This is a genomic window from Thermalbibacter longus (assembly GCF_023806485.1).
Lineage (GTDB): Bacteria > Chloroflexota > Chloroflexia > Thermomicrobiales > Thermomicrobiaceae > Thermalbibacter > Thermalbibacter longus.
Map to the genome: position 1 here is coordinate 57672 of NZ_JAMSLR010000008.1, position 57075 is coordinate 114746.

53 protein-coding genes and 6 tRNA genes (2 of these 59 running past the window's edge) are annotated in these 57075 nt (G+C 64.6%); 35 read left to right on the forward strand and 24 right to left on the reverse strand.

The window, feature by feature from the left end:
• Positions 1-255 carry the beginning of a nucleotidyltransferase gene (locus NET02_RS11505; protein ID WP_284057565.1) on the reverse strand. It extends 492 nt beyond the left edge of the window, so 255 of the gene's 747 nt are visible here — the first part of the coding sequence; it begins with the start codon at positions 253-255; its stop codon lies beyond the left edge, outside the window.
• Positions 256-523: 268 nt separating this feature from the next.
• On the opposite strand from NET02_RS11505, the gene NET02_RS11510 reads away from it, so the two are divergent.
• The 6 genes from NET02_RS11510 (at position 524) to NET02_RS11535 (ending at position 4379) form a co-directional block, all read left to right on the forward strand.
• Entirely contained in the window at positions 524-1204 is a 681-nt protein-coding gene (locus tag NET02_RS11510) for a histidinol phosphate phosphatase domain-containing protein (protein WP_284057566.1), read from the forward strand.
• Positions 1201-2865 carry a DNA polymerase/3'-5' exonuclease PolX gene (gene polX / locus NET02_RS11515; protein WP_284057567.1) on the forward strand — a complete coding sequence of 555 codons (1665 nt, stop codon included), beginning with the start codon at positions 1201-1203 and terminating at the stop codon, positions 2863-2865. The genes NET02_RS11510 and polX overlap by 4 nt, the downstream gene beginning before the upstream one ends.
• A gap of 292 nt (positions 2866-3157) precedes the next feature.
• Positions 3158-3244, forward strand: a tRNA-Leu gene (locus NET02_RS11520).
• 13 nt (positions 3245-3257) lie between these two features.
• Positions 3258-3330, forward strand: a tRNA-Val gene (locus tag NET02_RS11525).
• A 243-nt stretch (positions 3331-3573) separates the two neighbouring features.
• Positions 3574-3647, forward strand: a tRNA-Phe gene (locus tag NET02_RS11530).
• 198 nt (positions 3648-3845) lie between these two features.
• Positions 3846-4379: a hypothetical protein gene (locus NET02_RS11535; protein ID WP_284057568.1), complete on the forward strand. Its 534-nt coding sequence runs from the start codon at positions 3846-3848 to the stop codon at positions 4377-4379.
• Between the two features lie 84 nt (positions 4380-4463).
• On the opposite strand, the gene NET02_RS11540 is transcribed toward NET02_RS11535, so the two are convergent.
• Positions 4464-4670 (reverse strand): hypothetical protein, encoded by a 207-nt coding sequence (locus tag NET02_RS11540; protein WP_284057569.1) that lies wholly within the window; start codon positions 4668-4670, stop codon positions 4464-4466.
• Between the two features lie 1893 nt (positions 4671-6563).
• Here NET02_RS11540 and NET02_RS11545 point away from each other — a divergent pair.
• The 7 genes from NET02_RS11545 to NET02_RS11575 all read left to right on the forward strand — a co-directional run bounded on the left by NET02_RS11545 (position 6564) and on the right by NET02_RS11575 (position 10966).
• The gene (locus NET02_RS11545; RefSeq protein WP_284057570.1) at positions 6564-6794 is read left to right on the forward strand and encodes a helix-turn-helix domain-containing protein; all 231 of its coding nucleotides are present in this window, start codon (positions 6564-6566) and stop codon (positions 6792-6794) included.
• Positions 6795-7389: 595 nt separating this feature from the next.
• Positions 7390-8592 (forward strand): phage major capsid protein, encoded by a 1203-nt coding sequence (locus NET02_RS11550; RefSeq protein WP_284057571.1) that lies wholly within the window; start codon positions 7390-7392, stop codon positions 8590-8592.
• A 98-nt stretch (positions 8593-8690) separates the two neighbouring features.
• The gene (locus NET02_RS11555; protein ID WP_284057572.1) at positions 8691-8909 is read left to right on the forward strand and encodes a helix-turn-helix domain-containing protein; all 219 of its coding nucleotides are present in this window, start codon (positions 8691-8693) and stop codon (positions 8907-8909) included.
• A 161-nt stretch (positions 8910-9070) separates the two neighbouring features.
• On the forward strand, positions 9071-9298 hold the full coding sequence (locus NET02_RS11560) for a hypothetical protein (RefSeq protein ID WP_284057573.1): 228 nt from the start codon (positions 9071-9073) through the stop codon (positions 9296-9298).
• A 2-nt stretch (positions 9299-9300) separates the two neighbouring features.
• On the forward strand, positions 9301-9600 hold the full coding sequence (locus tag NET02_RS11565) for a hypothetical protein (RefSeq protein WP_284057574.1): 300 nt from the start codon (positions 9301-9303) through the stop codon (positions 9598-9600).
• Positions 9587-9931 carry a hypothetical protein gene (locus NET02_RS11570; protein WP_284057575.1) on the forward strand — a complete coding sequence of 115 codons (345 nt, stop codon included), beginning with the start codon at positions 9587-9589 and terminating at the stop codon, positions 9929-9931. The genes NET02_RS11565 and NET02_RS11570 overlap by 14 nt, the downstream gene beginning before the upstream one ends.
• A gap of 48 nt (positions 9932-9979) precedes the next feature.
• Positions 9980-10966, forward strand: coding sequence for an AAA family ATPase (locus NET02_RS11575; RefSeq protein ID WP_284057576.1), 987 nt, complete (start codon positions 9980-9982; stop codon positions 10964-10966).
• A 150-nt stretch (positions 10967-11116) separates the two neighbouring features.
• Here NET02_RS11575 and NET02_RS11580 read toward each other — a convergent pair whose 3' ends face one another.
• Positions 11117-12190 carry a tyrosine-type recombinase/integrase gene (locus tag NET02_RS11580; RefSeq protein WP_284057577.1) on the reverse strand — a complete coding sequence of 358 codons (1074 nt, stop codon included), beginning with the start codon at positions 12188-12190 and terminating at the stop codon, positions 11117-11119.
• Positions 12191-12313: 123 nt separating this feature from the next.
• Here NET02_RS11580 and NET02_RS11585 point away from each other — a divergent pair.
• Positions 12314-12386 (forward strand) — tRNA-Phe (locus NET02_RS11585).
• Between the two features lie 131 nt (positions 12387-12517).
• Here NET02_RS11585 and NET02_RS11590 read toward each other — a convergent pair.
• The gene (locus NET02_RS11590) at positions 12518-13384 is read right to left on the reverse strand and encodes a helix-turn-helix domain-containing protein (protein ID WP_284057578.1); all 867 of its coding nucleotides are present in this window, start codon (positions 13382-13384) and stop codon (positions 12518-12520) included.
• A 79-nt stretch (positions 13385-13463) separates the two neighbouring features.
• Between NET02_RS11590 and NET02_RS11595 the strand changes: the two genes are divergently transcribed.
• The 4 genes from NET02_RS11595 to NET02_RS11610 all read left to right on the forward strand — a co-directional run bounded on the left by NET02_RS11595 (position 13464) and on the right by NET02_RS11610 (position 17509).
• Positions 13464-14156: an AzlC family ABC transporter permease gene (locus NET02_RS11595; protein ID WP_284057579.1), complete on the forward strand. Its 693-nt coding sequence runs from the start codon at positions 13464-13466 to the stop codon at positions 14154-14156.
• A complete protein-coding gene (locus NET02_RS11600) occupies positions 14135-14446 on the forward strand; it encodes an AzlD domain-containing protein (RefSeq protein ID WP_284057580.1) in 312 nt (103 codons plus the stop codon). Before NET02_RS11595 ends, NET02_RS11600 begins: the two co-directional genes overlap by 22 nt.
• Before the next feature lie 37 nt (positions 14447-14483).
• Positions 14484-15020, forward strand: coding sequence for a GNAT family N-acetyltransferase (locus NET02_RS11605; protein ID WP_284057581.1), 537 nt, complete (start codon positions 14484-14486; stop codon positions 15018-15020).
• Between the two features lie 1784 nt (positions 15021-16804).
• A complete protein-coding gene (locus tag NET02_RS11610) occupies positions 16805-17509 on the forward strand; it encodes a hypothetical protein (RefSeq protein ID WP_284057582.1) in 705 nt (234 codons plus the stop codon).
• A 90-nt stretch (positions 17510-17599) separates the two neighbouring features.
• On the opposite strand, the gene NET02_RS11615 is transcribed toward NET02_RS11610, so the two are convergent.
• Genes NET02_RS11615 through NET02_RS11625 form a run of 3 tightly spaced genes read right to left on the reverse strand, consistent with a single transcriptional unit; the run spans position 17600 to position 20868 of the window.
• Positions 17600-18517: a 2-deoxy-5-keto-D-gluconate 6-phosphate aldolase domain-containing protein gene (locus tag NET02_RS11615; protein ID WP_284057583.1), complete on the reverse strand. Its 918-nt coding sequence runs from the start codon at positions 18515-18517 to the stop codon at positions 17600-17602.
• 47 nt (positions 18518-18564) lie between these two features.
• On the reverse strand, positions 18565-19905 hold the full coding sequence (locus NET02_RS11620) for an FGGY-family carbohydrate kinase (protein WP_284057584.1): 1341 nt from the start codon (positions 19903-19905) through the stop codon (positions 18565-18567).
• A gap of 12 nt (positions 19906-19917) precedes the next feature.
• A complete protein-coding gene (locus NET02_RS11625; protein ID WP_284057585.1) occupies positions 19918-20868 on the reverse strand; it encodes a 1-phosphofructokinase family hexose kinase in 951 nt (316 codons plus the stop codon).
• A 239-nt stretch (positions 20869-21107) separates the two neighbouring features.
• Here NET02_RS11625 and NET02_RS11630 point away from each other — a divergent pair.
• From NET02_RS11630 to purH, 8 genes are all read left to right on the forward strand, one after another.
• A tRNA-Gln gene (locus NET02_RS11630) sits at positions 21108-21178 on the forward strand.
• A 97-nt stretch (positions 21179-21275) separates the two neighbouring features.
• Positions 21276-22601, forward strand: a complete 1326-nt coding sequence (gene hflX, locus NET02_RS11635; RefSeq protein WP_430981081.1) for a GTPase HflX — start codon at positions 21276-21278, stop codon at positions 22599-22601.
• Between the two features lie 162 nt (positions 22602-22763).
• On the forward strand, positions 22764-23123 hold the full coding sequence (locus NET02_RS11640; RefSeq protein WP_284057586.1) for a roadblock/LC7 domain-containing protein: 360 nt from the start codon (positions 22764-22766) through the stop codon (positions 23121-23123).
• A 29-nt stretch (positions 23124-23152) separates the two neighbouring features.
• Positions 23153-24202 carry a phosphoribosylformylglycinamidine cyclo-ligase gene (gene purM, locus NET02_RS11645; RefSeq protein WP_284057587.1) on the forward strand — a complete coding sequence of 350 codons (1050 nt, stop codon included), beginning with the start codon at positions 23153-23155 and terminating at the stop codon, positions 24200-24202.
• 55 nt (positions 24203-24257) lie between these two features.
• Positions 24258-24782: a roadblock/LC7 domain-containing protein gene (locus NET02_RS11650; RefSeq protein WP_284057588.1), complete on the forward strand. Its 525-nt coding sequence runs from the start codon at positions 24258-24260 to the stop codon at positions 24780-24782.
• Positions 24783-24801: 19 nt separating this feature from the next.
• A complete protein-coding gene (locus tag NET02_RS11655; RefSeq protein WP_284057589.1) occupies positions 24802-25377 on the forward strand; it encodes a GTP-binding protein in 576 nt (191 codons plus the stop codon).
• 86 nt (positions 25378-25463) lie between these two features.
• Positions 25464-26108 (forward strand): HD domain-containing protein, encoded by a 645-nt coding sequence (locus NET02_RS11660; RefSeq protein WP_284057590.1) that lies wholly within the window; start codon positions 25464-25466, stop codon positions 26106-26108.
• Between the two features lie 5 nt (positions 26109-26113).
• On the forward strand, positions 26114-27640 hold the full coding sequence (purH, locus tag NET02_RS11665) for a bifunctional phosphoribosylaminoimidazolecarboxamide formyltransferase/IMP cyclohydrolase (RefSeq protein ID WP_284057591.1): 1527 nt from the start codon (positions 26114-26116) through the stop codon (positions 27638-27640).
• Here purH and NET02_RS11670 read toward each other — a convergent pair.
• From NET02_RS11670 to NET02_RS11690, 5 genes are all read right to left on the reverse strand, one after another.
• Complete coding sequence (locus NET02_RS11670) at positions 27637-28305, reverse strand: uracil-DNA glycosylase (protein WP_284057592.1); 669 nt, start codon at positions 28303-28305, stop codon at positions 27637-27639. The genes purH and NET02_RS11670 overlap by 4 nt on opposite strands.
• Positions 28250-28864 (reverse strand): hypothetical protein, encoded by a 615-nt coding sequence (locus tag NET02_RS11675; protein ID WP_284057593.1) that lies wholly within the window; start codon positions 28862-28864, stop codon positions 28250-28252. The genes NET02_RS11670 and NET02_RS11675 overlap by 56 nt, the downstream gene beginning before the upstream one ends.
• Positions 28857-30041 carry a DNA double-strand break repair nuclease NurA gene (locus tag NET02_RS11680; protein ID WP_284057594.1) on the reverse strand — a complete coding sequence of 395 codons (1185 nt, stop codon included), beginning with the start codon at positions 30039-30041 and terminating at the stop codon, positions 28857-28859. Before NET02_RS11680 ends, NET02_RS11675 begins: the two co-directional genes overlap by 8 nt.
• Positions 30042-30068: 27 nt before the next feature.
• Positions 30069-31286 carry a zinc-dependent metalloprotease gene (locus tag NET02_RS11685; protein WP_284057595.1) on the reverse strand — a complete coding sequence of 406 codons (1218 nt, stop codon included), beginning with the start codon at positions 31284-31286 and terminating at the stop codon, positions 30069-30071.
• A 215-nt stretch (positions 31287-31501) separates the two neighbouring features.
• Entirely contained in the window at positions 31502-33802 is a 2301-nt protein-coding gene (locus tag NET02_RS11690; RefSeq protein WP_284057596.1) for a peptidoglycan binding domain-containing protein, read from the reverse strand.
• A gap of 274 nt (positions 33803-34076) precedes the next feature.
• Here NET02_RS11690 and NET02_RS11695 point away from each other — a divergent pair, with 274 nt between their 5' ends.
• From NET02_RS11695 to lysS, 5 genes are all read left to right on the forward strand, one after another.
• The gene (locus NET02_RS11695) at positions 34077-34460 is read left to right on the forward strand and encodes a RidA family protein (RefSeq protein ID WP_284057597.1); all 384 of its coding nucleotides are present in this window, start codon (positions 34077-34079) and stop codon (positions 34458-34460) included.
• Positions 34461-34526: 66 nt separating this feature from the next.
• Complete coding sequence (locus NET02_RS11700; protein ID WP_284057598.1) at positions 34527-36275, forward strand: M28 family peptidase; 1749 nt, start codon at positions 34527-34529, stop codon at positions 36273-36275.
• Positions 36276-36393: 118 nt separating this feature from the next.
• Positions 36394-36467, forward strand: a tRNA-Val gene (locus NET02_RS11705).
• 246 nt (positions 36468-36713) lie between these two features.
• On the forward strand, positions 36714-37184 hold the full coding sequence (gene greA / locus NET02_RS11710) for a transcription elongation factor GreA (RefSeq protein ID WP_284057599.1): 471 nt from the start codon (positions 36714-36716) through the stop codon (positions 37182-37184).
• A gap of 107 nt (positions 37185-37291) precedes the next feature.
• Positions 37292-38884 (forward strand): lysine--tRNA ligase, encoded by a 1593-nt coding sequence (lysS, locus tag NET02_RS11715; protein WP_284057600.1) that lies wholly within the window; start codon positions 37292-37294, stop codon positions 38882-38884.
• A 53-nt stretch (positions 38885-38937) separates the two neighbouring features.
• Here the strand turns inward: lysS and NET02_RS11720 are convergent, their stop codons facing one another.
• The 8 genes from NET02_RS11720 to accD all read right to left on the reverse strand — a co-directional run bounded on the left by NET02_RS11720 (position 38938) and on the right by accD (position 49690).
• Positions 38938-40059, reverse strand: coding sequence for an AI-2E family transporter (locus tag NET02_RS11720; protein ID WP_284057601.1), 1122 nt, complete (start codon positions 40057-40059; stop codon positions 38938-38940).
• A gap of 83 nt (positions 40060-40142) precedes the next feature.
• Positions 40143-41003 (reverse strand): ABC transporter permease, encoded by an 861-nt coding sequence (locus tag NET02_RS11725; protein ID WP_284057602.1) that lies wholly within the window; start codon positions 41001-41003, stop codon positions 40143-40145.
• A complete protein-coding gene (locus NET02_RS11730; protein ID WP_284057603.1) occupies positions 41000-41854 on the reverse strand; it encodes an ABC transporter permease in 855 nt (284 codons plus the stop codon). Before NET02_RS11730 ends, NET02_RS11725 begins: the two co-directional genes overlap by 4 nt.
• A 263-nt stretch (positions 41855-42117) precedes the next feature.
• Complete coding sequence (locus NET02_RS11735; protein WP_284057604.1) at positions 42118-43344, reverse strand: polyamine ABC transporter substrate-binding protein; 1227 nt, start codon at positions 43342-43344, stop codon at positions 42118-42120.
• Positions 43345-43479: 135 nt separating this feature from the next.
• Positions 43480-45087 (reverse strand): zinc-binding metallopeptidase family protein, encoded by a 1608-nt coding sequence (locus tag NET02_RS11740; protein ID WP_284057605.1) that lies wholly within the window; start codon positions 45085-45087, stop codon positions 43480-43482.
• Positions 45088-45176: 89 nt separating this feature from the next.
• Positions 45177-46424 carry an NAD(P)/FAD-dependent oxidoreductase gene (locus NET02_RS11745; protein ID WP_284057606.1) on the reverse strand — a complete coding sequence of 416 codons (1248 nt, stop codon included), beginning with the start codon at positions 46422-46424 and terminating at the stop codon, positions 45177-45179.
• 19 nt (positions 46425-46443) lie between these two features.
• Positions 46444-47580, reverse strand: a complete 1137-nt coding sequence (locus NET02_RS11750) for an ABC transporter ATP-binding protein (RefSeq protein WP_284057607.1) — start codon at positions 47578-47580, stop codon at positions 46444-46446.
• A 313-nt stretch (positions 47581-47893) separates the two neighbouring features.
• Complete coding sequence (gene accD / locus NET02_RS11755) at positions 47894-49690, reverse strand: acetyl-CoA carboxylase, carboxyltransferase subunit beta (RefSeq protein WP_284057608.1); 1797 nt, start codon at positions 49688-49690, stop codon at positions 47894-47896.
• Positions 49691-49768: 78 nt separating this feature from the next.
• Between accD and NET02_RS11760 the strand changes: the two genes are divergently transcribed.
• The gene (locus NET02_RS11760) at positions 49769-51313 is read left to right on the forward strand and encodes a M81 family metallopeptidase (protein ID WP_284057609.1); all 1545 of its coding nucleotides are present in this window, start codon (positions 49769-49771) and stop codon (positions 51311-51313) included.
• Between the two features lie 102 nt (positions 51314-51415).
• Here the strand turns inward: NET02_RS11760 and otsB are convergent, their stop codons facing one another.
• A complete protein-coding gene (gene otsB, locus NET02_RS11765) occupies positions 51416-52213 on the reverse strand; it encodes a trehalose-phosphatase (RefSeq protein WP_284057610.1) in 798 nt (265 codons plus the stop codon).
• Positions 52214-52343: 130 nt separating this feature from the next.
• Here otsB and NET02_RS11770 point away from each other — a divergent pair, with 130 nt between their 5' ends.
• Positions 52344-53636: an MFS transporter gene (locus tag NET02_RS11770; protein ID WP_284057611.1), complete on the forward strand. Its 1293-nt coding sequence runs from the start codon at positions 52344-52346 to the stop codon at positions 53634-53636.
• A gap of 23 nt (positions 53637-53659) precedes the next feature.
• Here NET02_RS11770 and lhgO read toward each other — a convergent pair whose 3' ends face one another.
• Together lhgO and NET02_RS11780 are read right to left on the reverse strand one after the other, a co-directional pair.
• On the reverse strand, positions 53660-54853 hold the full coding sequence (gene lhgO / locus NET02_RS11775; protein ID WP_284057612.1) for an L-2-hydroxyglutarate oxidase: 1194 nt from the start codon (positions 54851-54853) through the stop codon (positions 53660-53662).
• A gap of 41 nt (positions 54854-54894) precedes the next feature.
• Complete coding sequence (locus tag NET02_RS11780; protein WP_284057613.1) at positions 54895-55380, reverse strand: CBS domain-containing protein; 486 nt, start codon at positions 55378-55380, stop codon at positions 54895-54897.
• A 169-nt stretch (positions 55381-55549) separates the two neighbouring features.
• On the opposite strand from NET02_RS11780, the gene NET02_RS11785 reads away from it, so the two are divergent.
• Positions 55550-56728: an NAD(P)/FAD-dependent oxidoreductase gene (locus NET02_RS11785; protein WP_284057614.1), complete on the forward strand. Its 1179-nt coding sequence runs from the start codon at positions 55550-55552 to the stop codon at positions 56726-56728.
• A 24-nt stretch (positions 56729-56752) separates the two neighbouring features.
• On the forward strand, positions 56753-57046 hold the full coding sequence (locus tag NET02_RS11790) for a DUF503 domain-containing protein (protein ID WP_284057615.1): 294 nt from the start codon (positions 56753-56755) through the stop codon (positions 57044-57046).
• An 11-nt stretch (positions 57047-57057) separates the two neighbouring features.
• Here the strand turns inward: NET02_RS11790 and NET02_RS11795 are convergent, their stop codons facing one another.
• Positions 57058-57075: the end of a hypothetical protein gene (locus tag NET02_RS11795; protein ID WP_284057616.1), read on the reverse strand. It continues 1173 nt past the right edge of the window; 18 of the gene's 1191 nt are visible here — the last part of the coding sequence; its start codon lies off the right edge, out of view — the gene reads right to left on this strand; it ends in the stop codon at positions 57058-57060.

Below are 57075 nucleotides of genomic sequence, written 5' to 3' on the forward strand. Positions count from 1 at the left end.
GCGAGCCTTGGCGAGCCAAACCGGGTCGGTCAGCTCCACCTGCCAGCCAGCCGTCGCGAGCACCTCGAGCACTCGTTCGACCTCTGTGCGAGGGCAAAACAGATCGAGGTCCTTGGTCCAGCGCGAGATCCCTACATACTCCCGCATGGCGTACGCCCCTCCGACCAGGAACGGTATCTCGCTCTCGATCAGGAGCTCGAGCGCTCTGCGGTAGTGCATCTCCGCGCGAGCGCCAGGCTCTCCGGTTGCGTGCACGTCTTCCCCCTTCGCTTCTGGTATCTCCCTAGCAACTGGCTTCTCAGTATGCCTTATGTCTGGTGCGAGAGCATCCTCGTCCGGCTCGCTCTCCCTCTCGCCCGGCTCGCACGAATCGGACGCGATCGTTATCCCGGCCATCGGGAGTACGCGTCTGCTGGTAAGCGGATCGCCGCTCGGGTAAGCTCATTTGTGTCGGAACCGGCGGGACTCCAGCCTTTTAGGCTGTTCGCGGGATCCACAGCCGCTTCGAGTCTGGGATCAGCACGTGGTGTACGACTTCCACACCCACACGTTCTACAGTGATGGCGAACTCTCTCCGGTAGAGCTGGCACGGCGGGCGGTCGAGCGTGGCTACCGCGCCATTGCTCTGACCGATCATGTCGCGGTGGGCGGGCTTCACGAGCTGGTTGGCAGGCTCCAGGCCGATCGCGAGCTGATCGAGCGCTTCTGGCCGATCCGTGTAGTCATCGGTGTAGAACTCACACACCTGCCGCCAGAAGCGCTCTTCGAGGCAGCCAATCTGGCCGGCGAGGCAGGCGCCGAGCTGATCGTCCTGCACGGCGAAACACTGGTGGAGCCAGTACTGGCCGGTACCGTGCGCGCCGGCATCACCACTGGCCTGATCGATGTGATCGCCCACCCGGGGCTGATCTCCGAGGAGGAGGTTCGGCTCGCGAAAGAATTCGATGTCTACCTCGAACTATGCGCGCGCTGCGGCCATGCGCTGACCAACGGCCACGTCGCCAAGCTGGCGCTCCAGCTCGGTGCGCGGCTACTCGTCAACAGCGACGCTCACGCTGCCGCCGACCTCTTGACCCCTGAGCGGCAGCGGCTCGTCGCGCTGGGGGCCGGCGTCGATGAAACGCTCCTTCCCGATCTCCTTGACAACTGGCCTGAAGAGCTCCTCCAGCGCGCGATCGAGCGTCGCGAGGCGTCTAGAGCATGACCAATCGCGAGGTCGCCACACTGTTGCGGCACTACGCCGATCTCCTCGAGATTCAGGGGGAGAATCCCTTCCGCGTCCAGGCATATCTCCGCGCCGCCGAGGTCATCGATCGCCTCAGCACGCCAGTCGCACTGCTGGCTGCCGAGAACTCGCTCACCGCCATTCCTGGAATCGGGAGCGGGATCGCGGCTGCAATCGACGAGATCCTCGGGACCGGGCGGCTCAGCGCCCTGGATGCCCTGCAAGGCGAGCTTCCGGGCAGCCTGGTGACACTCCTCAACCTGCCAGGTATTGGCCCTAAGACCGTTGGACGCCTCTACCGCGAGCTCGGGATCGCGACCCTCGCAGACCTGGAGGAAGCAGCGCTCGCGGGACGAATACGCCAGCTAAAGGGTCTCGGCGCGAATGCTGAGCAGCGTATCCTCGAGGGCATCCGTTTCCTGCGCAGCGTGAGCCGTCGCTTTCTGCTCGGCGAGTTGCTGCCTATGGCCGAACGCCTGGCTTGCCAACTAGCCCAGCAGTTGGGCGCGGAGGTCGCCGTCGTGGGCAGTATCCGACGGATGCGCGAGACGGTCGGCAACATCAACCTCGTCGCCGGCGTTGCCGACCAGGCCGTGATCGTTCACGCGCTCGGCTCGCTGCCGGAGATCATCGAGGTACACGAGCCGACTCCGGCCTTCGTTCCGGCGCTGTCCACGAACGGCGCCGAGGTGCAGGTCGTCGCGGCCACCCCCGAACGGTTCGGCACTGAGCTGGTCCGCTGGACCGGAAACTGGCAGCACGTCGAGGAACTGAGCGCGATTGCCGGCGGCGCGCTTCCGCTCGCGCCGACCGAGGAAGCGTGCTACCAGGCGCTGGGCTTGCCCTGGATCCCTCCCGAGCTTCGGGAGAACCGCGGCGAGCTGGATGCGGCTCTTCGAGGTCGTTTGCCACAGCTCATCACGCTGGAGGACGTCCAAGGAGACCTGCACACGCACACCACTTGGAGTGACGGGCGCGGCTCGATCCTGGAGATGGCTATGGCGGCGCGCGATCGCGGCTACCGGTATCTCGCCGTCGCCGACCACTCCGCCGGCCTCGGTGTGGCCCGGGGGCTAGATGCCGAGCGACTGCGCGAGCAGTGGCGAGAAATCGAGGCTGTGCAGGCACGCGTGCCCGCGATTCGGATCCTCCGCTCCTGCGAGGTCGAAGTTCGCCGCGACGGCTCGCTGGATCTGCCGGACGAGGTTCTGGCCGAGCTGGATCTCGTCGTGGCCTCGCTCCACGCCGGGCTGCGCCTGCCGAGGGATGAGCAAACCGAACGCATCATACGCGCTATCCGCCACCCGCACGTCGATATCATCGCGCACCCGACCGGTCGGCTGATCGACCGGCGCCCCGGGGCCGACTACGACTGGGATCGCGTGTTCGCGGCGGCCCGCGAGGCAGGCAAAGCGCTGGAGATCAATTGTGGCCCGGAGCGCCTCGATCTCAATGATGAGCTGGCACGGCAGGCACTGGACGCTGGCGTGATGCTGGCGATCAACTCCGACGCCCACGCGCCGGACGATTTCGCCTGGATGCGCTACGGGATCGGGAACGCGCGGCGAGCCTGGGCCAGACCTGACCAGGTACTCAATACCATGCCGCTCGAGGCGCTACTGTCCTGGCTTGCACGCTGAGGTAGGCATACGCTCCGGAGCACTCAGCGCGCGTGAATCCTCCATTCACCGAGCACAGCAGCTAGCAAGTAGCGTAGCTTCCGGAACGACCCGCAGAGGACTCACCGTGTTTGCCGGCGAGAAGGCGAAGCGCACAGCGTGATCGATAGCCCAGGGCGCATGATTCTGCTTTGGGTGACGGCGACGAGATCGTTCGCGCGATCCGGGCTGAAACCGGAGCCTGGCATCGGCGCGCTTGACACTGCTTGCGAGCACGGCCTATACTTTCTGATGCTGCCGGGAGGCAGCCTATGCCGAGGTGGCGGAATAGGCAGACGCGCTACCTTGAGGGGGTAGTGCCCGAAAGGGCGTGGGGGTTCAAATCCCTTCCTCGGCACCAGGATCGTGTTCATGGGCGATTAGCTCAGTTGGTAGAGCGCCACGTTTACACCGTGGAAGTCAGAGGTTCGAGTCCTCTATCGCCCACGAATGCGAGTCGCCCGGTGAGGATTGTGCCGAAGTCACTCGGTTGATCAGAGAATCGGCCACGCCGGGCACTTGTCGTGTCAGGGCTGGGTAGCTGGGCAAGCAGGGCGATTAGTCAAGTGCTCGAATCATGGCGCCCCGTGCTGGCTGCGCAGCCGCGATAGCTGAAGGGTCGGGTAGCTCAGTCGGTAGAGCACGTGACTGAAAATCCGCACCCGACGCACTTCCGGCCCTCGATGGCCTGGCTGGGTAGCTCAGTCTGGTAGAGCAGCGGACTGAAAATCCGTGTGTCGGCGGTTCAAATCCGCCCCCAGCCACCGGACACCACAGGCGGCCCGACTCCGCCGGTGTCCGCGTCAGTCGCCGGCCCTGGCACCTCGCCAGGGCTCTTTCTCCCAGTTGACAGCAGAATTCGACGCCGATTCTGCTGTCATTCCCCTGTCAGGCAATCCGACACCCGACAGGGGCAACGCTACGGCACGAGCCTTACTGCTGTCAAGAGGAAGGGAAGGCCGATGCTGCCAGACGACCTTGCGGCGCTCTACGGCGAAGAGGGCTTAGGCCAGCGGCTGCTGTCTCGCGTCGTCTACGACCTTCGCCGGCCAGACCTTGAGCTTGGCCCCTGCTGGATATGGACAGGCGCGGTGACCAGTCGCGGCTACGGCTGTCTCACGCTGCAGCGCCGCAGCGGCCCCAGGCGGCTGAGCGTCCATCGCCTGGCCTTGGCCCTCTGGTCAGACTTCGATCTTGACGGCAGTCTTCAGGCGCTGCATCGCTGTGACCAGAAAGCCTGTATCAATCCGCAGCACCTCTACGCCGGCACGCCGTCAGACAACATGGCCGATGCCTACGTCAGCGGCCTTCTCAAGCTGCCAGAGCGCCATGCCTCGCTCTTGAGTGAGGCTGAGGTCATCGACATCCTCAGGCTACTGCTGGACGGCTGTACGATGGCAGAGGTAGCCCGGCGCTACGGCGTCAGCCACGAGACGATCAGGGCTATCCGTCATGGCCGGTCTTGGAAGCGTGTCCTTCAGCGCCAGCCGGCCTAGCAGCATGACGACAGCCCGCCGAAGCGGGCTGTCGTGACAACAGGACAGGGCTACTGCGTCACGCCGAGAGAACAGGCGGCGTCTCTAGATCGCTTGCGGCTGATACAGCCGGCGGCGAAGCGCCTTCGTGTCAAGCTCCAGCCGATCAGCCAGGGCAAAGGCCGTCTCATACGCCTTGGTCGCCAGGGTATAGGCGGCGTATAGCTCTTCGTCATACTCCGGTGAGCACTCGGTAGCGCCGATCAGGTCATGCAGCGTCTGCAACAGCCGGTAAGCGTCTTCGTGAGTCATCATGCATCCTTTCTGATGCCTCAGGCCCTGTCCTGTCGTCATGAGGAAGTGTACCAGAGAACCTTCTGGATGTCAAGAGTCTTTTTCGAGTACTTGTAGTGTGTAGACAACATTATCATCTTTACTGTAGTCAACAGTCACAGAAGAAGTCATCTTAGCGATGAAGACAGCCAGTATTCTGTTGTCAGATCGTGACAGTGAAGTTGTCTATCGGATGGACAGCCGCTGTCTGGCTGTGCTGTCCAAGGCAAAAAACGCCATTTTCAAACCTGGGTTTTCCCATGCAGACGCGGAAAACGCGAAAAAAAACTAATCGAGTCGAATTCGTGGGAATTTAGCTCAGAAGCTAAAAATCCTGAAAATTTCGTCGGGAAAGCTTCTGAGGGCCGCAGGTCACGAGCCTGCCGTCATCGGCTGAAGTTTTGACCTACTCTCCCCAGTCAAGCAGCCTAAGACGAATTCGGACATTCGGCCAGATTTCGGCCATCGGCTATGTGGCCGAAATCCACCTCGCAGAACCCGCGTACAGACGCGGAATCTTAAGATTCCGGCCATTCGGCCACTTCGGCTTAAGAAGATACAAGCTGTAAATGGCCGAAAAGATTTACTCGGTGAATCGGCGCTGTCATCGTGAGGCTTCACGTCATCCGATTCACCGAGGCGAAGAAGTCTCTTGACTTGAGTCTAGCTTGATTAGTTGGACAGGGCTTGGTGATAGCAGGAGACTTCAGTCAAGTATGTTATCCCTGTCAGAGAAGATAGCTACACGATTAGCGACTAGACAAGGCTGTGTCTAGTTGAAGACTAAGACCAAGATAGAAGACCTGTCAGAATAGCCAAGAGGACAACGTTTACCGGCGTCGCTAGTTAAATTAAGCGACGCCGGCTTAGTCCAGAGACGAAGCCTTCGAGAAGACAGCCGAAGGAATCCTGAGGCTTCGATACCGGTGTCGCTGTCATAATCTAGCGACACCGGGCTTCTTCCTGAGACGGCGAAGCGATAGAGACAGCCGCTGTCCTGAAGCCTGAGGCCTCGATGCCGGCGTCGCGAATCTCATACAGCGACGCCGGGCTTCATCCGGAGAAGACGACCACAGGAAGAAGCCGGATGCCGGCGTCTGTCATCCTGAGAATCCGCGTCTTGACGCGGAAGAAGCCTTGGGACGGCAAAAATTGTGGTATATATTAGAGGGGTCTCTTCCCGCCGGCATCCGGAAGACAGCCGCTGTCCTGACAGGCTGAGGCTGTAGCTGCGTCCTGACGCGGTTTCTGACCGGACATCTTGGCGCTGGCAACAGACCTGTTATCCAATAGGACTAGGCCGGCGACGTTGGGAGCGCAAAAATTGCGGTATATATTAGAGGGGTCGTTTTCTATCCCCTACGTCGCCTCGGCGGCGTAGTCAACGCCGGCGTCTTCCCCCTGTCGCCTGCTCGGCCAGAGCGCCTGTCAGCCCTCGAACACTTCCGCATGACGACGCGGGAAAACGCTTGGGAACCCAAAAATTCCGGTATATATTAGAGGGGTCTTTTCCTGCAGCCCTCCCGTGGCCGAGCTTGACCGCCTGTCCACCTTGCCCATCCCGACGCTGAAGCCGGCGTGGGAGGGAATTATTTCCGGTATAGAGTAGAGGGGTCTTCATCCCGAAACCTCGCCTGAGGCTACGCATCCTGCTACAGCCGCTGTCCAGATTTCCGCGTCTGCACGCGAAAGAAGCCTTGGGCATGAATTATTTCCGGTATAGAGTAGAGGCCCCTTTTCCTTAGCGAGAGAAGATAGCTCCTTGTAGGACGGTGGCTGGCGTCCACCATCAGGGGCAGCCGTCACTGACAGGACGGCGGCTGCCTCGCTTTTTTCCCCTGACGTTGCCTAGGTAGCGACTTAGGAGGCACGATGAAGACAATTACCATCCCTGACCGGATCGAGTACAGCATCACCGATGCAGCCCTGCTACTGGGCGTCAGCGCCGATACCCTTCGGCGTCTGGAGCGCCAGCACAAGATCAAGCCGGCGGTCAGACGCAGAGGACAGCGGCGGTATACCACGGCTGACATCGCGCTGATCGACCTGTACCGCGAAGGCGTCATCCCCGCCTTCGCTGACGATCCCGAGGCATGGGAGTAATCCCCTGGGCATCTGTCAGCCCGTCCCTCTTCTTCCTCGGGCTATCGGCGGCTGACTCCCGCCGGTAGCCGCCGGTGTCAGCACGGGGCTGACACCTTGTGGAGTAGGCACCAGCATGGGGCTGGTGCCGTAGTGCGTGAGGAAGCGGCGGTAACTGCCGTCGCTCACCTGCTAGCGAGCCGGGCTAGGCCGGCTCAGCCATCTTCAGCTTGGCGAAGCCAGTTCTACGCCGGCTGGCTTCGCTGTCGCCGAAGGGAAGCCGGTCTCGCCCTGGCCGGCTTCCCAGTCGCCGTGCTTGCGCCGTGCTCGGCGGCTGACGAACCACGGGGCACTACTCCCGAAATCGGCGGCAGCCGGCTGACTCCCGGCTGCCGTCGCCTTCGCTGGCGAAGCATCGCGGCGACTTCGCCAGGCCGAGCCGGTGCTGAGCCACTCGGCTGCGGATCGAGCCGGCGCTGAGCCACTCGTACACGCCGTGTCAGACCGACGGCAGACGCCAGCAGGCACGCGGGCCACCTGACCTGGCGGCCTCAGCCGCTGTCTGACCCTCGCCGTGTCGGTCTCTCGTAAAGTCACAGACGGAAGGACACGCAAGATGAACCTGCTGGAGCGACGCCAGCAGCTTTACGCAGACATGAAGGCGCTGCTGGATCGGGCTGAAGCCCGAGAAGACCGCAGCCTGACCGGCGACGAGTACGCGCTGTACAAGCGGCTTGAAGCCGAATTCGACCAGTTGACCGAGCAGATGCAGGACAGCCGCAGTCAGCCGGTGACGCTTGACCCGATCCTCCAGGCGATGTTTAACCGCCAGCCTGGCGGTGACAGCCGGGGCTTCCTGACGGCAGAGCAGCGGATGCAGCCGTCGCCGTCGGGGCTGTCCCTGGCCAAGGCGCTGCGCGGCATGGTCACCGGCGACTGGCGACACGCCGAGGCCGAGCAGCGGGCACTCGGCATCGGTGCCAATGGCGCTGTCCTGGTGAACGATGTCCTGGCCGGCGAAGTCATCGACCTGGCGCGGGCTAAGTCTGGCGTCATCGCCGCCGGCGCGCTGACCTATCCGATGGCGGCGGGCACGGTCAAGCTGCCGAAGCTGATCGCTGACCCGGCGGTGGCCTGGCGGCTGGAGCATGCGCAGATCGCCGAGACGACGCCGAACTTCGCTGCCGTCACCTTGACGGCCAAGAGCCTGGCGGCGCTGGTCAAGATCAGCGTTGAACTGCTGCAGGACAGCCCGCTGACGGAGAACGCCGTCAGGACGGCGATTGCGCAGGCGATGGCGGCAGAGCTTGACCGGGCTGCGCTGCGCGGCAGCGGCACCGATCCCGAGCCTCGCGGCATCCGCAACGTCGCCGGCGTCAACCTGGTTGACCTGGGTGCCAACGGCAGCGCGCTGACCAGCTATGACCCGATCATCGACGCCGTGACCGCCATCCGCAGCGACAACCGCGAGCCGAAGGCGTACATCCTGTCGCCGCGTGAGCAGGGCACGCTCTCGAAGTTTAAGGACAGCGCCGGCAACTACCTGACGGTGCCTGACGTGGTGGCGACGCTGCGCCAGGTGGCGACCTCGGCGGTGGAGACTACCGAGCCGGCAGGCACGGCGGGCAACGTGGGCGCGACGATCTACGTCGGTGACTTCAGCCACTGCATCATCGGAATCCGGCAGGAGCTGACCCTGGTACCGCTGCGGGAGCGGTTCGCGGACTACGGCGAGGTGGGCATCCTGGCCATCCTGCGGGCTGATGTCGCCGTGACCGATCCCAACGCCTTCGCCCTGGTCACGCCGGTGATCCCGTAGCCTGACGGCAGCCTTCAGGCAGGAGACGGCAGGGCTTCGGCCCTGTCGTCTCTCTTCGGCCCAGAATCTGCGTGAGCGCAAGAGAAGGAGTGTTCACGGTGCAGCAGGAGTACATGACGACAGGTGAGGCCGCGCTCATCCTTGGCATCTCCGGCCCACGGGTACGGCAACTGTGTGACGACGGCAGGCTTGAGCATCTCGACACGCCGCTAGGCCGCCTGGTACGACGCGAGAGCGTGCTTCGGCTGGCGGCGGAGCGGCAGCGTGATCCCGCTGTCCAACGCTGGGAGCGGCGCAAGCGGCGCTTCTCCCGCTGAGCCCCCTGTCAGACTTCGCTTCTAAGGGTCAGAAATCGGCTAGGGTAGCCCGTTTCTGACCCTTTCCCATGACACAGGTATCTCGATACCTGAGGACGCAGTACGGCACCGGTTTCTGGCTACGGTAGGTCGTTTTTGAACCGTGGAAGGCATGTCCTGAGATGAAGCTGACCCGTCACGAGATGGAGACACACGCTTGGCTTAACGCGGCTGAGGAGCACGCCGAAGTCTTCACCGAGATTCCGGCGGATATCCGCTACTGGCGTCGCATCGCGCAGACTGACCCTGCTGTCAAGGTCAGCGAGACAGCCTACGGCATCCGCGTGAGCTTGCCGAAGGCCAGGCTGAAGGTGAGCTACCGGTCACGGCGAACACGGAAGGGAAGCTAGGCATGGCGGTCTTCTACCTCTGGGCAAGCGATGAGCAAGGGCAACCGCTGCGCGTCGGCATCATCCTGGCAGACACCCTCAGCCAGGCTGAAGAGGTCGCGGTCAACCTGGCCAACGGCCAGGAGACGACGCCGGAGAACGTCACCGCCCTGATTGCCGAGAACTACCAAGACTACTTCGGCGTGGAGCCTGTCGTCATCACCGACCATGAAGGCACCGGGCTGTCCATCGTCACGCCGAAGACGAGCCTGCCGGCAGTGCTTGCGGCGCTGGAAGGAGAGCCTGACGATGCCATCCACTGACGGCTACGAGACGACCATAGCCTCAGCTTTCCTGAAGGCGCTAGAGGACGCGCAGCAGTCTAACCAGGCCGATGCCAGCAAGTACGCTGCGGGCTTCCTGGCAGGCTTCCGGCAGGCCCGCGCTGCCGTCCAGCGGGCTGAAGCCCTCGGCATCCCGCTGGCCGAAGTCGTCACGACCTTGCGCCAGCATGAAGCGCGGCTGATCCCCTGGCGGAACGCCGCCTGTCAGGAGCCACCGCCTGAACTGCGCAAGTGGCAGGCGCGCTCTCCCGCGAAGCAGCGGCACAGTCAGCAGCGGCTCGAAGCCTTTATCCGCCGTCGTCAGTCATAAGCACAGTAGCGGGCTGAGGTAGTCCGGCCCGCCAGAGAGGGTATATCGATGGGTTTCGTGTTTGAACAGGCAGGAGACATGACAGAGGCGTCAGCGATGCAGTGGCTGATCGAGGGCATCCTGCCGGAGCGCGGGCTTGCCATGCTCTTTGGACGCGGCGGCTCGCTTAAGAGTAGCGTCAGCCTGGACATGATGCTGCATCTGGCTTACGGGCTACCGTGGCACGGACACGCGGTGAAGCCGGTAGCCGGCCTCTTCATCGCGGCAGAGAAGCCCGACCTGACACGACAACGCAGCGTCGTCTGGCTGGCCGAGCATGGGCTGAAGCCGTCGCCGCAGGCACGCATCCTCGCGACTGCGCCGAATTTCCGAGATCAGAAGACCGTAGAGACCTTGGTACACGAGATGCGGCAGGCTCGCCTGTCGGTAGGCTTCATCGTGGTGGATAGCCTGTCAGCAACCTGGGGAGCCGGCCAACAAGACGGCGAGATGAGCAACCCGACGGAAGCCTACCGCTATTTCGACGGCATCAAGCGGCTGTCCGACGCCTTCGGCGCGTCGGTCTTGGTGATTCACCATGAGAACAAGCAGGGCAAGATGCGCGACGCTGAAGCCTTCCGCGACATCGTAGACACGCAGATAAGGGCGACTTATCTAACTAAGTCGGGCATGCTGCGACTCGAATGCACGAAGCAGAATGCAGCGCCGCTGTTTCAGCCGGTGACGCTGGCGGTCACGACGGCGACGGCTTCGGTAGGCCGTCAGCACTTCACGGCCCCTGTCCTGTCGAATGGCGCTGCCAAGTCGACGCCGGCGACTGACGACATGCAAGTGCTGCGCCTGATTGCTAAGGCTGGCGGCCAAATGACGACAACAGAAGTCAGTAGAAAGCTGGGCTGGTCGGACAGGACAGGCCGCCGTCGTGTAAGGCGCTTGCTTGATAACGGCTGGCTACGTGCCGAAGGCGTCACACGTGACCGCTTCCTGTCGCTAACGCCGGAAGGCTGGCGACTGGTCAGCGCGAAAGCTGAATAGCCCGAATCAGAAGCCCTCAGCCATCGCGGCTGAGGGCTTTTCTTTTGCCTTCGAAGGCCCCTAGAAGGCCCTCTGATCCTCGCTTCGGCCTCGCGAGTCCTGAGATACTGGCACGCTGTCTACAGCCCTCACAGGCCATCCTGGCGCGTCCTAGCCGGCCTCGAAGAGCCGATCCAGTAGCTCAGACGCCAGCAGGTGATCTTCCGGCAGCACGTGCATGTAGATTGACAGCGTGATCAGCGGCGATGAGTGGCCCATCCGCTCTTGGGCTACTTTGATCGGCACGCCAGCCCAGGCCAGCATCGTACAGTGCTGATGCCGTAGCCCGTGCATGCCGATGTACGGCACGCCGGCCCGCTTCGAGGCCCAGACCAAGGCGCTACGCAAGGCGCTGCGTGACGGCGGCCTGCCGTCCTCATAGCGGAAGACCGGCCCGCTGAAGCCCCCGCGATGCAGAAGCGCCTGGATCGCCTGATCAGGCAGGCTGACGCTGCGCCGGCTAGCGCGGCTCTTGGTCTCCCGCGTGACGAAGCGCCGGCCCTGAAGCTCGATCAGTCCTCGCTGTACCGTCAGGCTGCGATGCGCAAGCCGGATGTCTCCCCAGTCCAGGCCGAGAGCCTCAGATGTCCTCAGCCCGGTGTAGAGCACGACAACGAAGAGGTCACCCCACTGGCCCGGATCGGCCAGCATGGCATCGGTGAACGCGGCGACTTCTTCCCGCGTCCAGACGATGCGCGGCGCGGCCTCCACCTTCGGCCTGGACAGCCGGGCAGCCGGGTTGTCGCCGATGATCCCCCACTCTGTCGCGACTTGAAACAGCCGATGCGAGACGACATACGCCTTCTCCGCGATACGCGGCCCCTTGGCCTTGCCGGCTGCGATGACCTGCGCGATGTCCTGCGGCTTGACCTGGTCTAGCGGCGTCGCGCCGATCTTCGGCAGGACATGCCGGCGCAGCATCTCGCGGTAGTGCTCTTCCGTTGACGGCGAGAGCGAGGCCGATGCCAGCCACTGCTCGGCGAAGGCGGCGACGGTCAGCGTCTGATCTCTCGGCGGCGTCGCTGCCGGCGACAGCGCCAGGCGGCGTAGCTCGGCAAGCAGCGCGTAGGCGTCGTCTTCCGTCGCCGCGTACTCGTAGTGACGTTGTCCCTTGATGGTGATCTCGGCAACCCAGCGGCCATCACTGCGCCGCTGGTAGACGTAGCCCTGAGGTCGTCTCCCCACGACAGGCCCCTTCCGGCAGGCCCGACAGGGAAGCGCGGCAGATTCTGCTGTCAGATTCTGCTGTCAGTCCGGGATTCTGCTGTCAGGCGACAGGCCGAAAAAGCGCAGTCAGCGGAGATGTAGGGTCGGGTAGCTCAGTCGGTAGAGCACGTGACTGAAAATCACGGTGTCGCCGGTTCGATTCCGGCCCCGACCACAACAGGCCCCGCCCTTTGGGCGGGGTTTCCTCATACGTGCCGGCCCTCTCTCGAGTCATTCGATCACCTGGTACACCACCGGGCCTCAACACGAAGCTCGAAGATTACCGCCACTGATCGCCAACCGCGCTCAACGGCTCGGATCGATCTGCTGATCCGGCGGCAAAGACGACCCGTCACGCTCCTTGCGTCCCGCTGCGTAGTACTTCATTGTCTGCAGGTCATCCGGGAAGAAATAGATGACGCGAAACCGTGCATCCCGCGTGAACGGCTCTGACGCCAATCTGAAGCTGAGCACCCCCGCACCTCCGGCGGTCAGGCGCAACGGTATCAAGGCTCGCGCCGCTGTCGGCGGTGGAGCGCTCTGCTCGGCCTGCTGCCAGTATTCCCGAAACCGCGGCAGGGCTAGCAACCGGGCGAGCAGCGCCTGGCACCAAGTCTCGTCGTAGAACTGTGCTAGCTCGTGCCGTAGGGCATAGATCATCGCGAGCAGCGTCGTATCCGGTTCGGCCACCAGCCGGCCCGCCTGCGAGGCCGGATCGAACCAGGCCACCAGCAGCGGATCCCCTGCTAGGCCGCCGAGTGTCGGATCTCGTGGCGATACAGCGAACAGATCCGGAACTCTCCCGTTCCAGGAGAGTAACCGCGTCGTGCAGTCGAGCACGTACGCCGGGAAGGGAAACGCGTCGAGCTCAGCCCGCGAGACGTCCCGCGCCCAGCGGATGTCTTCTTCACTCGGCAGCGGAACCGAGACGCGATAGCCGAAGAGTTCCATAATCTCCCGCCGCTCACTGAAGCGAGCTCCCAGTGCGTCCAGGATACGCTCGACGGTCTCGCGAGAAGGTTGCGCCACGCGGCCGGACTCCACGCGCTGGAGGTAGCCCGTACCCAGGCCCGCTTCCAGCTCGACCCACAATTGCGTTCGCCCCAGCCGCTCGCGAAGCGCCCGCAGGCGGGCACCACCGAGGCTACCACGCTGGATCGTTACCCTCGACATGAATCCTCGATTCGACTTCGATGACGATGACCCGCGCAGGGAACACCACTAGCATAGCAGTAGAGGGAGCGAATAGAGCATGCTGCACAGCGCGTTCATTCGAGGATTTCGTGCAATGCTGCCGCTCTGGCTCGGTGCCGTGCCCTCCGGGATCGCCTTCGGGTTCACCGCCCGGCACGTCGGGTTGGACGCGTTCGAGGCTCAGGCCATGAGTCTCCTCGTCTTCTCGGCCCCAGCTCAGATGGCGACCATCGATCTCCTCGTGCGAGGCGTCACTCCGGTGCTGCCTGTCGTGGTCACCCTCAGCGTGAACGCCCAGCTCGCGCTGATCAGCCTAGCCTGCGGTCGCATCCTGCGACCAGGAATCTGGCCTGCCGCCGCCGTCGCGTTCCTGCTTACCGAAGGCTCGTTCGCCGTCGCGAGCGCAGCGCCGCCGCTTACCCTGGCGAGCCTGGGCGGTGCCGCTGCGAGCATGTACCTAGCTTGGAATCTGGGGACGCTGCTGGGACTGGCTAGCGCGGATCGGCTTCCCGCGCTCACCCACTTCGGGCTAGATTTCGTCATTCCGCTGACATTGATCGCGGTGCTCGGTCGTTGGCTGCGGGAGCCACCAGCCCGCCATCCAGTAGTCGTCTCAGCGCTGGCGGCCACACTGCTGCTACTGGTACTGCCCTCGACAGTTGCGATCCTGTGCGCAGCCATCTCGGGAGCGCTGGCAGGCACGGTGCAATTTCGGGATCGGGAGGCGATGTGGAACGGCCCGTCATCCTGACGATCGTTGCGATGGGGCTCGCGCTCTACTGGGTTCGGCTCAGCGGCCTCCTGCTTTCGAGGATTTCGATGCCCCGAAACCTGGAAAATGCTTTCAAGGGACTGGCACCAGCGACACTGGCCGCACTGGTCGTAGCAAGCCTGCTCGCGCACCCCCAAGAGTTGGGCTGGCGCGCACCGGCCGCGGTCGCGGCGCTAGCGGTCGCGATCCGCTGGCCACGCATGGAGGTGTGCCTCGCTACCGGCATGTTCGTGTACCTCGTGCTCCGGTGGACAGACGTCGGCATGTGAGTAGATCTGGCTTCGCGCTTGCGAGGGGGTAACGGCGATGGAAGAGCTGTTGGGCATCGAAATCACCGTCCGCCACGATCTGCGCCCCGGAGACCTGGGGCGCGTTACAGAGATGCACGGCCTCGTCTACGCTCGGGAGTACGCCTTCGATCACACCTTCGAAGCCTATGTGGCCGCAACCCTCGGCGAGTTCGGCCAGCAGTACCGGCCGGGCCGCGATCGGCTGTGGCTGGCCGAGCAGGGAGATCGGCTGGTCGGCTCGATCGCGATCGTGGGCCGCTCGGAGGACACCGCCCAGTTGCGCTGGTTCCTGGTGCTTCCCTCGTGTCGTGGGTATGGCCTCGGCTCCCGCCTGCTCGCGCACTCGCTGAGTTTTTGCCGCAGTGCCGGTTATCGCCACGTCTACCTCTGGACGGTCCACCCGCTGGAGAACGCCGCCAGGCTCTACCGGCGCTTCGGATTCCGACTCACCGAGGAGCTTCCAGAGAAGCCGCTCTGGGACCACCAGCTGCGTGAGCAGCGCTACGATCTCGAGCTCGCGGATGACTCTGATGATCGCCCAAGGGGCAGGTAGAGTCCTTCCGTATGAGCACTGTCAAAATGATGAGCGGTACCTGGTGCACATGCCCGCTTCCAGGACTGCCCGTCGATTCGTGAGCCGTAGGTGAGCGGGCTGGTCAGGTAGTCTCTCGCGTCCACAGCACCTTCACAGTACGCCGCCCGGAACGCCTGCGCCCTGCGCGCCCCCGAGCGCCTGGCTTGCCCGATCCCGGTGCCGTCCTGTCGCGCCTTACCGGCATCGCCGATACGGTGAGTGCCTGCACGGTGTGCGCGCCTGAACGGTGTCGCGGGGCCGGTCGGGCCGCTCTACCCAACGGTGGCTCACCAAGCTGCGACCGCCAATTGTTGGTCTGCCGGCTGGCATCCATAGCCTCCGCCAGTGCCTGTATCGTCTCCAGAAGTCGTACCGTCGAGTCACGTCCCCGGCTTACTCGGGCTGTATAATCCCGTTGCCTGCGCTGGTAGCTGCCATTCCGTCGCCCCAGGGGCGTCTCCGGAGCGAACTGGAACGGGCCCCATCCCAGCCAATGATCATCGCCGGAGAACCAATCGCTCAACTGGGCGAATCGCTGGCGCACGCGAAGGCGCGTGACCGCATCGACGAGCACGAGGAGGAGCCAGGGAGTCCCGAGCATGAGCAGCAGGAGCGCCAGTTGCTGCGTGAGCGACGCGCTGCGCGTGCTCATCGTGCCCCGGTGCCGAACGCTCACCCGCGACGAGGCGTTCGCCCCCGCTCTATGGCCGAAATCGGGCTCACCGCTGCCCACCGACACAACTGGAATGTGAACCGGTGAGCCAAAGAGACCACCTATCAATGGGATGGTGTGACCAATGCTGGCTGGCCCCGCCCCACTCTCAGGTTGGCCAGCCTGCACTCGGTGCCAGATAATCTCTACAGAGAAGACCCACTGTCGAATCCAGCCCAGCATGCTGTCAAGTAATCGCCGTGCCCAGAGCATGCCTGGCTGGTAGTTCCATCTCGGTTGAGAAGAAGGGGTAATTGAGTTCGACACCTGGCTGGCCGTGAGTGAGGCTCCATCTGTGATCCCGCCCAGCTCCCCTTCTGGCCCCCGGGCTACCGGCCACGGGGAGCGCTGTTGAAGCCCTGGCAGCGGTGGAGGACAGCAACCCGCCTCTGCAACCGCGAGCAGCAGGAGCAACACACAGATCGCCAGCGACCACAGGAGTGCGCGCACTATCCTCCCTCCTCGATCCCACTGCTCATCTTCGGATAACCGTGCAGTGGCTGCCATGGCTAATCCTGCCCACCGAAATGATCGACGGAGGTCATTCGGGGCACGTGCACGGCATGTACTGCAAGTACTGGAGGATGAAGTACTCGAGATAGTTTTCTAGTACGAATAGTGTGAGATGAGGATTATTGTAGGTGCACTGCGAATGAACAGTTTGATAGTTCCTATCAGACCGAATATGAAGAGCTGCGTGCTCCGAGCGGACGCTAGCGCAGAGGTCTCAAGAGTGCCGGAAACCCCTCCCGAAGGCAGCCGCCGAGATTCGGTACCGCCCCGCTCTTTTCCGACGAAGAGGCCGGTGGCCTCGGGATCATCCCTGAGCCACCAGCCTCCCAACATCCACCACTCGAGCGGGCTCGGCACGCCGGCCGCAGTTGCGGCGCCGGTGTCCGCGTCCACCGGTTTCCTCCGCGGCTTCTCATCGGCCCTGGCGTACAATGCTGCCCAACGTGCAGACCAGATGGATCGCGGGGTCCCACTGTGAAGCCAGCGAACCGCCATGTGCCTGCCTGCGACCGCGACGTCAGCAACGAGAGGAGCGACGATGCACGCCGGAACCCCTGGGCCGGCTCTGTTCGAACTCGGGAACCGCTGGCGCGAGACCTACCCGGGCGCATCGGCCGGGATCCTCGTGCTGCGGGGGGTGCGGAATCCCAGCGGCGAGCCCTCCCTCGAGGAGTCGAAGCGGGGGCTGGAGATTGAGCTGCGGGCGCGCTACGCCGGCTTCTCGCGAGCGGATTTGCGGGCGCTGCCGGTGATCCGGGCCTACGAGGCATACTACCGCCGGTTCGGAGATACGTACCACGTCCTGCTCCAGCTCGAATCGGTGGTCCTCAAGGGGAAGCCGCTGCCGCACGCCACGACGTTGGTAGAGGCGATGTTCATGGCGGAGCTGAGCGATCTGCTGCTCACCGCCGGGCACGACCTGAGCACCCTAGCCCTTCCAGTTCGCATCGAGATCGCTGAGGGCCACGAGCGCTATACCCTGCTCAACGGTCGCGAGCAGACCCTGAAGGCCGGGGACATGCATATGGCCGATGGACTCGGCGTCATCTCCAGCGTCCTGTACGGACCGGACGTCCGCACGCGCATCACTCCCGAAACGCGGGATGTGCTCTACGCGGTGTACGCACCTCCTGGCATCGAGCCCGAGGCCGTGGCCGTTCACCTGGATCGGATCGAGGCCTACGTCCGGCTGGCTGCCCCGGATGCGCGCTGTGAGCTGAAGGCGGTGTACCCGGCCGGGTAGCCCTAGTGACGGAGGATACCGGGGCAGAGGGAGCGGCCCCGGGGAGCTTCGGGGCCGCTCCCTCTGCCACCTCAGGCAGGGTGCTCTTGGCTAGTCGGCCGCTGCCGCCACTTGAACGAAGAGATCGATCGCATGCAGGTAGTTCGTGGCGATCTTGTCCGCGGCCTGCTCTCGCGTCAGCGTGCCGTTGAGGAAGCCCTGCACACCATCCCACCACAGGGTGCGCCCGATCGCGAACCCGATGTACCCGGGTACGCCGGCGCCCTGCCGCAGCCAGTGATCCACCCGCTCGGGGTCCGCGCCACGGCCCAACACCACACAGCCTACCCGGTCGCGGCCTCCGCTCCTGACCTGTGCCGCCATCCGCTCGCAGTCCTCGCGGCGATCCAGCCCCTCGATCTTCCAGACGTCAGGCTCCACACCCGCCTCGTAGAACTCTGCTACTGCCTGGATCGTCAAACCTGGACGTACCTCGCGGTCATAACGCTCGCTGTCGCCCCCGACCGATTCGAGCTGCGCCTTCGTGGCCGGTACAAGGAGTTCGAGCAGGAACTTGCGACCCCGCTCGTGCAACCAGTTGTTCAGCCGCTTCAGTCGCTCGAACTGGATCCGCTTGGTTTCGGGATCATCGTCAGGATTGAAGCGAACCAGCACCTTGGAGAAAGTCGGATCGAAATCTTCGATGTGCTTGCCGAAATCTTCGCCGTACTCGAAGTCGAACACCTTCTGCCCGCTCTTCTCGACCGGCATCGCTAGGATGTACCCCTTGGCTCGGGCCTCCCTGGCTACCTGGCTGCCGTACTGCTCGTCGACGAGAATGCCGGCCGCCTCGCGCGGAGCGCCACGCGCGATGGCAGCCTCGAAGCCGGCAAAGATGACCGACTTCGCCTCGCTAATGCGCTGCTGCCGCTCTGCTTCCGGCACCCCCGCCTTCGCGGCCATCTCCTCGAACGAGCTGCGATGATCGAATGCCAGGATGTAGAGTGGCTTGTCATACCCAACAGCCATGGTTGACCTCCTTCGCTCTCCCTGTTCCACGTTCCTAAGCTACCCGATTAAGCCGGAGGAGGCAACTGCTCGACCCCCGAGTAGATCCCGGCCGCGATCCCTGCGAGAAGCGCCGCGCCCCGGGCACCCGCCTCCGTCACCGGTGGATACTCGAACCGCCCCAGTATCTCTCGCTTGATGGCGCGCACGGCTTCGCTCCGCGCCCAGCCGCCAGTGACCACCAGCCGCTCCACCGGCCCTGCTATCGCCTCGATCGTCCTCCGGATCCCCGCCGCGTGCCGTGCGACCGCCTCCAGCGCTGCGCGCCAGACCAGACCCGGTGATACGTCCCAGCCGATCCCCGTCAGCGCCGCGCGGTCTTCAACGACTCCTTCGACTACCAACCCGGCTGCCCCAGCCGGTGCCGCCAGAGCCGCCGCGTCCAGAGCCGCCCGTCCCGATTCGTCACAGCCGAGCAGGTCGAGGAAACGCTGAAGCGCTTTCCCCGAAAGGAAGCCTCCCTGGAGCGCGAGCTGGCCAGCCACGACATGCCAGCCGATCGTGACACCCCCAGCCACCGCGCGCAACACCTGCTCGGCGGCCACCGGCGGCCGTATTGCGCGCACCAGCGCCTCGGCTGTCCCGTTCGAGTCGAACAGGTCGCCCGGGTGGATCGCCCCAGCGCCGACCGAAGCACAGGGATGATCGTGACCGCCAACAGTCAGCACCGCCCCGTCGGCCCGTTCCAGGAGGCCAGGCCTGGCACGGCCCATCGGTGTGCCGGCCGGCACCGGCGGAGGCAATAGGTCGGGCGGCGCGCCTGCCCACAACAGCGCCTCGTCCCACCAGGAACGGGACGCGAGGTCGAGAAAGCCGGTGCGCGAGGCGAGCGAGAGTTCGGCGAACTGCTCGCCGCCGAGGCCATACACGACCCACTCGGAGACGTTGAGCCAGCGTCGCCCTCGCTTCGCCTGCGGGTGATGCGCCAGCAACCAGCGGTACTTGCTCAGCGTGCAGAGCCGGCTGACCGGCAGGCCGGTGCGTATCATGAAGCGCTCTTCCCCGAGTTCCGTAGCGAGCTGCCGAGCCTCGTCCTCCCCTCGAGCATCGTGCCAGGCAATCGCTGGCGCGACCGGCTCGCCGTGCTCGTCGATGAGCGCCCCGGTCTCGGCCATGCTGGTTACCCCGATCCCGATCACCCGGCCACTGGGCACCTGGGCGATGGCCGCGCGGGCCGCCGCCAGCGCCACCTCGATCAAGGCACGCGGGTCCAGCTCGGCTCCGCTCGGCACTGCCCGCCAGGGCGTGCGTGCCCGGCCATGGGCCAGCTCGCGCCCCTCGAGCGAGACGACTGTCGCCTTGCAGAAGGTAGTCCCAACATCGATGCCGAGCAGCAGCTCTGTCGTCATGGCCTCTCCCCTCTAACCGGCCTGTATGGTGAGCCCGGCGAGCAACGCGCGAGCCCTCGCCGGATCGAGGCGGCCGGCGAGTGACGTCTCGACGCTCGCCGCGCCGGCCGCAACCGCCTCGAGCATTGCATCCTGGAGCGCGCGGCCCCGCTCCAGCGCGGCCGCCAGCCCGGCGACGAAGGCATCTCCTGCGCCGATCGGGTTCCGCACGGTGACCGCGGGCGCCGAGACCCACCCTCGCACGTCGGCGCTTGCGACGGCGACGCCGGCCGATCCGGCGGTGACGAGCGCGGCGGCCGCGCCGCGCTCGCACAGGCGCATTGCAGCTTCGAGTGCGCGCGGTCGGACGTCGATCCCGTCCACCTCGACGCGCTCGTCTGCCGATCCATGAACGAGCGCCTCCGCCTCGAATAGGTTGGGAGTTACGATGTCCGGGTTTGCTTCCAGCGCCCGTGCCAGCGTTTGCCCGCTCGCATCCACGATAGTCGTGAGCCCGACCGCGCTCGCCAGGTGCACCAGGCGGGCGTAGGCGTCCGCAGGAGCCCCAGGCGGCAGACTCCCAATAGCGACGAAGACTTGATGCTCCTGAAGGTGAGTCGCGATCGCCTCCTCGAACGACCGCCACTCAGCCTCACCGATCGATGGTCCTGGCTCGTTCATCACGGTCACCCGTCCGGATTTTTCCAGCACGATCGTGTTGACTCGCGCTTCCCCCGCTATCGGCACGCCCACCACGGGAATCCCTTCGTCAAGCAAGTGATCGATCGCAGCGGAACCCGTTCGCCCGGCCGCGAACCCGACCAGCCGTGCCGGGCAACCTAGGTCGCGCGCGGCGCGTGCCACGTTCACGCCTTTACCCCCGGCTGTTACGGTGACACTGGTGAACCGGAGGACGTGCCCTGGCCGTAGCTCGTCGAGTCGAGCGGTGTGGTCGAAGCCGATATTGGGACTGGCAATGAGCACGCTTACCCTCCCAAGCTCGACCGGCAGTATCCCGAGGTGTCACGCCCCTGGCGAGCCGGCATATCTGGCGTCGCTAGGGTCCGGCGGTCACGCCACAAGTCGATCGGCTAGCGGTATCCTCGCGGAGTGAACCAGGTACGTGCGAACTCGTCCAGGAGCTGGCGAGGATCGAAACGAGGTGATCCGGCGCCACGGTTGACAGGATCGGGTACGACGCGGTATGCTTGCCGTTGCTGCGATGGGGAGTCGTCTAACGGTAGGACGGCTGACTCTGGATCAGCAAGTTGGGGTTCGAATCCCTGCTCCCCAGCCCGGGACGGCCGCCGGAATCTTCCGGCGGCTCTCGTTTCTCGTATACTTGCATGTACCGAACCATCGAGACGCCTTGAGCCAGGAGGTAGCGAGACATCGGACGGCGATACCACATCGATACGCCCACCGAGCGCGCCCTGCTCGTCGGGGTACAGTGGCAGGACGACGGCTGGGATATCCAGTCCTCTATGGAGGAGCTGGCCCAGCTCGCTGAGACCGCTGGCCTGCGGGTCGTCGGCGCCGTCACCCAGCGCCTCGATCACCCGAATGGCAAGCACTACGTCGGCGCCGGGAAACTCGCCGAGATCAAGTCCCTCCGGGATGAGCTCGCATATGACGTCGTCCTGATCAATGACGAGCTCAGTCCAGCGCAGCTCCGAAACCTCGAAGACGAGCTGCAAGTAAAGGTACTCGACCGCACGGCGCTCATCCTCGATATCTTCGCCCGGCGGGCCCAGACGCACGAGGGACGGCTGCAGGTTGAACTGGCTCAGCTCGAGTACCGGCTCCCTCGTCTGACGCGCATGTGGACCCACCTGTCGAGGCAAGCGGTCGGCGGGGTCGGGCTCCGGGGGCCGGGCGAGACGCAGCTCGAGGTCGACCGGCGCCAGGCCCGTCAGCGCATCGCGCTGATCCGGCGCCAACTCGCCGAAGTCCATCACCATCGCGAACGCTATCGCCAGCGCCGGCGCCAGAACCAGATTCCGGTTATCGCGCTGGTCGGCTACACCAATGCCGGCAAGTCCACGCTGCTCAATGCCCTGGCCGGCAGTGACGTGCTCGCCGAAGACAAGCTGTTCGCCACGCTGGATCCGACTACTCGTCGCGTTACCCTTCCGAGCGGCCGCGAGGTCCTAATGACCGATACCGTAGGGTTTATCCACAAGCTCCCCACCATGCTGGTCGCAGCCTTCCGGGCCACTCTCGAGGAAATCCTCGAGGCACGCTTGCTCTTGCATGTGCTCGATATCACGCATCCGAAGGCGGCCGAGCAGGCAGCGACCGTCCGCGCCGTGCTAGCCGAACTCGGCGCTGAGGGCTATCCGGTGCTGACGGTGCTCAACAAGATCGACCGGCTAGGAGTGGACATCCAGCCGGCGGAGCTGGCCAGCGAATTCGGCCTGCAGACCGATGCTGTCCCAGTCTCTGCGCTCACCGGCGCTGGGCTCGACCTGCTGCTCGAGCGGATCGAGACGACGCTGGCGCATGTCGAGCGGCTAACCGAGATCAGGGTACTGGTGCCTTTTCAGGAGACCAACCTCGTAGCGCTCTTTCACGAGCGCGGCCAGGTGGAAGAAGTCGCCTACCGGCATGACGGCGTGTTGCTTCGGGGGATGCTCCCGGCCTACTTGCTCCCGCGCTTCGCGCCATTCTTGCAGGCTGGCATGACAGGCACTCGAGTTCCCCGGCATAGCCCGTAACGCAGGCTGAGGTCGGCATGAGCAATTGGGACGAATTTCCTGAACGCGGACGGTATCCTTCCGAGACCTTCACCCGTATAATCCAGGTATGCCTCGGTGAGTGAGAGTCTCATCCATGCATCGGTGCGTTTCTCGGCCGTGAACGGGAATGGAGGGGATAGGGTGGCAGTCGGTGATGTCCTGCAGCGCATGCGCGATGAGTATGGACTGGATCTAGTCGCGATCGTCGGCACCGATGGCCTCCTGGTTGAGTCCGCGCATGATCCGGCGCTCGACGCGGAGTCGGTCGCGGCGAATGCCGTGAGTGGCCTGTTGATGATGGAGGCGCTGGGCCGTGAGCTGGGCGGTGTCAGCGCGCGGCAGGCCATCGTGGAGTTCGACGAGCACGTCGTCCTCGTCACACCCCTCGGCCAGGACACTGCGCTGGTCGTCGTCGCTGCCGGCAGCGCCAATCTCGGCCGGCTACGTCTCGCTGTTCGTCGCGCGCGTGGATCCCTGGAGCAAGAAGCGGCGACGATCTGAGGAGAGTTGCAGCGCCGAACGAAGGACGTATGGAAGGGCTCTCCTACAGCCGTACGGGTGTCGATATCGCCGGAGCCGATGCGGTGAAGCGCCGCATCGCCCGGCTCGCGGAGTCGACGTTCACGCCGGGCGTGCTGAGGGAGATTGGCCACTTCGGAGGATTGTTCGCAGCACCTGGCGAGCAGAACCCGTACGTGCTTGTGTCGAGTATCGACAGCGTCGGCACGAAAGTACTGATTGCCAGGCTCGCCGGTCACCATCGTTCCATCGGAATCGATCTGGTCAACCACTGCGTGGACGACATCCTGGCCTGCGGAGCCCGCCCCCTCTTCTTTCTCGACTACTTCGCCACTGACTGTCTGGCACCCGCCGTGCTCGAAGAACTGGTCACCGGGATGACCGAGGCATGCGCTGCCGCCGGTTGCGCCCTGATCGGCGGTGAGACAGCTCAACTGCCTGGAATCTACCGGACGGGCGTCTACGATCTCGCCGGATGTATCGTCGGCGTAGTCCACCGTGACCGCATCGTGGATGGCTCGACGATCCAGGCCGGCGACGTGCTGATCGGCCTGCCGAGCAGCGGGCTTCATACCAACGGTTACAGCCTGGCCCGCGCGGCACTAGGGCTCGACGACGATCCAGAAGTTGCTCGCGCGCGACTGGCAGAGGTGCCCTCCTGGGCCGACCGCTCGCTCGGAGAGCTCCTGCTCGAGCCGCATCGGTCATATCTGCCACTGATGGAGCCACTCCTGGATGCCGGAGTCATCCAGGGGCTCGCGCACATTACCGGTGGCGGCCTCGCGGGCAACGTCGCGCGCATAATCCCACCCGGCTTGCAGGCCCAGATTCAAGCTGGAAGTTGGCCGATTCCACCGATCTTCAATCATATCCAGGAGCACGGGAAAATCGACACCCGCGAGATGTATCGGGTCTTCAACATGGGCGTCGGCTATGTGGTCGTCGTCCGCTCAGAGGACGTGCCTGCCGTCCGACAGCGACTTAATGAAGGATGGGTGATCGGCAGCGTTGTTCCGGCGGCAGAGGCGGACGATCGAGCGGTGGTACGCGGCCTGTCGTAAGAGCGGTGTAGGTGCCTGGAACTAGCTGGTGTTTTCGAGCATGGTGGCAACCGGTATGAACGAGCACAAGACTGACCGCCTCGTAGTCCCGCCTGATGCAGTTGCTCAGGTCGCAGCCTGCTTGCAACGCCTGATGGCAGACTCCAACGCCTCGTTGAGCATGGTTATCGACCGCTCAGGCCGAGTCATTGCCTCCGAGAGTCGGGATCCTCGATCCGGGATCGCTGATCTCGGTGTCCTCATTGCGGCCGCCTATTCTTCGCTGCAGGAGATTGCTCGTCTGCTGCGAGAAGAGAACTTTCAGACGATTCTGCACGAGGGCCTACGGGAGCGTATCGTCACGGAGACGATCGACGCCCGGTGGTTGCTGGTCGTGCTGTTCGATGAGCAGGTTCAAGTCGGCCTCGTCAGAGTGCTCACGCGGCGAACCGCGAGCACGCTGGCCGCCATCCTGGACCTGCAACAGCAGCCACCGAAGTTCTCTCGCCAGCGGCAGAAGCAGTTCAGACGCGCCGCTCAGGATACGATAGATTTGATCTTCGGAAAGGACCCTGAGGGGCCGGATCGAGAGCGGACCTGATAGGAGACGACACGCGTCCATGGCACTGATCAACGTCGCTGCCCGCGAGATACACGGCAAGATCGTCTACTATGGACCGGGTTTGTCGGGTAAGACGACGAACCTCCAGTACATCCATGCCCGCATTCCGGCTCACAGTAAGGGTGAATTGCTGTCGATCGCGACGGAAGCCGAACGCACGCTCTTTTTCGACTTCTTGCCGCTCGACGTGGGCAAGGTGCACGGTTTTACGATCCGATTCCACCTTTATACCGTTCCCGGGCAGGTGCTGTACGAGCGGACTCGTGTGGCTGTGCTCAACGGTGCTGACGGAGTCGTGTTCGTGGCCGACGCCCAGCGCGAGCGCCTGGCCGAGAACTTGCAGAGCCTGCGCGAGTTGGGCCAGAACCTGACCGCGCAGGGCAAGAAGTTCCTCGATTTCCCGCTGGTGCTTCAGTACAACAAGATGGACTTGCCCAATGCGCTTCCGACACCGGTGCTCGATCGCTATCTCAACCCCATGCGCGTTCCCCGCTTCGAGGCTGTCGCCATCGAGGGCACCGGGGTGTTCGAGACGCTGCGCGCCATCTCCAAGCTGGTGGTCAACCGGCTCTAACCTCCGGCTATAAACTGGCGTGGGAGCTCGCACCCTGGCATCATCGAACCGGCGTGCAAGAGCGCTGGAGATGCGGAGGCAACACTGTGCTACACGATATCCAGCATAGTGAGACTGACCCGTCTCTCGCCCGCGCGCTCGCGGCCGGCAAGATCGAGACCCCGGATCCTGAGCACAGCCGGCACGTGGCTCATCTCAGCTTGCGGCTGTACGACCTCCTTCAAGAGCCGCTGGCCTTACCGAAAGAAGGACGCGACCTGCTAGCCGCTGCTGCCCTCTGGCACGACTGCGGCCAGATGCGTTCAATGGCCGACCACCACCGGTATAGCTTCGACCGGATCATGGCAGTCCCGCTGCGCGGGTTCAGCCGGGAGGAGCAACTCCAGATCGCGAACATCGCCCGCTATCACCGGGCAGCACACCCCTCGCCCCAGCATCCCGGTTACCAGCGGCTTCCGCGCTCGTTGCGGCCCGCAGTCGATCAGATGGCCGCCATTCTCCGCATCGCCGAAGGGCTGGACGCGGGGCACCTCCAAGTCATTAAGGACGTTGACGTCGAGGTGCACGACAGGTACGTCACGATCTACGCCATCTCCGATACATACCCCACCATGGAGATCGAGCGCGCGCAGTCGCGAGCCGGGCTTTTCCGCGAGGTATTCGGGCGTGACGTCGAGATCCTACCGAAAGTGATTCGCTCGCGGACGCGTCGTCCGGTGGAAGGAGCTTGAAGAGCGTGCGCGCCATTCTCTCGGTATGGGATAAGACGGGAATCGCTACCCTGGCACGGCGGCTCGCGGAGCTGGGCTGGGAGATCATCTCGACCGGAGGGACGCAACGAGCGCTGGAAGAAGCTGGAGTCCCGGCCATCCCGGTATCCGACGTCACCCGTTTCCCCGAGCTTCTCCAGGGCCGGGTCAAGACGCTCCACCCGGCAATACATGCGGGTATCCTGGCACGGCGCGACCAGCCGGAGCAGGTCGCGGCGCTCGCCGAGCACCGGATCAGCCCCATCGACCTCGTGGTCGTCAACCTCTACCCGTTCGGTGAGGTCGTACGGTCCGAAGCTCCGCTCGACGAGGCTCTCGAACACATCGACATCGGTGGCCCGGCGCTGCTCCGTGCCGCGGCGAAGAACTTCCCATTCGTCTTGCCCCTCGTCGATCCCCTGGATTACGAGCCTGTTCTCCAGCGGCTCGCCCAAGGCGGCCCAGCCGCCGTCCCACTCAGCGAGCGGCGCCGGCTCGCCGCCAAAGCCTTTGCCCACGTCGCCACCTACGATGCGGTCATCGCCGATTACCTGCGCGACCCGCGCGAGCTCCCGGACCAGCTTCCGCTCGCGCTCGTGAAGGCGAGAGAGCTGCGGTACGGCGAGAACCCGCACCAGCAGGCTGCCCTCTATCATCTGGCTCGGCCGACGGCACCGGCTGGTGTTCAGAGGTGGCGCCAGCTCGGCGGTCCAGAGATGTCGTCCAACAACTACTTAGACGCGGTCGCCGCCTGGCAGGTCGTGTCAGCTCTCCCTCAACCCGCGGCTGTGATCGTAAAGCACGCCAACCCCTGCGGAGCCGCTCACGCGCCGGAACTGCGACATGCCTACGAGCTGGCCCTGGCCAGTGACCCGATCTCCGCCTTCGGCGGGATCGTGGCGCTCAACGCTCCTGTCGATGCCGGGACAGCCTCGGCGCTGGCTGAGCGGGTTTACGATATCGTCATCGCCCCAGCGTTCCTCCCCGAGGCCGTGCATGCCCTGGCCCGCCGCCGAAATCTGCGCATCGTCGAGGCGCCAGAGCCCCCTGAACCGGGCGCCTGGAGCATTCGATCGCTGGACGGCGCAGCGCTCGTCCAGCAAGCGGATTACGAGCCCGCGGAGCGAGGTGAGTGGCGCGTGGTAACCCGGCGGCGGCCGACGCTCGAGGAGTGGGACTCGCTCCGCTTCGCCTGGCAGGTGGTTCGGTTCGTTACGTCGAATGCGATTGTTCTCGCACACGGCACGGCGTCCGTCGGCATCGGCGGTGGCCAGCCGAACCGGGTGGACGCGGTTCGGCTGGCGGTCGGGCGGGCCGGCGAGCGGGCCCGAGGCAGCGTGCTCGCAAGCGATGCGTTCTTCCCGTTTCCCGATAGCATCCAGGTCGCCGCCGAGGCAGGCGTGACCGCGATCGTCCAACCCGGAGGCAGCCGGCGCGACGACGAGGTCGTCCAGGCAGCCGACCAGGCCGGTATCGCGATGGTTTTCACCGGCGTGCGCCACTTCCGCCACTAGGCGCTGGTCACCTTCGACCAGAGCGCACCGAGCGCCCGCCAGTCCTCCTCCTGTCGTCCCATCGGGCGGCGCGCTAGCGCACGTGGCGACGGGTGATAGAGTGGCAGTAGCCAGCGGCCTTCCCACCGGGTCGGCTGCCCCGCAGCTTCAGCGAGCCGAAGCCCATGATGGGCGATCTGTTCCAGGCTAGCCAGTGGCACGGCCCCCAGCGTGACGACGATCGGTGGGTCGACGACTTGCAACCGCCATGCCAGCCATCTCGCACACCGACCGATCTCGGCAGCCTGAGGGCGACGATTTCGCCCGCGCTCGTCGGCGGGATGACAGAGCACGGCATTGGTGCGGTGGACGGCTTCCCGCGGGACACCGGCGACGGCGAGCAGATGCTCGACGTGTTGTCCAGTCCGATCTCCGTGGAGCGGCACGCCGGTCCGAACCGCTCCGTGACGTCCAGGTGCTTCCCCGATCAGCAGGATCGGTGCTGGTACTGGCCCATCGCTCGCGCCCAACACCGGCCTGGAACCACGGAGGCCCGGGCAGCTCCGGCAGGCACTCGCCTCGACGATCAGCCGCTGCCAGCCGCCCGGCAGGGGAAAAAGCAACTCTCGCTCAGGCCAGATCGGGGTCGAGCGCCTCGAGGAGGGGGACGAGCCGATCGTAGTCATGCTTGAAGATCCGCGCCAGCTCGCGCGCCGCGCGCTCGAGCCAATCCCGATCGTGCCCGCGCAGCTCGTAGAGATGGCGCGCGTGAGCCGCGAGGAGTTGATCGGCCGGGATCTCTCCTCGGTATTGGGCCAGGATCGGGAAGTACCGGGGCTGATCGGTGACCTCCCGCGCCTCGGTTGTCGGCACCCGCTCGACCGAATAGTGGAGCGGTGGTGGCAGCGGCGGCAGCAGGTAGGAAAGCCGGTCGTCCCGGCGATAGGCGATGGCTGCGGCGGAGAAGACTGACCGCAGCACGTGTCGAAGCTCGGGGTTTTGCTGGTAGATCGCCTGGTCACGCAGATCAGCCGATCCCCGGCGTACGACCCGCCGCCCCGGATCGATGCTCCCAGTTTCCCCGTAGGTCACGACTGCATAGATCACATCACCTTCCGGCCCATTGACTCTCGCGAGCGAGCCGAGCGGTGGTAGGCAATGCAGCTCATCGCACTCGGCCACGAAGCCGACGGTGCTCGTCTCGATGACCTCACCCAGTCGTAGCGATTCTGGCTGTTCAGACATACCGGCCTCGCTTGCTCCGCTCCTTAGCCGACCGGCGCAGTACGACCCCATGCTCGGCCAGCATCCGGTCGACCAGAATCTCGACCTCCCGTCGCTCCTCGGCCCGGATCACCGCCAGCTCGTGCGCCTCTTGCAGAGCCAGTGGATAACCACGCGCCCGCGAGCACTGGTCGATGATGGCCGCGTGCAGCAGGTCGAGCATGGCTCGGTCTCGTGACACCCAGGTTGGGATCTCGACGCGGGCAACCTCAGCGCCGGTATGGAGATAGAAGAAGTTGATCCGGTCGGCTTCCGGGTACCGCTCCAGGATGGTGGAAGCGCTGGCGTAGACCGGCGAGCGCTCTCCCGGCGTCAGCTTGAATACCTGCTCGAATAGCACCCGGTCGGTCACGTCGGGCAAGATGTCGCAGGCGGGCCGGTGGCCTTCGGTACGGATTCGAGCCCGGCAGTGGTCGCAGTTGACCGGCATGCCCCGCGGCGGGTAATCGCACACCGACACGCGCATGACATTCATCACGTCGCTGGATCCCGGGTAGCTGATGAACCCGGCGACCGGGACACGTGCGTCTCGCAGCGCTGCCAGCGCCTCCAGGAACGGGCCGAGCGCCCAGTTCACGACGAACTCTGGCTGGCTCTCCAAACCCCACAGAATCAGCGTGCCGTCCTGCAGCACGACGACCGGTGGATCGAGCGAGCAGGCGAGCTCAGCCGCCTGTCGCAACTCCTCGACCGCGCGCTTGAAACCCAGTACCGTGCCACTGATGGGTACCCGCCGCGACAGGTCGCTGAGGTACAGATCCTCCTCCCCTGCGTAGAGGCGGGCACGCGACTCCATTCGGGCCTGGGGCGCATCCCCGTAAGCCAGGACCACGGTTCCAAGATTGATAACGTAGTAGCGCAGGGGGCTATGGCGATCCGGGTTCAACACGGACCCATCGGTGGCGACGACAGTATACCGTTCAGGCTGCGGGGGACAGGGACTTACCCCGCGGTAACCCTGAATCGCCCGCGCGAGCAGCCACGATGTCTTAGCGGTACGGAGTCGCTGGCGAAGATCCGTCTCATCGAGGTCGCGTACGGCTGCGTGCAGAGCGGACCAACCCGCATGCTCCCAGCTAGCCGTCTCGGCTGCCAGCCGGCGCAACTCCTCGGCAATCGCGGCGACGTCCAGCGTCACGGTCGCCTCCGGAGGCGAATCGAAAGCTCAGTATACGCCCGGAACGGGTTGGGGGCCTCGAGACCCGATCGAGCGCACGCGCTCGACCCAGCGGTCCGGCTCTCGCAGCTCGTCCATCGAGGGCAAATACTCCGGCCCAGTCCAGACCAGGCGCAGGACATCGTGACCATAACGCTGCACGACCTGATTCGCGAACGACTCGCCCAGCCGGTACTGCTCGAGCTTGAGATCCAGTCCGGTCAGTCGAGCAAGCAACTGCTCGGCCACCGTCCGCTGCTGGTGACGCCGCTCGAACTGCCGCGCAATCTCCGTATAGCTCGGGATGATCGAACGGCCGACCGCATGCATCACGTGGTTGCTGTACCCCTCGATCACCGCCATAGCCGCCTGCAGTCGCTGGAACAGCGCGCGCTGCTCAGGGCTCATGAACAGCTCCAGCCAGGAGCGCTCACGCTGTGCGCGCGAGATCGAGGGCAGATCGCGGATGGCCCGCCAGACCCGCTTGAGCGCTTCTGAGTCCGATTGCAGACGGCTGACCCAGTCGTGAATCAAGCCGTTGATGTAGTCGCGCAGCCAGGGGTGGGCTTCGAACTCGTACGCGTGTGTGGCCTCGTGAAGGGCCAGCCAGAGCCGGAAATCGGCACCGTTCAGCCGCATCATACGCTCGAGCCAGACCACGTTCGGCTCGACGAAGTAGAGCCGACCAGCAGCCAGCGGCTCGCGACCGAGCAAGACCAGGTCGTACTGCCCGAGCACACGTCGCGCAAGATAGCCGAGCAGCACGCCGACTTCGGTGGTCGCCACCGTCTGGCTCAGCCGCCCCCATGCGAGGAGACCCAAACGCAGCGCGGGCTGGTCCGGCAGCTCCGGCATCGTTTCCAGCGGGCGCAGAACCTCCGCAAACCCTTCAAGGTTCGCGTCGATCCAATCGATCCGATCGAAGGCGTACACGTGCTGCGCCGGCGAGGGTAGCGCCTCTCCGGTGTATTCGGCGATCAACGGAACCGCGCGATCTACGAGCGAGCGATAGTAACTGGTCAACTGTTCCCGCTGCCCGGCGGACATGCGGGAGCCCACGTTCATGCGAATGGCGATGGTGCGCGCCCGTTCCCAATCGATTACCTTGGGCCGGCTCTGGGCCGCGGCGTAATCTCTAACCCGAGCCCCGACCCAGGCTCCTACAGTCGCGCCGACGAACGCTCCGAGCACCAGTAGCTCGCGCTGATTGCGCAATCGTCGATCCAAGGGATCCCTGCCCTCTCTCGCTTGTTGTGCCTCAACTCCGAACACGCGTCGTAAGCGTACCTGCCGGCGGTCGGAACCGCCACCACCGGGAGCTCCGACGCCTCCCGTCCGATCGCCGCTGTCGCAATGCCACGCCCCGCGCATCGCTGGAAGCCCGACGGGAACCGTTTGACCGGCCTCCTGGGGGAGAAGCGTTGGCAGCGACGGATACCCTGTTACTGGCCGGGCTGAGGCACCGGCTCTGGCGTCGGCTGTGCGGGTGGCTGTTGCTCGCCAGATGACTCCTGCTGAGGCGGATCTGAGCGCGGGCCCACCAGCGTCACGTTGGAGGACGGCATGTAATGGCTGCGCAACACCAGGTCGTCGATGAGCTGATCACCTTGGAAGACCCGGCGACGGATCTCGACGTCGAAGCCGTCTCGAGCCTGCTCGATCACGACCTGCTGTCCGGGCGCCAGATCCGGTGACTCTCGGTAGACCGGAGTAGGATCAGCCTTCACGACGTTCGTGACGACCGGATCATCGACCTCCACGCGCCAGCCGGGCTTCGTGCCCCAGATCTCGAATCGCACCCACTGCCCGTCGGCCTTCGCGACGATCGCGATCCAGTCATTCGTCGTATTCTTGAATTTGAAATCCAGTCCGTAGTCGGTGTCGACCGTCGCGTCGAGCCCGGTAATACCGCTCGGCGGTTGCCCGTAGAGCGGAATCCAGTACAGGTGCCAGTTCCGCTCCACGATGGGAAAACCACCCCAGAACGCCGCGTGGAACAGGGTCGTCGAGACCTGGCAGACTCCGCCGCCGACCGAGGGAACCGTAGAGACCCGGCCGTTCGTCGCCACGATGCCGTAGCCCACCTTGTAGCCGCTGTCCAGGTTGATCTCGCCGACCGTACCGGTGAACGAGAACGTTCCTCCGGGTGGAACCAGCGCCCCGTTGGCCCGCTGAGTCGCGAGCTCCACGTTGTGCTTACGGTTGGGAACCGAACCACCGTAGTACGTCTGGCCGGAGGAGATGAGCTCGCGGATCACGATCTGCGAGGCCATCGCCGACGTCACCTGCGGCTGCACAGCGCGGGTTACCAGCTCAGCTTCGCCTGCTCGCTCGAGGATCGCCTCACGCACCCGCTCGGCCGAAGCGGCCACGTCGAGCTGACGGCCTGTTTGTTCCGCTTCCACCACCTGTACCTGGCCATCGTAGTATCTCAGCTTCGCGTCCCGCGCCGGCAGATCGACCTGCCCTCGCAGAGCCTCGAGCACCTGAGCCAGCCGGTCACCATCGACCTCGACGGTTAAGCCGGTCACCTGACCCTGCTGTCGCTCGGGAACGAAGGTCAACAGACCGGCAATCTGCTCCGGCGAGATCTCGGTCGAGCCCCCATCCCAGCGAAGCGATAGCGGTCCGGCAGCCACGAGTGCCTGGGCCTCCCGCGCCGCCTGTTGGGCCATGTCGGCCGTCACCGCCGCGGCGACGGGTTTCGCGCGGACTTCGACCTGGTGCTGCCCCGACTCCAACGCAGCCAGCATTGCCTCAACAGTCGCCGCCGGGTCCAACTCCTGACCATCCACGGGCGGATCGACCACGAACCGCCCCGTTTCCCAGCGCACCGAGGCGTCCTTGGGCGCGACGAACGCGCGCTCGGCCACCGACGCGACGTACTCCTCCAGCGCCGATCGATCAGCCTCGACCGAGAGCTTCCCGTCGTTTGCCCTCAGGTTGACGAATCCGAGGAGCACCTCGGGCGAGATCTCCCATCGCAGGTCACGATGCACGAGATAGAACGGCTGACCGAACAGCTCGCGCGCCTTCGGTAGCAGCGGCTCCAGATCGGCAGCCGTGACTCCGGGCTCGACTTCGACCAACTCGAGCGAAACTGGCTGCGCGGAAAGTGTCACGACTTGTCGTTGGAGTGCTCGATAGGAAGCAGGCACATCGATGCCAGTGCCCGGCTGTTCCGGCTCGATGACCACCTCGCCACCGTTCCTGACAACGAACCGCGCGTCCTGTGGCGGCCGCGCGACGTCCGGGGCTATTCGCTCCAACGCAGCCAGCACGGCGCGCTCGTCAAGTTTCGCTTCGACGGGAAGGTCCTGGCCGAAGACGAGCGCATGGAACCAATCGGCCGAGTCCTGCCACAGGTTACCGGTGCGGCCGTACTGGTAGGCGCGAGCGACTGACGCGTCCAGATCCACGGTTAGCCCGAGATCACGGAGCGGGACCTCGTACGAGTGCTCTCGCGCTCGAAGGCTCAACGACCCGCTGCTGAACGAGGCATACCGTTCGCTCAGGTATCCCTTCGCTTGCTCAGGCGTCATGCCGCCCACGTCGATGCCGGCAACCTTCACTCCACGGTAGATCGTCGGGCCATGGCTCAACCCATAGGCGAGCAGTGAGCCTGCGGCGATCGCGAAGGCTACGGCGATAATCGTGCTGATGATGAGAAGGAGGGTCGAGATGGGCCAGCGCAGGGTCGTAAAGGTTGCGGTCGCCTGCAACGAGCGAACTCTGCCGACCATTCTCCCGTCCGTCCCCCTGCCGCCGAGTTCCGACTCCGGATGATGTTCGGACACCGGCCCTCTGAGTGTACATGGCGGCTCGGCGTGTTCGCCAGGGGGAACGAGGGTCTAGTCTGATCGACAGGCAGGGGCGGCTGCGACTCAGTCGAGCCTCGAGGTTCGACCGGCTGGACCCTGCGCCGCACTGAGCGGTGGGGGCTGCTTGTATCGCCCTGCGAGCGGTGTTAGAGTGCTCCCGGCGTGGATTGGGACGCAGCCAGGGAAGGAAGCGACGATGGCGAAGCAGGTCATCAGCACCGATCAGGCTCCCAGGGCGATCGGCCCGTATTCGCAAGCCGTTCGCTTCGGGAATCTGGTTTTCACCGCGGGCCAGATCGCGCTCGATCCTGCCACCGGCAAGCTGGTTGATGGAGGAATCGCCGCCCAGACCGAGCGTGTGATGGAAAACCTGAAGGCGATCCTCGAGGCGGCTGGCAGTTCCCTCGACCGCGTGCTCAAGACGACCTGCTTCCTGGTTAACCTCGACGACTTCGCCGAGTTCAATGCCGTTTACGGCCGGTACTTCGGGGACAACCCGCCGCCGCGTAGCACGGTGCAAGCAGCCCGGTTGCCGGCCGGTGCGCTGGTGGAGGTGGAGTGCGTCGCTGAGTGCGACTGAGCCGATCGGCGAGGATCGCGCGAGTCTTGGCGCCTGTCGCTCTCGCAGCAGACCCGGAGGCAGACTATGGAATACACGCCCCAGGGCCTCGAGCAAGTGCTCGACGAGGTATCTGCCGATACCCTCATGCAACACGTGACGACGATCGCCAGATGGGTGCGGCTCTCGGGCACGCCAGCGGAGGCAGAAGCGTTCGCATACATCGAGTCAGTCGCGCGTGGCTTCGGTCTCGAGGTGACGCGGTATGCCCCAGTCTGCCTCGTGAGCTTGCCGCTCTCGGCATCGCTCGTCGTCGTGAAGTCGAACGAGTCGATCCCCTGCATTACCCACTCATTCTCCGCCTCCACCGAGTCGGGTGGCATCGAGGCGGAGCTGGTCTATGTGGGGAACGCCCGGGAAGCAGACTATGCCGCGACGAGCGCGCGCGGCAGGATAGCGCTTGCCGAGGGGCTGGCGACGCCCGAGAAGGCGGTGCTCGCCGAGCGCCATGGCGTTGCCGGGATGATCCACATCAGCGGCGAGCACCTGCACGAGATGATCATCTCGCCGGTTTGGGGAAGCCCGACCGCTGAAACGATCCATCTGCTGCCGACGAGGCCACACGTGTCGATCGATCGCAAGGCCGGCGACCATTTGAAGAGACTGCTGGAGTCTGGCCCGGTGCGAGTTCGGCTTACGACAGAGGTCGACACCGGCTGGCGTCCCCTGCCGCTGCTCATCGCTGATCTCCCCGCCCCCGACGGCGACGGGAGCTTTGTCCTCTTCAGCGGCCACGTCGACTCCTGGCACTACGGCGCGATGGATAACGGCAGCGCCAACGCGCTGATGCTCGAGGTCGCTCGGATCCTCAGTCGCCACCGAGAGGATCTTCGCCGCTCGGTGCGGTTCGCGTTCTGGTCGGGCCACTCCCACGCGCGCTACGCGACTTCCACCTGGTATGCCGACCATGCCTGGGACGAGCTCTGGGAACGTTGCGTCGCGCACGTGAACATCGACTCTCCCGGAGCGATCAACGCCACCGTACTGAGCGAGGCCCCGACCATGGCCGAGACCCACGACTTTGCCCGTGAAGTTATACGCAGCTTGACCGGCCAGGAACTCCGTTACCACCGCATCGGCCGGCTGGGGGATCAGAGCTTCTGGGGTACTGGGATACCGTCGCTGTTCTGTTCGATTTCCGAACAGGGCGAAGCCCAGGAAGAGGGAGACATCGGGGCGCTGATCGGCGGATCGCGGGCACGTCGCGGAGGGCTCGGCTGGTGGTGGCACACCACCGAGGACACGGTCGATAAGATCGACCCGGCCAACCTGGTCCGCGATACGCGTGTGCTCCTCGCTACGGTGCTGGGCTTGGCGACCGCGCCAGTTCTCCCCTTCCGCCAGTCGCGCGCGGTCGAGGAGATCCGCGACGCGCTGGCCGACCTCGCGACCGTTACGGGCGCGGAGTTGATCGGTCTAGCGGCTCTGCGCCAGGAATGCGACCTGCTCCTCAACGCAGCCAGGCGGCTCGACGCTCGCTGTGAGCAACCGGTCGATGCACAGACAGCAAGGCGCCTCAACCGTTGCTCGATGCGGGTGAGCCGCGAGCTCATCCCAGTGAACTACACCGCGCGCGGGCCATTCGAGCAGGATCTCGCACTGCCCACGAAGCCTCTTCCAGGCTTGCAGCGCCTTCATGACCTCAGTCGGCTGCAGCCGGCCGATCCCGGCTACTATCCGCTGCTCCACTCGCTACAGCGCGAGCGAAACCGCGTGCTCCACGCGCTTCGCTCGGCACGTCGCCACATCGAGGAAACGCTCGACACGAGCGCGTAAGGCCTGCCGCTCAGACCATGGGAGACGCGCGTAAAGAACGGGAGAGTGAGCGGCCTGCATGATGGCAGGCCGCTCTTGCGTACCGTTGCGGGGCTGTGGTAGACTCCTTCCAGAAAACGGGTGAGTAGCTCAGCTGGTCAGAGCGCGCGGTTCACATCCGCGAGGTCAGGGGTTCAAGTCCCTTCTCACCCACCGAGGGATGCATAGGTCTGGGTCGCCAGCGGCGGTAACGCCGCGGCTGTTCTGTTATGCGCACGGGAGATATCCAGGGGCGGGGCGGCCGAGGAGGGGGTTCCTCGGCTTTCCGCGTCAGAGGCCCGGGGCGAATCGGCACGTACGCTGGGGCACAGGACAGCCACCTCGTGCTTTTCCCTCCAGGAAGAGAGTGGGGCTTCGGTGGGATAGTCCGGCCATACCGGATAGGGTAAGGAAACGTCTATGGTGCGTGAGCGTCCGGTCGTTCTCACGCTCGAAGGCAAAGCGCAATTGGAGCATGAGCTCGAGCAGCTCCGATCCGTTAAGGTACCGATGCTCGTCTCGCGGCTGCAGCAACTGAGCAATGAGGGTGACATCTCTGACAACAGCGAGTACGAAGACACCAAGGAAGAACTGGTGCTGGCAGAAGCGCGCATACGCGAGATCGAACACATTCTCCGCCGGGCGCAGGTGATCACCCAGGAAGGTCGTCGCGACGTCGTCCAGCTCGGCTCACGTGTGACGGTCGTCGACGAGGAAGGCATCACCGAGACCTGGGTGATTGTGAGCCCAGAAGAGGCGAACGCGATGCAGGGGCGCATCTCGATCGAGTCTCCTGTCGGTGCCGCCTTGCTCGGTAAACGCGCTGGCGATACTGTTGTTGTCCAGGCGCCCGGTGGCGAGACGCGCTTCAGAATCCAATCGGTCGAATAGCTGGCTACGAAGCTGTCGCTAGCGGCCGCGGCGCCTGAGATCGCCGCGGCCGTACTGTGTGTGCGACCACGGCCACTCGACGCGCAGTGCTGGAGGAGCGATCGACGATGACCCTCAACGATCAACAGGAACAGCGCCTGGCGAAGCTGCGCTCGCTGCGCGAGCAGGGCATCGATCCATACCCGCCCCGCTGCACGCGCACTCACTCCGCAGCGGAGGCGATCGAGCGGTTCCGGCGCATCGAGGCATCGCTCGGCGACGAGCCGGACCCTGAAGCGATCAGCGTCGTTGGCCGGGTGGTGGCGATACGAGATCTGGGCAGGATCATCTTCAGCCACATCCGGGACGGCTCGGGTGCGATCCAGCTCTATCTCAGGCGCGATCTGCTCGGGGACGAGCGGTTCGCCTGGTTCAAGCGGTTCGTCGACCTCAACGACTTCGTCGAAGCCCAGGGAAATCTCTTTCGCACCCGTACCGGCGAGATCTCCGTTCAAGTAACTGGCTTTCGTCTTCTCAGCAAGGCGCTGAACCCTCCCCCGGACAAGTGGCACGGTCTCAGCGACGTCGAGACGCGATATCGACAGCGTTACGTCGACTTGCTCGCGAACGACGAGACCCGGCGGATCTTCGTCGTGCGCGCCAATCTCGTCCGCGCGCTGCGACGATATCTCGACGAGCGCGGTTTCCTCGAGGTCGAGACGCCGACGCTGCAACCGCTCTACGGGGGGGCTGCCGCGCGGCCGTTCACCACCTACTACCACGCGCTCGACCAGACCTTCTACCTGCGGATCTCCGACGAGCTGTACCTGAAGCGACTGCTGGTCGGCGGCTATGATCGGGTCTACGAGATGTGCAAGGACTTCCGAAACGAGGGAATCGACGCGCGCCACTCACCCGAGTTCACCATGCTCGAGTTCTACGCCGCCTACTGCGACTACCTCGATGTCATGCAGATGTGCGAGGAGATGGTTGTCCACGCCGCCGAGCAGTCGCTCGGCACGCTGCTCATCCCCTGGGGTGAGCACACGATCGACCTGACGCCACCGTGGCGTCGGTTGACGCTGCGCGATGCGTTGATCGAGCACACCGGGATCGATTTCCTGGAAGTGAACGATCAGGCGGAGCTATATGCCAGAGCCCGCGCTCTCGGAGCCGATGTCCTACCGACGACGGTGTGGCCACGCATCCTCGACGAGTTATTGAAGACATTCGTCCGGCCTCGTCTGATCCAGCCCACCTTCGTCTACGACTACCCGGTGGAGCTCTCGCCCCTTGCCAAGCGGAAGCCGGAAGACCCTCGCCTGGTCGAGCGGTTCCAGCTCTTTATCGGCGGCCTAGAGCTGGCCAACGCCTATACCGAGCTGAACGACCCGCTCGATCAGCTCGCGCGGTTCCTCGAGCAGGCACGCGACCGGGAGCTGGGCGACGAGGAAGCGATGCCGATCGACGAGGACTACGTCAACGCGCTTATGTACGGCATGCCACCCACCGGCGGCTTCGGCATCGGCATCGATCGCCTCGCCATGCTGTTCACCAACCAGCAGAATATTCGCGAGGTGATTCTGTTCCCTCAGCTTCGAGTAAAGCCCGAACCCACCGGGTTGGCTGAGGATCTTGCCCCCTATCTCGATCTGGCCGCCGCGCCCGATCAGGTCTCGGGGGCTGCCCCATCGATCGACAACGATGTTGGCGGATCGTGACCACGATACTCGAGCTATCCTGGCGACCAGTTCAGCCTTGACAGTATGCGAGGCTACGCCGGCTCGTCGCCGAGACGGTGGTACAGGTAACGGAACACGTCGCGGCAGATAGCCGCCAGGGGCACGATCACGATCATGCCGACCACGCCCCAGAGCGCCCCACCGATCACGATGAGAAGCATGACCAGGGCTGGATTCATCTGCACGACATGGCCGTGAATGCGCGGAACTAATAGATTGTTCTCGAGCTGTTGGATGATGATGAAGGCCACGCCCACCCACAGCAGCTTCGAAGGCTCAGTAGCGAGCGCCACCAGCGCGATGATGATGAACGTGAGAATCGGCCCGAGGATCGGGATCAACTCGAGGACGCCGGCGATCAGACCCAACACGATCGGCTGGGTCATGCCGATGACTGCCATCGCGATGCCTGTTGCCAGACCGATCACTACCCCGAGCAAGAGCTGTCCACGAATGTACGCGGACAGCGTTCGATCGGTGATGGCGACGATCGTGCGGACGTCCTCGCGCCATCCCTCCGGCCACAGGTTATAGAACCACTGCCAGCCCTGGCGCTCGTCCTTGAGCACGTAGAACAGCCAGAACGGGAGGAGCACAACTGCCGAGAAAAACCCGATCGCCGCGCCCACGGCGCTGAAGGTGGTCATCAGCGCGGTACGGATAGCGGCGATCGCCACTGAGCCGAGCGAGGACAAGCTGCTCTCGATCTGGGTCTGAATCTGTGGCGGCACCGTCGCCTGATAACGATCCAACCACTGGAAGATCTGATTGTTTGCCGCCTCTACATAGTCAGGAATCGATTGGATGAACTCGGTCGACTGGCGGATCAAGGGCGGGAACAGGAGAAGCCCAGCCAGCGCAAGCAGACCGCCAGCGACTCCATAGCTCAGCAGGATGGCTAGCGTCCGACAGAGCCCGGGGGAGCGCGATCGAAACGGGATGACCTGCTCGAATGCCGCGACGAGCGGGGCCAGGAGATAGGCAATCACGGCGCCGACAGCGAACGGCACCAGAGCTCCGCGTACCGACCAGACGACCCAGCCGACCACGAGCAGCGCGAGCAAGACCATCAGGACGCGACGGAACCGCCGCGATTCCAGCGGCGAGGGGCTTCGGGCCGTTGGCTCAGTTCGCGTCGAAACTGGTTCAACCATGGAGGCAGGTTCCCTCTCGATCCGCGGACTGGCTCGCTCTTCAGCGACTCGCTATGACTATTGTTGCAGATCGAGAGATTTAGCTACGCCTCGGTGCGGCCCCGGCGGCGTACGAGCTCTGCCGAGAGAAGCACCAGCACCGAAAAGGTAATCAGCATCGACGACACCGAGGCTATCGTGGGATCGATCTCCAGGCGCAGGCCCTCGAACATCCGCATCGGGAGCGTGCGCCCCTGCGCGCCGGCGATGAAGAGAGCGACGATTAGCTCATCGAACGATGCGATGAACGCGAACACCGCCCCCGCGAAGATTCCCGGCGCGATCAGCGGCAAGGTGACATAGCGGAAGGTCTGGAGCGGGTTCGCGCCCAAGTTCTGCGCCGCCTGTTCGAGACGGATATCGAATCCCCTGAGCGTCGCGGTCACGTTCACGATGACATACGGCAGCGCAAGCACCGTGTGGGCCAGCACCAGGCCGAAAAAGGTCTGCACCAGGTGCAAGCGGGCGTAGATCCCGTAGATCGCGATCGCCACGATGATCGTAGGCACGATGAGCGGCGAGACGATCACGGCATTGATCAAGTCCTTGCCGGGGAAGTTGCCGCGCACCAGCGCCAGCGACGCCATGATGCCGAGCACGGTCGCGAGGATCATCACCGTGAAGGCTACGCGGATGCTCTGGATCATCGCTGACGTCCAGTCAGACCGGTTGAAGAAGTTCTCGTACCACTGCAGCGAGAAGCCAGGCGGCGGGAACGAGAGATATTTCGCCGCGCTGAACGACATCGGAATAACGATGACCACCGGCGCGATCAGGAAGAGCAGCACCAGGCCACACAGCACCGCGAGCAGCACGCGAGACCAGGAGAAGGCGAAGCGCGGCGGCCGTGCCTGGCGTTCGGCTACCGGGCGGGTTCTCGGCTGCGCGGCTGGCTGCGCCGTCATGACACGTCACCTCCGAAGATCTTGTCCAGCCCGAGCAAGCGGTTATAGATCACGAAGATTACCAGCGTCACGGCGAGCAGCACCGTACCCAAAGCCGCCGCGAACGGGAAATTGAGCTGCGTGCGGATCTGGTCCTCCATGAGTTGAGCGATCATGATTTCGGTTCTTCCACCCATAAGGGCCGGGGTAATGAAGAAGCCTAGCGCCAAAATGAACACCAGCAGGCTACCTGCCGCCACTCCGGGCAGGCTGAGTGGGAAGAAGATCCGTAAGAAGGCCTGCAATGGCGTTGCTCCCAAGTTCTGCGCTGCCCGGATCAGATCACGGTCGATCCCGCGCATCACCGCGAACGCCGGAAGCACCATGAAGGGAAGCAAGACATGTACCATCCCCACTAGGACTCCGATGCGGTTGTACATCATGCGCAACGGCTCGTCGATTAGACCGAGCTCCAGCAGCCACCGGTTCACCACGCCCTGTCGCTGGAGCAATACCATCCAGGCGTACGTCCGCACCAGGATACTGGTCCAGAAGGGGATGAGCACGAGGATCAGAAGCAGCCGGGCCGTACGGGCACGCAACGTGGAAAGGAAGTACGCGAGGGGGTAGCCGAGGACCAAGCAGATCGCAGTCACCTGGAGAGCGATCGTAAAGGTGGTGCGCATGACCCGCAAATACACATCCACCTCCACGATACGCCGGTAGTGCTCCAGCGAGATAATCCCCTGATCATAGACGCTTGTCACCAGCAGTCGTAGGATCGGGTAGACAAACAGGACCAGTAGCAGTAGGAGCGCGGGGAGTAGTAGCCCGAAGAGAGCTGCTTGCCTGCGCAGATACAGCTTCCTCATCCTCGGGTCAACCGCGATCTGTGCCCCAACTGCCGGTCTTCGTGCGGTGACTGCCACCGAACTACCCCTCCGTGCGGTATATCCCTGCGTCCCTGTCCCGCGATGTTGACCGTCGAACACACCCAGTGTACTGTACCGGGACTACTCGTCGCCGCCCTTCCCCGCACTGGCACGCGGTGCCAGTTCTACCCACGCTTCGGGCTAGTAATCGCGCCGCCGGGGAGAAGGGAGCGAGCAGCCGGTAGCTGCTCGCTCCCCTTCGCTCAGGCCGTCAGCCAGTTGTCGAATCGCTCCTGGAGCTCCTCGAGGGCGTCGAGCCAGAACTCGTTGTCTGCCTCGATCTGCACGTCCTTCTGTGCCGGTGCGCTGGGAAGGCGCTGCTTCAGGTCGTCGGAGAGCAAGTCGAAGCCCTTGCCGTTCGTCGGGCTATATGGAATCAACTTCGCCAGCTCCGCCTGCACCTCTGGCCGGGTGGCGAAGTTGATGAAGTCCATTGCGAGCTCCTTCTCCTTCGCTCCCTTGGGCACGAGGAACGAGTCAGTGCGCAGCAACCCCTCGTTCCACTGGATGGCCACTGGCGCACCCTGGCGCTGGATCGCGTCGATGCGGCCGTTCCAGGCGCTGGTCATAACGACCTCGCCGTCGGCGAGAAGCTGTGCTGGCTGCGCGCCCGCCTCCCACCAGACCGTCACGTGGGGCTTGATTTTATCGAGCGAGGCGAAGGCTCGGTCCACTCCTTCGGGAGTCCGCAGGACCTGGTAGACCTCACTCTTCGGCACGCCATCGGCCATCAGAGCGAACTCCAAATTGCCGATTGGTCCGTCCACCTTATCCGCTGCGCGAGGCCCCGGGAAACCCTCGACGTCCCAGTAATCTTTCCAGCCCTGTGGCGCCTTGCCACCGAACTCATCAGTCCGGTAAGCCAAAATCGTGGACCAGAAGATGACTGCAACGTCGAACTCCCTGGCCACGTTCTCGAGCAGGTCAGCCTTGTCCACGATCGAGTAGTCGATCGGCTCGAGGTAACCCTGGCGCCCCAGCAAACGGGCCTCGAACGTACCTTGCTGGGCAACGGTCCACTCGACGTTGCCAGCGTCGACCTGCGCCCGGAGCTTACCCAAATCGGTGGAGTCCTCGACGATCTCGGCGCCCGTCAGGCGCTTGAACGGTTCCAGCACCGCCGCTCGCTGGGCATCCTGCATGGCGCCGCCGAAGCCCGCGAAGACGAGCGTCTTGCCCTTCCACTTGTTCGGATCGTCGTACCCTGCCACGGTGAATTCTGGGCCCGGCCCGGCTGCCGCTGGGCTCGGCGTAGTCGCAGCACCTCCTCCCGGTGCCGGCGTCTCCTCTTCCTGCTGGCAGGCCACCAGCGCGTTCAGGCTCACCGCCCCCAAGCCGGCGGCGGCCATCAGGCGGAGGAATTGCCTCCGGCGAATCCGGTTGGCCAGCTCCAGCCTCCGGAGTACCAGTTCCATGCGCTCATCGGCCATCCTTATACCCTCCTCCTCGCGCGAACGCGTGTCCTCCAAGACCATTCTGGATTCGGCCATGCGCTCGAGGTACTACCGTGCGTTGTGTCTCTGCTCTTTCCCCTCCTCGACTACGTATCTTCATAACCATTGGCCTCACAGCTTCTGGTATCCCGCCGGGTTCGGAGTAGGGATCCACCACTCTTCTCCCCGTACGGTCTGCACATACTCTGGCCACCGGAGATCGACGGGCGGCGGGAAGTCACGCGGCAGCAGCGGGGCGACCCACCGATCACCGCCGACGCCACCACCGGTTCGCTCTCGGAACTCCGCTTGCGCCCGCTCAAGCGCCTCTGGATACACGATCAGGTCGAGCAGTGTCGCCGCGATGACCTTGCCCGCCACGAACATGCCCGGGTCGATCACCTCCGGCCTACCACCGAGCGCATTGTATGTCCAGGCTGGGTAGGCATAATTCGGGCTGGGCGGCCTCAACCACGGGCGCGCAGTGAACAGCCGCACAGTGGGCGCGTGCCAGGTGTACTCTACATAGTCGTCCGATGTGAAGTTCTGCTGCCATTCTGGTAGCGCCGACCGTAACCGAGCTTCGTACTCTGTGGGCGGAACCAGCCGCTCGATGTCTTCGTTGAACGGCTCTTCCATCGGCGAGAGACCGAGGTTGCGCTGTATCTCCCGCGCGAACTCGCGTGCCGCCTCGCTGTATCGCGGTGGGCCGACGAGCTCGAGATTGGCGTAGGTCAGTTCTGCCATGGCCCGGTTCGGCAGGCCTACGCGCGTCTTCGTCACCCAGCGCACCGAGACCTGGCAACCCGTCGCCTCGGCCGCCTGCTTCGCGTTGTTGGCCAGCACCCGGTAGATCTGCTCCTGGATGCCGAGCGTCGGCGACCGCCAGGCATACTGGATCTGCGCGAAGCGCGGCGGCAGGTTGTCGGCCGTCGCGTCACCGGCCGCCAGCACGAACTCGTTGAGAGTCCAGGAGCCAGTGTGTGGGAACATCGCCTCTTTGGTGTACTTGGTCATCGTGTACATCAAGCATAGAGCATCGATCGCGCCCGGACAGCGCGCCGCCGCGTGGGAACCGCCGACCCCCGGGAACAGGCTTCGGTCGATCCACTTCTCAGGTTCCGCACATTCGAACGTGAATACACAGCTCCAATAGGACCCGCAGTGGGTATCCCAAGCGACCGTGTTCGTTGCTTTCGGCTGATACGCCGGATGGTAAGCGACGAAGGCATCGAACCCGTCGTAGTAGCCCTTAGCAGCGTGCACCGGCTTGGAGCCGCAGACCTTCTCGGCAGGCTCGCCGAAGAACCGCAGCGTGCCGCGCAGCCCGTGCCGCTCCATCGCGACCTTCGCGGCGAGCACGCCGGTGAGCGCGGCCACGCCGAGCATCGAGTGGGGATCGGTATGGCCGGCAGCCCACGGGTGCAACCCTTCCCGCGGCTTCCTGTAGGGTACAGGCTCTTGGGAGTTGCCGGGAACCGCGTCGTACTCCGCGTACGCCCCGAGAACCGGCCGCCCGGAGCCCCAGCTCGCGACGAAGGCTGTCGGCATCTCCCCTGAGCCCTCTTCGACCTCGAACCCGTGGCGGCGCAGGAGATCGACGTACGCCCTCGCCGACTTGTACTCGCGCCACGACGGCTCAGCGTAACGCCAGATCTCGAGGTCGAACTCCGAGAGCCATCCCTGGTTCTCCTCGATCCAGGCGAACGCGGTCTTCTTCGCGGCGTGCAACTCTGTCACTGGCCTTTCCTTCCCCACTCCACTGCCCTAGACTCTGGTTACCTGAGCCACGCGACCTGTCACAAGCGCGAGCGCGCCAAGCCAGCCCATCACGCCTCCAGCTCGAGCCCCTCCGGCGAGTAGTAATGCGTATATTGCCAGACCGCGGCCGCAACGAGGTCGTCCTCGGAGAGCTGGCGGCTGAAGCGTCCTGGCGAGAGGGCTCGGATGTCCAGCGAAGGCTCGCCGTGGACGATCCACTCGGCTAGCAGCCGGCCCAGCGCGGGCGAGAACGAGAACCCGCTGCCGTTGCAACCGGTGAGGGTCCACAGCCCGCGCACGCCCGGCACTGGGCCCACCAGAAATAGCCCGTCCGCCGTCATGGTGAACAGCCCGCCGCGGTGCTCCTGCACCCCGACCCGCCGAAGGTCGGGAACCGTACGCTCGACCTGGCCGGTCAGTCGCTCCAGCACCGCGAAATCCAGCGGCACATCGTCCATCGAGAACGACTCATCCCGCCCGGCCGGATCCAGCGGAAGCGGGTCGCTCTCGAATCCGCCCAGCATGATCCCTCCCCGGGCCGGCCGGACGTAGACCGCCACGTCGATGATCCGCGCGATCGGGTACGATGGCTGCATGCCGAGTACTGGATCAGTTATGTAGAGTTGATGTCGCATCGGAACGATGGGGACTTCAGCCCCAGCCAACCGACCGACCTCCCGTGCCCAGGCGCCCGCTGCATCGACAACGACCGGCGCGGCGATCTTCCCGCTGGGGGTCACGACGCCGGCCACCTCCCCAGCGCGCACGCGAATCCCCGTCACCGGCACATGTCCGCAGACCGCGGCTCCGCGCTTCGCCGCCCCCTCCTGGTAGGCCTCGAGGAGGCTCGCTGGTTCCTCGATGTAGACGTCTCCGGGAATCCAGCACGCGGCGCGGATTTCATCGGGCTCCACGTAGGGCGCGAGGCGGCACACCTCGGTGGCGGCGACCAGCTCCAGTTCGACGCCCCAGCGGCGCGACTGCTCGGCCTCGCGCAGAATCAAGGCCGCGTGCGCCTCCGTGCGGGCGATGAGCAGGCTCCCCGAGCGTTCGACCGGCAACGGCGCCCCGGTCTCCTCACTGAAGCCGAGCACGGTGTCGATCGCTAGCCGGGCTAGTCTCGTCCGGAGTTCATCCCCTTGGATCAGCTTGAACAGGCCCGCCGCTCGGGGTGAGGTCTGCGAGCGCGGCGCATAGCGGTCCAGTACCACGACACGACCAGCGCCCTCGCGTGCGAGGAAATAGGCCGTGCTCAGGCCGAAGGCTCCGGCTCCGATCACCACGACATCAGCTTGGCTCGGCACCCGGCCACCCATCGATACCTCCACCATCCGGTCAGGCGCTTTCGCCAGAGCCATCCCGGACGATGACGGCGTCGGCGGTGCCCCAGCTCAGCCGTACCCGGTCGCCGCGACGCCAGCGCATGGTCTCCAGACGGCTCGGTTGCTTCACCGTCAACCACGAACCGTGTTCCAGGCGTACCCGGAACTTAGTCGCCTCGCCGACGTAGATGATCTCCTCGATCGTCCCCTCGACTACGTTGTCACCGGAGCCGTCGCCGATGACGATCCGCTCAGGCCGCAGGGCGACCGAAACCTGGTCGCCTGGCTGAACACTGTCCGAGACAGGAATCGAGACACGCCATCCTTCCGGTGTCACGAGGAAGAATCGCCCATCGCCAGGCTCCACCCGGCCACTCAGAAAATTCGACTCACCGATGAAGTCAGCGACGAACTGGCTCACCGGCTGCTCGTACAGCTCGCGGGGCGTGCCGACCTGTTCGATCCGGCCACCGTTCATGACCGCGATGCGATCGGACATGGTCAGCGCCTCTTCCTGGTCGTGGGTAACGTAGATTGTCGTGGTATTGGTCGACTCCTGGATGTGTTTGATTTCGAGCTGCATCTCCTCGCGCAACTTCTTATCGAGTGCCCCGAGCGGTTCGTCCATGAGGAGAACCGGCGGGCGGAACACCAGCGCGCGCGCCAGCGCCACCCGCTGCTGCTGCCCTCCGGAGAGCTGGCGTGGAAAGCGTTCCTCGAAGCCGGGTAGCCGCACGAGCTGCAGCACCTCGCGCACGGCCTGCCGGATCTGCTCCCGCGACCACTTTCGCATCTTGAGCGGGAAAGCAATGTTCTCCGCGACGGTCATGTGTGGGAACAGCGCGTAGTTCTGGAACACCATGCCGATGTTTCGCTTGTGCGGCGGCTGGAAGGCGATATCCTCGCCGTTGACCAGGATTTGCCCCGCGGTCGGCAGCACGAAGCCCGCGACCATCATGAGTGTGGTCGTCTTGCCGGATCCCGAGGGGCCGAGGAGCGTAATGAACTCGCCTGGCGCGATATCGAGCGTGACCTGATCGGCAGCGACGACGTCGCCATACACTTTGGTCAATCCGATCAACTCCAGCCGCGCACCGCGCTGCTCGCGTTCCCTCCTCGCCGCAGCAGGAGCTTGCTGCACTCCGGCCATCGCTCCGCTCCCTGTCTTACCCCGATCTCGCCCCACCGGCCGCCGACACGGTGCCGGCTAGTCGGAGACACGGTCTTATGCCATCAGTTCCCAACGGCTCTACGATGCAGGGTTTGGGTATAGGAACTCCCCTGATCCAGCCCCTGCCATGACTGATGCGACACCGCCCGCTTAGGTATAAGCTAGCCTGGCAGCGCTGCAGCCTGGCGCGACCAAGCCAGCCCTCGTCTCACGCCAGTGTCGACGTGATTCTAGTAGTTACACTAGCCGCTCTCGTGCGTTGCGTCAAGGGTCGAGTGCGCGATCGGCACCGTCACGGCGCAAGCGTGCCTTCTTCCGGCGATTCTTCTGCCTCGTGTGCGAAGGGCAAGCGTTCGCGCAGCGAGATGAACGTGCGGCTGACCACAGCGCTCAATTCGCTGACCTCCTGCGACACCAGCTCGCGAATGTAGGTGTTCGTCTGCCCCATCCGCCGGAACTTCCGGTACCGTTCCCGCACCAGCTTATCCGGTGGCATCTCGATGACCTCGGCGAGCGCGCGGACGATGGCGTCCAGCAGGAGAGCGGCAGCATAGTCATGGTCGCGATGCGCTCCGCCTTCCGGCTCCGGAACGATGCCGTCCACGACTTCCAGGCGCTTCAGATCGGCAGCGGTGATCTTCAACGACTCGGCGACCTCGGGCGCGCGCGAGGCATCGCGGTAGAGGATTGCCGCCGCTCCTTCCGGCGAGATCACGCTGTAGATCGCGTTCTCCATCATGAGAACGCGGTCGGCCACCGCCAAGGAGAGTGCCCCTCCGCTTCCGCCTTCGCCAGTGATCACGGCAATTGTGGGAACCGGGAGAACGCTCATCAGCGCGAGACACTCGCTCAAGGCCATCGCGATCCCGCGCTCTTCGGCTCCCTCGCCGAGATACACCCCGGGCGTGTCGATTAAGGTGATCACCGGCAGCTTCAGGCGCGCAGCCAGTTGCATCAGGCGCATCGCCTTGCGGTAGCCCTCGGGCAGTGCCTGGCCGTTGCGCCGGGCAGGATCCCCATGCCCGCGCTCGTGCCCGATCAGGACTACCCCATGCCCCGCGATCTCCCCGAGGCCGCCTACCATAGCCGGGTCATCGCCGAAGAGCCGGTCGCCATGGAGCTCCACGAACTGCGGGCTGATCCGCCGGATGTAGTCGAGCGTCGTCGGGCGCTCCGGATGCCTGGCAATCTGGACGACCTCCCACGCTCGCCGCCCGCTGCCGTTGGGGCCGATCGCCTGCTCCTCCCCTTTGACCGGCAGCGGCGGCCGCGCGCTCACCAGGCGCAAGACCATCGCGATCGCATCGCGCAGCCGTCGCCGGTCGACGATCTGATCGACGAACCCGTGGCTCAGCAGGAACTCCGCGCTATGCGACTGGCTCGGCGCTTGTCCCGCTGTCTCCTTGACGACCCGCGGTCCCGCAAAGCCGATGAGTGCCCCTGGCTCCGCCAGGATGATGTCCCCCTGATTGGCGAACGAGGCATAGATGCCCCCGGTCGTCGGGTGGGTCAGGACTGAAATGTAGGGCACATTGGAGTCATGCGCTCGCTTCGCTGCTGCGGTCGTCTTGGCCATCTGAACCAGGCTGAGGATACCCTCCTGCATCCGGGCACCGCCTGAGGCGGAGACGGTGACGATCGGGAGGCGGCGCTCGGCTGCGCGCTCGAAAGCGAGCGTGACCTTCTCCCCTACGACCGAACCCATGCTGCCCCCGAGGAAGCGGAAATCAAGGACAGCCAGAACGACCTCGCGCCCGCGAATACGCGCCGTCCCGGTAACGACTGCCTCGCGCAGGCCGGTCTGCTCACGCGCCTGGAGGATCCGCTTGCGGTAGGGAAGGCGATCGGAGAAGACCAGTGGGTCGACCGACACGAGGTGCCGGTTGAACTCGTCGAACGTCCCTGGATCGACCAACAGCGCAATGCGCTCGTCCGCTGACAGGGGAAAGTGATGACCGCAACTCGCGCAGACCCGGTAACGCTGATACACGGGATCGGTCGTCAGGTCGGCACCGCACTGGGGGCACGTCAGCGGCTCGGCGATCGCCTGCTGAGCTGGTGGGTTCGACACCTGGCTTTTCTCGGACATCGAACTTATCTCCACGTTGATTGGCCTCGAAAATCCCTGCTTTGATCATAGCGCACGATCCGCAGGATACCCACGGTAATGGAGTACAATCCTCCCGGTTTTCGGGCCATCTGGCCGTTCGCCTGGAGCAACGATGGGGTGTTGATCGGCTTCGCTGCGATCCATCAGCGCACCAACACGTTCTCCCGAGTACCTGGGACGCTCGCACAAGATCGACTGCGCTTGCGGGCGTTCGGTAGAGAGATCCTCCAAACCTTCGCGCATACTCGATCGGTGGCGGGCAGTTTCCTCGCGTCGGCCGAACGACTCGGCATTAGAGCCGTGCCGCTGCTGGCAGTCTACGCGCGGGCCAGCGGCCCCGTACCCTCGAGCGAGCTCCAGGCGCTGATCGACCGGTTGTCCGCGCAGATTTGCGGCTACTCGAGGCCGCTCGATGGCCTGTTCCTCCATCTCTCCGGGACGATGTTGACCGACGGCGGGGTGAGCGCCGATGCCTGGCTTCTCCAGCGGCTCAGAGAAACCGTGGGCGCGAGCCTGCCGATCGCGGTCTTCCTCGATCAGGTCGCGAACGTCGATGCCGAGCTCGTCAGCGGGGCAACGATCGTGGCCGGGCCACAGCAGTGGCCGCCAGTGGATATTCCTGTCCGGGTCGCAGACCTTCTGGAACGGCTGGTCACTACCGTTGAAGGCCGAATTCGGCCGGTCACCGCCGTGCACCGTGTGCCTTTGCTCCTGCCGCTAGCCGCCCAGCGGACGGACCGAGAGCCACTGCGAGCCATCGCCGGGCACGTCCGCGAACTGGAGTCGAGATCTGGGGTAGTGGCGGTGACCTGCTTCGGCGGCTTCCCCTACGCGGACGTTCCCATGGCTGGAGCGGCGGTGGTCGTCGTCGCAGACCGCTCCCTCACGCGTGCTGAGGAGATCGCTGCGGAAGTGAGCGAACATCTCTGGGCACGCCGTAGCGAGCTGCTCGAGCCCGGCCTCAACATCGAGCAAGCAGTCCACACCGCGATGGCGACCGATCAGGGGCTGGCCGTTATCGCTGAGCTCGGGGACGCGCCCGAGGCGGGAGGACCCGGTGAGGGAACCACCGCGCTCTGGGCACTCCTCGACCTCGGCGCAGAGGACGCCGCACTGGCCATCGTCGTGGATCCAGCCGCCGTTCAAGACGCGGTGAAGGCTGGGGTCGGCTCGGACGTCGAGCTCTCTGTCGGCGGCAAAACCGACCGCCGGCACGGGTACCCGATCGATGTGCGCGGTCGCGTCCTGCGCATTTCGGACGGCACGTATCGTCGTCGTGGCCCACTCGACAGCGGTCTGATCGAGAGCGCAGGCTCGAGCGTCGTCATCGAGGCACACGGACGCCACCACGGTCGCTTCGCGTTGATCCTGACCAGTGAACCGGTCGCGGCCAACGATCCGGGCCTGCTCCAGGCGCTGGGCGTGCCGATCGAGGAACTTCGCTGCCTCGTGCTCAAGTCGGCTGTCGAATACCTGGCAGCCTGGGAACCGGGCGCCGTGTCCGTTCTCCCGGCAGCCACGCCGGGTATCACCACACCCGACCTGCTGTTCTTCCCCTACGAGCGCATCCCGCGCCCTATCTGGCCACTCGACCCGCTCTGATGCGATGACTCGTCGTCGCGGGCTAATGGAGAGCACAACTCCCAGTACCTGGAACAGCAGGAACCGGGAGGGCCATCCACCCCGCACTGTTGCTCGGAATCCCTAGAGCAATCGCCTCAGATGTTCCAGCAAGGCCGCGACGCCTTCCACTCCGTCCACCAGCGCATCGGCGACCTCGACCAGTTCCGAAGGCGCCTCATCGCTACGAACACCGATGCTCATGGCCTCGATCCGGCCCGCTGCACGCAAGCTCGCCAGCATTTGCATGGCGTCGACATCCGTCCGATCGTCGCCGAGGAATACCACCGCTCGCAACCCGCGGCGCTCGATCAAGTCCGCGAGTGCCGTGCCCTTATTGCGGTCGATGGGAGGGCGTAGCTCGATCACCATCCGCCCTCGGGTGAGGCGCAGGCGATGCTGCTTGGCTAGTGGCTCCAGCGCGCCGAGGAGCTGCTGCTCGACCGCTGCCGGATCATCGGTCCTCCGGAAGTGCACCGAGAGGGATAGCGCTTTCAGCTCCACCTCTACGGCCGGCGACGAAAACCGGCTCGCCAGTTCTTCCGCAATCTTTTGAATCCGCGGCACCCAGTCCAGAGCATCGGGATCGACTTGGTAGACGCCGTGTTCCCACCGTTCCAGTCCATGGTTCCCTATGTAGACCAGGCCGTCGAGCCCGACGCGCCTGCGGACATCGTCGATGGAACGACCGGTAATGATGGCGATCACGTCGATCTGGCCAGTCAGCGATTCGAGAACGTCTCGAATCGATGGCTCGATTCGAGCCTGATTCGCGGATGGGACGATCCGAGAGAGCGTCCCGTCGAAATCGCTGCAGAGCCCGCACGGCCTAACACGCAAGATACTGGCGGCACGGCGGGCAATAAGGTCAATCACACCCATTTCCCTCTCCAGGATCGGCCTGACCGGAACCGCCGCCTGCAAGCCTAGCAGGTCCTGACAGACAGGCATGGAGGTAATCGGTATACTAGCCGCGAAGCGGCCAGGTTGGTCGTGGACGGCTCAGGGGGACATGCCGGCCGTAACCACGCTGCTCGACGATATTCTGCGATACCTCGCGAGCATCGGCAGCTTTCAGCGCGACATCAAGCTGTTCCTGATCTATAGTCTGTTCTCCAACATCGGCATTGGGGCCTTCGCGCTCCTCTTCAACCTCTACCTTGTCGAGCTGGGCTATCGCGAAGACGTGATCGGGCTCTTCAACGGGCTCTCGACCGTTGCGCTCGCCGTGGGCGCTTTGATGCTCGGCCGGATGCTCAACCGTTTCGGCTCCTGGTGGTGCATCACCTATGGCACGGCCGCCTACGTTGCCGCCTCGGTTCTGCTCGCCTTCATGACCGATCGGCTCGCGATCCTGGTGGTCGGCGCTCTCCAGGGGATCGGTACCGCCTTCATCTTCGTGCCGTTGATGCCGTTCGTGATCGAGCATGCACGGCCGGAGACACGGTCGACCGTCGCCGCCCTCTCGCTCTCGCTGACCTCCGTGTCCGCTACGGTCGGTAGCCTGGTCGGTGGCTGGGCTCCCCGTCTCCTCGGCCCGCTCTTCGGGCTGGCGGTGCCGGGAGTTGGAAGCTTCCGGCTGGGACTCCTGCTGAGTTTGATCCTGACGGCCCTCGCGCTGGTGCCGATGCTTCTCATGCGACAAGCGCGCTACCAGCAGACCCAGTTCACCGCCCAGCACCTTCTCGTCACCAGCGAGGAGCGCCGCGAGCGCGAGGCGCGCCGGCACGCGCTGGCCTTCGTCCTCACTGGGGGACTACTGAGCCTCGGCGCAGGCGCAGTGATCCCGTTCTACAACGTGTTCTTGGCTTCGATCGGGCTCCGGGCGAGCACCATCGGGGTGATCTACGCGCTCGCCAGCCTGCTCGGAGCCGTGCTCGGCCTCTTCGCTCCGGTACTGGCCCGGCGCCTAGGCTCGCTGGATGCTATCCTCGTGATTCGCCTGATGCCGGTTCCGTTTTACCTGCTGCTGCTCCTGATGCCGACCGTACCGGTCGCCATAGCCGCCCACATTGTCCGGGCGATCTCGATCTCGATGGCCTGGCCAATCGACTCGACCATGGTCGCGGACATCCTGCCACCGAGCGCGCGCGCCAACGCGTTCAGCCTGCGGAGCGCGGCCTGGAATCTGGGCTTCGCGCTGGCCAGCTTTCTCGCGGGTCCCGTCATCGTCGCGTCCGGTTACGGGCCGGTCTTCCTCGCGTTCGTCTTCTTCAGCGTTCTCAGCATGGTCGTCTTCGCCCTGAACTTCCGCGGACACCCTGCCGCTGGCCGACGCGAGCAAGCAGTGGCCAAGGGAAGCTGAGCGTTGCGCACAGCCTTTGGCCGCTACAGCATCGGCTCGACTTCATCGGCAATCATCCGCGCGATCTCCAAAGAGGAGGTCGCGGCCGGCGAGGGTGCGTTGCGCACGTGCAGGATTCCTGGCTGGCGATCCAGCACGAAGTCATCCACCAGCTCCCCATCCGGAGACAGAGCTTGCGCACGGACGCCCGATGGCCCTGGCAGCAGGTCATCGTCCACCAGCTCCGGTACGTAGCGCTGGAGCGAGCGCAGGAATGCACGCTTGCTGAAGTCTCGCCACAGCTCGGCTAACCCAGTCCGCCAGTACTTGCGAGCCAGCTTGCGAAAGCCAACGTAACGTACCGCCTCCGCTAGCTCCGTGAGGTTCACGGCGGTTCGTTGATAGCCCTCGCGGGCGAAAGCGAGCACGGCATTCGGCCCTAGCCAGACTTGGCCGTCCATCCGGGGAGTGAAGTGCACGCCCAGAAACGGGAAGCGTGGGTCGGGTACCGGGTAGACGTTACCGCGTATGAGGCTGGCCCGCTCGGGACGCAGCACGTAGTAGTCGCCGCGGAACGGGACGATCTGCGGCACGGGTGGGGCGCCGGTGAGCCTGGCGATCCGGTCGGCGTACAACCCCGCGCAGCTCACGATCGCGCGGGCCTCGACGTCGCCAGCCGTGGTCTCGACCACCGTCGAGCAACTTCTCTGGTGAATCACCACCACCCGGTAGCCAGTGCAGATCTGGCCGCCACGCTCCAGCACGTCATCAGCGTATGCCCGCGCCACCTGCGAGAAATCGACGATCCCGGTTCTCGGCGACCAGATGGCCCGCACGCCGGTCACGTGCGGCTCGAGTTCCCGCAACTCCTCGGGCCCCACCATGCGCAGACCGGGCACGCCGTTCGCCTGCCCCCGACGGTACAGTTCCTCGAGACGTGGGATCTCTTCCGGTGACGTCGCGACCACCACTTTTCCGCAGAGGCGGTACGGTATACCTTTCTCGTCGCAGTAGCGGATGAGTCGAGCGGCACCGGCAACGCAGGCGCGCGCCTTGAGCGAGCCGGGCTTGTAGTACAGGCCCGAGTGGATCACGCCGCTGTTGTGGCTCGACTGGTGCGCGGCGATCTCCTGCTCCTTTTCGAGCACGACCAGGCGCAACGAGGGCCGGCGGATCAGAAGCTCCCGGGCGACCGCTAGGCCGACGATCCCCGCGCCGATAACGGCCACGTCTACCACGACTCCGCACCTCCCGCAGGTTCTCGCCTGACACCCGGTTCCTACATGCCAGGTGGTTCGCGGTCGAGCACGAATCGGCTCGAGCCGCACGCCTCGCACTGCTCGGGCCGCTGGAAGCCCCGGACGAAATAGCCGCAGTCTTCGCACGTCCACCGGGTGATGGCGAATAGCCGGACAAGGTCTGCACGACTGATGATGCCGACCAGTTGACCCTCCCGCAGGACAGGCACCCGCCGCACGCGCCGCTCCGACAGAAGCCGAGCCACCGACTCAGCCGACGTGTCCTCGCTGACGCTGATCACGTCGCGGCTCATGATGTCGGCTGCCGTGCGCCCACGCTTGGAGATCACGTCGTACTCCGAAACGATCCCGATCACTCGCCCCTCGTCGTCAACGACCGGCATTCCGGTGATCTGGTGCTCGGCGAGGAGTCGAGCCACCCGGTCCACCGGTGTATCCGGCCGCACTGAGATGACATTGTCGGTCATGATGTCGCGCGCAACGATCGTGTTGTACGTCTCAACCATCGCTCTCGCTCCCTCCGGCCGGTCCGCTACCGGTGATCGACATGCTACCAGAGGGTACCAGGTCTGGCGTGCGGCAATGTCCCGGGCAGATTTTGCTCGCTGAGCGGATGCCCGCTGAAATCGGCATGCGCCCCTGTATACTTTCGTGGGCAGTCGCTTGGACGCGACGATGGAAACGTTTCGAGAAGCGATCTCCCGGATGAGCGAGCGCGCTGACATCGTCATCATCGGAGCCGGCATCATGGGCTGTAGCGTGGCCTATCACCTCGCTGCCCGCGGAGCTGGCCGGATAATCGTGCTGGAAAAGGACGAGATCGCTCGCGGGGCAACCGCCGACGCCGCCGGTGGTATCAGGCTCCAATTCTCCACTGAGACGAATATCGTCCTCTCAAAGCTAAGCTTCGACATCTGGGAGAACTTCGCCGAGCTGTTCGGCGTCGATATCGGGCTGCACCAGCAAGGATATCTCTTCCTGTTAACCGCCCCGGACGACGTGCCCGTGTTCCGGGCAAACGTCGAGTTGCAGCGCGCGCACGAGGTGCCGGTGCGGTGGGTCGAGCCCGACGAGATCCGCGAGTTGAATCCGGCGATACGCGTGGACGACGTGCTCGGTGGCACCTACTGCCCGCGCGACGGCTGGTGCGATCCCTATAGTGCGACGATGGGCTTCGCGCAGGCAGCGCGACGGTTGGGGGTGGACATCCGGGAGGATTGCCCGGCCGTCGGCTTCGACGTTGCCCGCGACCGCGTCCAGGCCGTGCTGACGCCGGATGGGCGGATCGAAACCTCCCTCGCCATTATTTGCGCCGGCCCCTGGACTCAGGAGGTCGGCAAGCTGGCTGGTGTGGACCTACCAGTTCTGCCCTACCGGCGGATGAGCTTCGTAACTGAGCGCTTCGATCCCGTGCCGAAGTCGATCCCGATGACGATCGAGTTTGAAACCTCGCTCTATTTCCATCCGGAGGGCGAGGGTTTTCTCTTCGGCATGGCAAATCCGGACGAGCCTCCGGGCTTCGACAAGCGCGTCGACGAGGCCTGGATGGTGCGTACGATCGAGGCTCTCTGCCGGCGCGCCCCGACCTTCGAGCAGGCACGGATCAAGCGAGGCTGGGCAGGCTTCTACGAAATCACGCCTGACGACAACCCGCTGCTCGGCTACGTCGACGAGATCGAAGGACTGATCGTGGCTGCCGGCTTTAGCGGGCACGGGTTCATGCAAGGCCCCGCGGTTGGACGCTGTATCGCCGAGCTGGTGATCGACGGAGCGGTGCAATCGGTCGACATCCGGGGCTTTGCGCCGGGGCGATTCCGCGAGGGTAAGTTGATCCAGGAACATAACGTCATCTAGCGCGCTGGATAGCGTAGAGCGACCATGATCATCGGAGTCTGTCGCCTGGCAATCGAGATCCCCGAGGCCCATTCGCTGAAGGAAAAGCGCGCGGTGATCAAAGCGATCACGAACCGCGTCCAGCACCGGTTCAACGTTGCCATCGCAGAAGTCGACGGTCACCAGCAGTGGCAGTATGCCGAGCTCGGCTTTGCGTGCGTTTCGACCTCAGCTAGCCATGCCGATGAGATGATGCAGCGAGTCGTGGCATTTATCGAAGATAACTTGAACGGCGGTTACCTGGCGGACTTCCACACGGAGATCCTGAGCCTCGACTGAACGGGAGCTCCTTAGCCACCGCGCTCTAG

Excerpts from the sequence above, each read along its gene's own strand:
- NET02_RS11590 (WP_284057578.1), bottom strand. The coding sequence starts at position 13,384 with ATGTCGAGGGTAACGATCCAGCGTGGTAGCCTCGGTGGTGCCCGCCTG.
- NET02_RS11595 (WP_284057579.1), top strand. The coding sequence starts at position 13,464 with ATGCTGCACAGCGCGTTCATTCGAGGATTTCGTGCAATGCTGCCGCTC.
- lysS (WP_284057600.1), top strand. The coding sequence starts at position 37,292 with ATGACCCTCAACGATCAACAGGAACAGCGCCTGGCGAAGCTGCGCTCG.
- NET02_RS11700 (WP_284057598.1), top strand. The coding sequence starts at position 34,527 with ATGGAATACACGCCCCAGGGCCTCGAGCAAGTGCTCGACGAGGTATCT.
- NET02_RS11655 (WP_284057589.1), top strand. The coding sequence starts at position 24,802 with ATGGCACTGATCAACGTCGCTGCCCGCGAGATACACGGCAAGATCGTC.
- NET02_RS11540 (WP_284057569.1), bottom strand. The coding sequence starts at position 4,670 with ATGACTCACGAAGACGCTTACCGGCTGTTGCAGACGCTGCATGACCTG.
- NET02_RS11760 (WP_284057609.1), top strand. The coding sequence starts at position 49,769 with ATGGAGTACAATCCTCCCGGTTTTCGGGCCATCTGGCCGTTCGCCTGG.
- NET02_RS11730 (WP_284057603.1), bottom strand. The coding sequence starts at position 41,854 with ATGAGGAAGCTGTATCTGCGCAGGCAAGCAGCTCTCTTCGGGCTACTA.
- NET02_RS11550 (WP_284057571.1), top strand. The coding sequence starts at position 7,390 with ATGAACCTGCTGGAGCGACGCCAGCAGCTTTACGCAGACATGAAGGCG.
- NET02_RS11670 (WP_284057592.1), bottom strand. The coding sequence starts at position 28,305 with ATGACTACGATCGGCTCGTCCCCCTCCTCGAGGCGCTCGACCCCGATC.
- otsB (WP_284057610.1), bottom strand. The coding sequence starts at position 52,213 with ATGGGTGTGATTGACCTTATTGCCCGCCGTGCCGCCAGTATCTTGCGT.
- NET02_RS11750 (WP_284057607.1), bottom strand. The coding sequence starts at position 47,580 with ATGGCCGGAGTGCAGCAAGCTCCTGCTGCGGCGAGGAGGGAACGCGAG.
- NET02_RS11675 (WP_284057593.1), bottom strand. The coding sequence starts at position 28,864 with ATGTCTGAACAGCCAGAATCGCTACGACTGGGTGAGGTCATCGAGACG.
- NET02_RS11695 (WP_284057597.1), top strand. The coding sequence starts at position 34,077 with ATGGCGAAGCAGGTCATCAGCACCGATCAGGCTCCCAGGGCGATCGGC.
- NET02_RS11610 (WP_284057582.1), top strand. The coding sequence starts at position 16,805 with ATGCACGCCGGAACCCCTGGGCCGGCTCTGTTCGAACTCGGGAACCGC.
- NET02_RS11575 (WP_284057576.1), top strand. The coding sequence starts at position 9,980 with ATGGGTTTCGTGTTTGAACAGGCAGGAGACATGACAGAGGCGTCAGCG.
- NET02_RS11535 (WP_284057568.1), top strand. The coding sequence starts at position 3,846 with ATGCTGCCAGACGACCTTGCGGCGCTCTACGGCGAAGAGGGCTTAGGC.
- NET02_RS11605 (WP_284057581.1), top strand. The coding sequence starts at position 14,484 with ATGGAAGAGCTGTTGGGCATCGAAATCACCGTCCGCCACGATCTGCGC.
- NET02_RS11560 (WP_284057573.1), top strand. The coding sequence starts at position 9,071 with ATGAAGCTGACCCGTCACGAGATGGAGACACACGCTTGGCTTAACGCG.
- NET02_RS11545 (WP_284057570.1), top strand. The coding sequence starts at position 6,564 with ATGAAGACAATTACCATCCCTGACCGGATCGAGTACAGCATCACCGAT.
- NET02_RS11785 (WP_284057614.1), top strand. The coding sequence starts at position 55,550 with ATGGAAACGTTTCGAGAAGCGATCTCCCGGATGAGCGAGCGCGCTGAC.
- NET02_RS11565 (WP_284057574.1), top strand. The coding sequence starts at position 9,301 with ATGGCGGTCTTCTACCTCTGGGCAAGCGATGAGCAAGGGCAACCGCTG.
- NET02_RS11620 (WP_284057584.1), bottom strand. The coding sequence starts at position 19,905 with ATGACGACAGAGCTGCTGCTCGGCATCGATGTTGGGACTACCTTCTGC.
- accD (WP_284057608.1), bottom strand. The coding sequence starts at position 49,690 with ATGTCCGAGAAAAGCCAGGTGTCGAACCCACCAGCTCAGCAGGCGATC.
- purM (WP_284057587.1), top strand. The coding sequence starts at position 23,153 with ATGGAAGGGCTCTCCTACAGCCGTACGGGTGTCGATATCGCCGGAGCC.
- NET02_RS11780 (WP_284057613.1), bottom strand. The coding sequence starts at position 55,380 with ATGGTTGAGACGTACAACACGATCGTTGCGCGCGACATCATGACCGAC.
- greA (WP_284057599.1), top strand. The coding sequence starts at position 36,714 with ATGGTGCGTGAGCGTCCGGTCGTTCTCACGCTCGAAGGCAAAGCGCAA.
- NET02_RS11650 (WP_284057588.1), top strand. The coding sequence starts at position 24,258 with ATGAACGAGCACAAGACTGACCGCCTCGTAGTCCCGCCTGATGCAGTT.
- NET02_RS11570 (WP_284057575.1), top strand. The coding sequence starts at position 9,587 with ATGCCATCCACTGACGGCTACGAGACGACCATAGCCTCAGCTTTCCTG.
- NET02_RS11770 (WP_284057611.1), top strand. The coding sequence starts at position 52,344 with ATGCCGGCCGTAACCACGCTGCTCGACGATATTCTGCGATACCTCGCG.
- NET02_RS11615 (WP_284057583.1), bottom strand. The coding sequence starts at position 18,517 with ATGGCTGTTGGGTATGACAAGCCACTCTACATCCTGGCATTCGATCAT.
- NET02_RS11725 (WP_284057602.1), bottom strand. The coding sequence starts at position 41,003 with ATGACGGCGCAGCCAGCCGCGCAGCCGAGAACCCGCCCGGTAGCCGAA.
- NET02_RS11690 (WP_284057596.1), bottom strand. The coding sequence starts at position 33,802 with ATGGTCGGCAGAGTTCGCTCGTTGCAGGCGACCGCAACCTTTACGACC.
- NET02_RS11745 (WP_284057606.1), bottom strand. The coding sequence starts at position 46,424 with ATGGGTGGCCGGGTGCCGAGCCAAGCTGATGTCGTGGTGATCGGAGCC.
- NET02_RS11735 (WP_284057604.1), bottom strand. The coding sequence starts at position 43,344 with ATGGCCGATGAGCGCATGGAACTGGTACTCCGGAGGCTGGAGCTGGCC.
- polX (WP_284057567.1), top strand. The coding sequence starts at position 1,201 with ATGACCAATCGCGAGGTCGCCACACTGTTGCGGCACTACGCCGATCTC.
- NET02_RS11720 (WP_284057601.1), bottom strand. The coding sequence starts at position 40,059 with ATGGTTGAACCAGTTTCGACGCGAACTGAGCCAACGGCCCGAAGCCCC.
- NET02_RS11790 (WP_284057615.1), top strand. The coding sequence starts at position 56,753 with ATGATCATCGGAGTCTGTCGCCTGGCAATCGAGATCCCCGAGGCCCAT.